The following is a 56,853-nucleotide window of genomic DNA, read 5'->3' as shown; positions in this document are numbered from 1 at the left end:
GGCCGCGCCATGGAGCGGCGGACCAGTCCCGCAGATAGAACTGCGTGAGCTCCTTGAACGCCATGACGAAGCCGAAGCCGATCGGCACCAGATGGACGAGGAGTTCCAGCAGGACGGCGGGAAGCAGCAGCAGATAAGGGAGCCCGATGCGGCGGATGCGCCCGGGGCGGCGCTGCTTGCGCGGCGCCTCCCCGGGCGTGTCCTGATGCACCGTCGGGCTCCCCTTGTCGGGGTTCACGATGGTGGTCATGGACGCATCACTCACTGACTGGCCATCTGCTGCTCAGCCTTGGTGAGCTCGGCCTTGACGTCCGCTGTGGTGATCGCCGCGCCGCCCGCGGCCTTGGCGAAGAGCGACTTGACCGCGGTGCCGACGGACGTCTCGAACTGCGACTCGTCGGGTACCTGCGGCAGAGCGGCCGCACTGGTGGCGAGCGTCTCCCTCAGCACCTTGAGCTCGGGCCGGTCGAACGCCGGGGCGTCCTGGGCCGCCTTCACCGGCGGGACCGAACCGTACGCCTCGCAGAGGATCTTCTGCTCCTCGTCGCTCGTCATGAACTTCACGAAGTCCGTGGCGCCGTCGAGGTTCTTGCTGTTCTTGAAGATGCCGATGTTGATACCGGCGACCATCGAGTTGAGCTGCTCACCCTCGCCCGGCGCGCCGGACTGGACCGGCACCGGGGCGACACCCCACTCGGAGTCCTTCATGCCCTGGGACTTGAACGTGGTGGCCGCGGCCTGCCACAGCACCATGGCGGTCTTGCCCTTGGAGAAGTCGCTGAGCGACTGGTTCTGCGCGTACTCCGCGTTGCCGGGCGCGATGATCTTGTCCTTGGCCATCAGGTCGACGTACTGCTTGACCGCCGCCACGACCCCGTCATCGGTGAAGGTCGGCTTGCCCGAGGAGTCGAAGAAGTCCGCACCGTGCTGCTTGGCCAGGGCGAACACCTGGTGGATGTTGTTGGAGAGGTTCGACCCCTCGGCCCCGATCCCCCACTTGCCGTCCTTCGAGATCTTCTTGCCCGCCTCGGAGACCTCGGCCCAGGTGGCCGGCGGCTTCTCGATGCCGGCCTCCTCGAACATCGCCTTGTTGTAATAGAGGGCGTAGGCCATCGAGTAGAGCGGAAGCGCGGCCGGGTCCTTGTCCTCGGCCCCCGTCGAACCGAGCGCCGATTCCACGAAGCGGTCACGCCCGCCGACCTTCTCGAAGTTCTTGTCGTCCCAGGGCAGCAGGGCGCCGGTCGCCTGGAGCGAGGACGACCAGGTGTTGCCGATGTTCAGGACGTCGGGGCCCTGACCCGACGTCGTGGCCGTGAGGATGCGGGTGAGCAGGTCCGACCAGGGGACCACCTCCAGCTTGACCTTGATGCCGGTCTGCTTCTCGAACTTCTTCAGCTCGGGAGTGAGGATCTTCTTGTCGGCTTCGAGGTTGGGGCCCTGGTTGGAGGCCCAGTAGGTGAGCGTCTTGGGTGAACCGGCCCCGCCGCCCGCGGACTCGCCGCCGCCACATGCGGTCGCGGCAGCGAGCAGAGATACGACGGCCACACTGCTGGCGGCCATTCGGATTCTTCGCATGCTCCAGGTGTCCCTTCCTGAGGAGCTCCATGCCGGAAATGCCGAGCCCACGGCCAGACCCCCGGCACGTGGACCATGCGCCCCCCATGGCTTAATTTATGATGTGAGTTAAGCCTCAGGGAAAGGTCGCGTCAAGAGTCTGCGTCGGGGTAGCGTTCCTGAGAAGCGAGTGGTGGAGGAGCCCAGATGGCCCAGCGGACCAGACGTACGGTGCGCGACCTGCGCAGGGACAGCCGAGCGGCCGTATTGCAACGGTTGTATTTCGAAGGGTCGATGAGCCGCCAGGAGCTCGGCCCTGCCACCGGCCTCAGCTCGGGCTCCGTCAGCAACGTTGTTGCGGAACTCGTCGCCGAAGGCCTGGTGGAGGAGGCGGGCAGCGTGGAGTCGGACGGCGGACGCCCCCGCACCCTGCTGCGGGTCAATCCGCGCAGCGGCCACCTGATCGGCATCGACGTCGGAGAGACCCGGGTCAGGATCGAGGCCTTCGACTTCACCCTGTCCGAACTCGCCCGCACCGAACGCCCCTTGGCGGAGAACCTCTACGAGGTCGGCGTGATCGTGGAGCACATCCGCAGCGGCATCGAGGAGGTGCTGGCCGAGACCGGGCTCCCCGCGGACGGCCTCCTCGGTGTGGGGATCGGCGTCCCGGGCGTGGTGGAACGGGATCCGGCGAGGGGCTCGGTCGTGCACGGCCAGACCATCGGCTGGGACGCGGTCCCCCTGGAGGCGCTGCTGCGCGAGTCCGGCGGACTCCCGGACTCCGTGCCGTACTTCATCGACAACGGCGCCAAGACGCTCGGCCAGGCCGAGATGTGGTTCGGGGCCGGCCGCGGCGCGCGCAGCGCCGTGGCGATCCTGTTCGGCTCCGGTGTCGGCGCGTGCCTCTTCGCCGAAGGCGCCCCGCAGGGCCAGGCCCTCGAATGGGGCCATCTGACCGTGCACGTGGGCGGACGGCGCTGCCGCTGCGGTTCACCGGGGTGCCTGGAGGCGTACGCCGGGGCGGAGGCGGTCCTCCAGCGCTGGCAGGAGGCCGGGGGGACCCCTCCCGAAGGCGTCGACGAGGAGACCCGCCTGACCGCTCTCCTCACCGCCGCGGCTCCGCAGGACGGCAGCGAGCCCGACCCGGCGGCCCGCACGGTGATCAGGGAGACCGCCGAGTATCTGGGCGCCGGGCTGGCCGGCCTCATCAATCTCCTCCAGCCGGAGCGCATCCTCGTCGGAGGCTGGGCCGGGCTCCAGTTCGGGGCCGGCTTCCTGGAGGAGGTGCGGGCCCACGCGGTGGCCTACTCACTGACGCACCCGGCCGCGAAGGTCACCATGGACCTGGGCAAGCTGGGCCCCGACGCGGTCACCGTGGGCGCCGCGACCCTTCCCCTCGCCGACTTCCTGGGCCGCGGCGGACGCGGCACCACACCGGTGCAGGAGGCCACTCCCCCGGCCTGGCGCGCGGCCCTCGAGGACCGCGTACTGAACTGAGGCCGCCCCAGGAGAACTTCCCCGGTGCGGCTCACCGCCCCGGGGAGCCGGGTCCGGCCGGCGTCGGCGGACGCCGGCCGGGCGTCCCCGGGTTCAGCGGCCGACCGCGTATCCCTGCATCCCGCGCGGATTGGCGGCGGCGGACAGGACGCCGGTCTCCGGATCCCTGGCGACGGCGCACATCCGGCCCTCGGACCACGGGTCGCCGACCGTGACGTCGTGGCCGCGCCGGCGCAGTTCCGCGACGACCTCCTGGTCGATGCCCTCCTCGACGGTGACGCTGCCTGGGCGCATCCCGCGCGGGAAGAAGGAGCTGGGAAAGCTGTCGTTATGCCAGTTCGGGGCGTCGATGGCGCCCTGGAGGTCCAGGCCGCCACGGACCCGGCCGCGCAGCGCCACGGCGAGGAAGAAGTGCAGCTGCCACTGGTCCTGCTGGTCACCGCCTGGCGTGCCGAAAGCCATGACGGGAACTCCGTCGCGCAGGGCCAGGGACGGGGTGAGCGTGGTGCGCGGACGGCGGCCCGGGGTCAGTGTGTTGGGCAGGCCCTCGTCGAGCCAGGCCATCTGCAGCCGGGTGCCGAGCGGGAAACCGAGCTCGGGCACCACGGGGTTGGACTGGAGCCAGCCGCCGCTGGGGGTGGCGGCGACCATGTTGCCCCAGCGGTCGACGATGTCGAGGTGGCAGGTGTCGCCGCGGGTCGCCCCGTCCCTGGCGACCGTCGGCTCCCCCACACGGTCCGCGGTGACTGTCGGCTCGCCCGCGCCCTCCTTCGCGACCGTCGGCTCACCCGCACCGGCCACCGGGATGCTCATGGCGTCGAAGCCGGACTCGCCGGAGGCGACGGCGTGGGCGTGCGCGCCGAGGACCGGGGTGCGGCCGTCGGGGCTGCCGGGGCGGAGCTCCAGGGATGCGGTGTCCTCGATGAGCGCGCGGCGCTCGTCGTTGTACGGCCCGGAGAGCAGCGTGTCGAGCGGTACGCCGGTGGCGTCGCCGTACCAGGCCTCGCGGTCGGCCATGGCCAGCTTGCAGCCCTCGACGAGCAGATGGACGTAGTCGGCGGAGCCGTAGGCGGGGAGCTCGGGCGGCAGGAGGGCGAGCTGCTGGAGGAAGGCGGGGCCCTGGCTCCAGCCGGCCGCCTTGGCCAGCGTCCAGCCGTTCCACTCGTAGGTGGCGGGCGCTTCGTACGTCGCGGACCAGCCCGCCAGGTCGGCCGCCGCGAGGGTGCCGGTGTGTCGGGTCCCGCTGGTGTCCATGGTGGGTACGGCGGCCTGGCGCACCAGCGCCTCGGCTATGAACCCCGTACGCCAGACGGCGCGGGCTGCGTCGATCTGCGCGGCGCGGTCCTCGCCGCCCGCCTCCTCGGCCTCGGATATCAGGCGGCGCCAGGTGGCGGCGAGGGCGGGGTTGCGGAACAGCTTGCCGGGCTCGGGCGCCTTTCCGCCGGGCAGGTAGAGCTCGGCGGATGCAGGCCACTCGGTCTCGAAGAGCTCGCGGACGGTCTCCACGGTCTGGCCGACACGCTCGACGGGGGCGTGGCCGTCATCGGCGTACCCGATCGCGTAGCGCAGGACCTCGGAGAGGGTCTTCGTCCCGTGGTCGCGCAGCAGAAGCATCCAGGCGTCGAAGGCGCCGGGCACGGCGGCGGCGAGCGGCCCGGTGCCGGGGACCAGGTCGAGGCCGAGTGAGCGGTAGTGCGCGGCGGAGGCGCCGGCGGGGGCCGGGCCCTGTCCGCACAGCACCCGCACCTCGCCGTCCTTGGGCGCGAGGATCATCGGGACCTCGCCGGCCGGGCCGTTGAGGTGGGGCTCGACGACATGCAGGACGAATCCGGCGGCGACGGCCGCGTCGTAGGCGTTACCGCCGTCCTCCAGGACGGCCATCGCGGACTGCGAGGCGAGCCAGTGGGTGGAGGACACCATGCCGAAGGTGCCCTGGAGGGTGGGGCGGGTGGTGAACATACAGGTCTGACCTCGCTGTTTACGCGTGCCGGACCATCGAATCCGTACTCAGGATCCGGCCTGGGGAGAATCTGGGGAGTTCGGACCGAACTCTCCTCGGCGCGGCTCCCCCAGCAGACTATCGATCGCCCTGCGTCCCTTCTTCCCCGCCTCCGGCATGAAGTGCGCGTAGTGATCGAGCGTGATGGTCGGCGATGAATGGCCCAACCACTTGGCGAGTGTGACGACAGACTCTCCTGCCTCCAGCACGAGGGATGCGTACGTGTGCCTCAGCACATGGAACCCGTCCTTCGGCGCCGCTTGCCACTGCCAAGGTTTCGCCCCCTTGACACGCGTAGGGATAACACCTGCCCTGGCCAAGGCAGGCTTCCAGATCTCGGTGTTCCACGTGTTGGCGGCGATCGCGTTCCCGTACTTCGTTGTCAGTACGAGGCCGAACTTCTATCGCTCCCTGTCCGATTCAGGACCGCCCCAGGGAAGCTCGACCGTGTCGCCGGGGTACGCCCTGGCATGCTTCACCAGCTCGTCGGCCACGGAAGGCGGCATGTCCGCAACACGGGTTTTCCCACCCTTTGGAAGGGCAAAGTATTTCCGGCCATTGAGTATCTGCACCTGCCGTCGGATGTGGAGGACTCCTCGCGTGTGATCGATGTCCTCCATGCTCAGGCCGAAGACTTCGCCCTGACGCAGACCACACCCAAGCCCAAGAATTACCGCTATGAGCTCGTAACACGATCATGATCGGGCCTTCTTGAGTCGTCACCAGCAGATGAGGCTGCAGGCGAGGGATACGAAGGCGTCGTGGAGTTCAGTCCGGCGTTCCCAGCGGACTGCGAGGCGTTTGAAGTGGTGGAGCAGGGCGAAGGCCTGCTCCACGACGTAGCGGAGCTTGCCGATGCCCTTGATGTTGGGTGATCCCTTGCGGGAGATGACCGGCAGGATCCGCCGGTGACGGAGCTCGTCGCGGTGTGCGTTGGAGTCGTAGCCCTTGTCGCCGAGCAGGGCGTCGGGCCGGCGGCGGGGGCGGCCTGGACGGCCCGAGACGGGAGGGATCCCGTCGACCAGCGCGAGAGTCTGGGTGACGTCGTTGACGTTGGCCGCGGTCGTGATGACCTTGAGCGGGACGCCGCGTCCGTCGCAGATCAGGTGGTGCTTGCTGCCCGTCTTCCGCCGGTCGACCGGCGACGGACTGGTGTCGGCGCCCCCTTTTTCGCGCGGACGTGGGAACCATCCACACACGCCCGCGACCAGTCGAGCTCGCCGGCCGCGTTCAGTTCGGCGAGCAGGACCCGGTGCAGCCGGTCGAAGACTCCTGCCTTCTGCCATCGGTCCAGACGCCGCCAGCATGTCTGTCCCGAGCCGAACCCCAGCTCCAGCGGCAGCAGTTGCCAGGCTATGTCGTTGTAGAGGACGAACAGGATGCCCTGGAGGCAGAGCCGGTCCCACACCGGCCGCGGCCCCGACGACCGATCCGGCCACGGCGGCAGCAACGGCTCGATCAGAGCCCACAACTCATCGTCCACGATCCACGGTCGAGTACCCACACCCTCACGAACGGCCGAATCGTCACACCAGTAACGCCCCACCAGCCAACATCAACAAGATCGTGTTACGAGCTCTATACGGTGGGGCCCTGACCCCGAATCCTGAACACGGGTTATGCGGCTGGGGCCAGCGTAGTTGGTGTGAGGTGGAGGGCGTTCTCGAAGGCGATCGGTGATCGTTGTCCGAGGCGGGAGTGTCGGCGTCGGGTGTTGTAGCGGTGGCGCCATCGGAAGGCGTCGAAGCGGGCCTCACGCTCGTCTGGCCAGCTCTTTCGTCCTTGCAGGGTCTCGCGTTTGAAGGTCGCGTTGAAGGACTCGGCAAGTGCGTTGTCCGCGCTGGACCCGACCGCGCTCATGCTTCGTCGACCCCTGCTGCTCTGCAGGCTTCGGCCAATGCCCTGCTCGTGTACTGACCGGATTCAAACGGTCGTTGCAACACCAGCTTGTTGATACAACTGTAGCTGCTCGTTGAACGCTTCGGCGGGTGTCTTCCAACCGAGCGTCTTGCGGGGTCTGTTGTTGAGAGTGTGAGCGACGGCCTCGACTTCCTCGGCGGACCATCTCGAGAGATCGGTGCCTTCGGGAAGTACTGGCGCAAGAGCCCGTTGGGCGCAGCATGCCGGTGTTGCGCCGCCGCACCGCACTTTCCTCGTTCGTCGTGTGGCTCAAAGAGATCAGCGTCGTCCCGGAATACCCCTAAGTTCGAGATCTCCGGCACTGTCCACTGCTGGTGGCCAGCCACGAGCAAGGATCTGACATTGGAATCGACGCAGCCCCAACATCCCCGGCAGAGCCTTGGCATCATGGTCGGTCTCTTCTGGATCCAGAGCGGAGGGACGTACCTCGGCACGCCCCCGGTCCCTCCAGCGCCCGGCGTGCTTCTTTCGGCGACAGGGCCGCTGGTCGTCGGGCCCGACCCGCAGGAAACGCTCTGGTCCGACGTGAGGGACCTGCGGGTGACCGAAGCACCAGCTCGGTCGACCGCAGCCCGATGGGCCGCCCGCGCGGCGAGCGTTGCCGCGGCAGCCCTGAACGCCTGGACCCCACCTGGGCCCGTCGAGATGACCGTAGTGATGACCGCCGGCGGCCATGAAACCACGACGCCGGTCTTCTCGGGTGCCTCCAGCGCCTACACCGAGCGCGAGGTCGACCTCTCCCACGGGCTGCTCGCACGCTTCGTCCGAGGCGAGTCCTCACCCGCCGTCATGTCCGACTGGTGGAACGCAGAACAGCAGCCCGACGGAGCACTGCCGTCGCGACACCGCGAGGCTCTTCTCGAGAGCTGGCTGCACATGGGATGAGCACACCGCCTCGCGCCGGAGTGCGGCAGCCGCTGCCGCGCCGTTCCGCCGGCGCTTTCCCACCTCCCTCACGAACGAGAGGAACTACTCCACCGTGGGCATAAGCGCCCCGGACAAAGCCCCTGCCCAGCGCCCCGTACTGGTCTTCGACGGCGACTGCGGCTTCTGCCAGGCCGCCATCCAGCAAATATCATTTGTCTCGCGTACGGCCGCTTGCTCGGACGTCTCCCCTGCCTCGATCTCGCCCGCAGGAAACTGCCAGGACAGCTGGCCCTCGGAAATCCTGCGCCGGACCATCAGGACGCTCCCCTCGTGGACCACGATCGCAGCGGAGATGCCAGGCTGTTCCGCTGCCGTCTGCTCAGTCATGTGTCTACCCGGAAGACACCCAACCGCATTTACATACTGCGGACAGAGCTGTCCATGGCAGGATCGGCAATATGATCAACCTCGAATATGGGGGAAGTTCCGCAGCGCGCAACTCGTCGACCTCGCCACCGGTTCACTCCGCTCGAGCGCGCAGCACACGACGCCTTGTCGTCGTCGAGGCCGGCCGTGAACGGTTCACCTCCGCTCGAGCGGAGAGCACCCGTGGGCTGCTTCCCAGACCCGTTGCTGCTAACGGTTCACCTCCGCTCGAGCGGAGGTGAACCGTTAGCAGGAGATGAGGGAGCCGTCGGGGTCGCGGCGCGCACTGGCGTCGTCGTGACGTCACAGGTGGCCCTTCGTCAGCGAACCTGCCATCGGGGCGACAACCGTAGGCCTTTCGCACTTCGGGCACTCCACGCGGGGCAGCTTCACAGTGCCCAGTGTGGCCGTACCGGGAGCGTTGCGTACGCCCGTCCCAGTTTCTTGCGGGCAGAGCAACCAATTCGATGCGGCCTGTGATCACTTCTTGAGAGAGTGGCCACCTCACGCCAGGACCTGCACGCGGAGGAGCAACGTGATCATCCTCGACACGAACATACTTAAGGGCACCTCGCTCCGCGGGCCGGAAGCCGAGCTACTCCGTGCGATCCGCAGCAGCAGAGCCGAGCAGATCGGTGCCCCCTGGATCGTCTTGGAAGAGCTGGCCGCCCAAGAGGCGCTGCGCTACGAGAAGAAGTACGAGGCGGCAAGGGACGCCACGGAGGCGCTGAACAAGGCCACCCCTTGGGCAGACGTCACCGCTCCGAAGGGAGCCGAGGCTGAAGACGTCCGCGAGCATTGGCGCAGGAGATACAACCAGATCGTTGACACCCTGCCGACAAGTCCGTCCGCCTACCAAACGGCGCTCTTCCGCGAGGCGAATTGCCTCGCCCCGTGCAGGAGGTTGAGCAGCGACGACAAGACCGGGGCCCGGGACGCGGCGATCTGGCTGACCGCTGTGGCATACGCCCGCGAGCACGAAGCCGAAACCGTCTACTTCGTAAGCGCGGACTCCGACTTCGGCGACGGTTCGTCCCTCCAGGAACCCATGAGTCAGGACATAGCGGGGCTCGGAGATAGGTTCGTCTCCCTCTCGTCACTCGGGGACGTGCTGACCAAGTTCGCCACGGAATCGGAGGTCGACGAAGAAGAGCTGGCCGACCTCCTCAAAGATCCCTCGAAGCGCCGCTTCGTCAGCAACGCCATCCGGCGGATGCATCACTTCTCCGGCGCCGTCATCCTCGGGCCGCAACAGCTGGAAGAAGTCGGGTGCTGGCGATGGAACCGCCCGATGGATATCGGGTTCAGCTCTGTGTCCGACGTACGCGCCTACACGATTGCCGGACACCGGTGGTACACGGCAACAGTTCGCTGGCTCGTCTCCGGCCTCACCACCGAGGCCAGAGGCCGCGATGACGCGTACTGGGTCAACTGCTCAGTGCAGACTCGGGTACTGCTGAGCCCCGCCAGCAAGGGCCTGACCGTCCTTAGGTCCGAGCGACCACTCCCTATCACAGTCGAGGACATTCCCGACGTTCCAGCGCCCGCCCCCGACGATCCTCTGTCGGTGCAGGAATCGATGGAAATGCTGCTCCAACGCCGAGGGGCCGAGCTGGGCTCCACTCGGGACCTATTGGAACGCGTTCAGCGAGAGGTCCAACGCCTCGGAGGCACACACCCAGCAGGTGAACCCACCTACCCGCGACCAGACGACCGTCACCTCTCTGTAGGCGGGCGATGGCGGGCCATGACAGACGCACTGACTAGCCGGGAAGAGGATGAACTCTCCGAGGACGAGTAGCGCCAAAGGGCGGTACCTCCCCAGTGGCCGCCGCTCTCTCGCGCGGTGGCGACGAACTTCGCAATCGTCAGCGAATAGCGATCGTAAGCACCCGCAGGTTGGCCTCGACGGCGCCGTGGTATTCGGCCACGCAGGTCGACGGCCGCGTCACCTCTGAGACTGAATCAGCAGCTTCCGGCCTTCGTGTCGGTGCCGCAGCGATACCTTGGAAGCCTCCTGGCGACGCGCGGAATGAAGTAGGGGGCACCGTGGCGAACTTGCTTGGCCTTCTGGGCGCAGCTCTGTGCACGGCCCTGGCCGCTGCGGCAGCGGTAGGCCTACTCATCCGTAGACGCCACAAGGCCCGGCAGCGCCAGCAGCCCCAGGCCCAGGCCCAGGCCCAGCAGCCTCAGCTTGTACGCGCAGAACTCGACACCCTTGAGGATGTGTCCCCTCCGCCGCTCTACAGCCACGAGGAACGGGAAAACTTCGAGGACTCGGAGACGCTGGCGGAGGCCGTGGAGCCGCTCAGCCACGAGGAACGGGTGACCTGGTACGAGGAACAGGAAGGCTTGGCGCCGGGGGCACGACTCGGGGACCCGTGGGAAGGGGCCCCGGAGTCGTGGCGATACGGGGCAAGTGAACCCTTCCAGAGCTCGGAAGTGATGACCTGGGAGTACGAGGAACAGGAGGCCTTGGGGCCGCGTGTAGGGCCCCTGGAGCCGTGGGAAGGGGCCCCGGAGTCGTACCGCTACGAGGAACGGGGAGCCTTCGAGGACTCGGAACGGGAGACCTTGGAGGACGCTGACTGGGGGGTCCTGGAGCCGCCGGCCCAGGCCGAGGAACGGTCCCGAGCCCACGAGCACCTGGCAGGCTTCGACGTCGAGGCGCTTCTAGGCGAGGCCACGAAGCGCCTGTTGCAGGACGCCCGACGACAGCGACTTTCCGAGAACACGTACGACGCTACGGCACTGCTGGCAGGGATGATCGAGCGCCAACAACAGGCCAACCAGCCGCATCTCCCCTCCGCCTTTGAGCACAATCCGACCAGGACCGAGCTCTTGAAGGCCATCGCGCATGGGCCGCTCAGCTACAACGATGCGTCGGCTGCCGCTCCCGGCTCAGCGCAGTCCCTCGACCACGCTCTGGCAATGCTGTTCATCCGGCTTGGGCCTCCACCCACGCCGTCTGAGACCGACAATGCGCCCGCCTCCAACGGCGACGGAGGGGCACGGCAGTGACCACAGACGACAATCCCTCACCGACCGTCGGCGCCGTTGACCCGGTGGTGTCCGCTGGCCTTCAGATCGCCGCCATGTGGGGGTCTGCCCTGGGTGGGGCGGACACGCTCGACATTGCGTTGAAGGCGCTGGAGCCGCAGCTCCGGCGCGAGCACAAGGAACGCATGGTGCGGCTGGAAATGCAGCGCGCAGAGGCCGAACGCGCCTCTGCGGAGAGGGGCGAGCAGCGTGCACATCAACGGCACATTGCCGGTCTGGCGGTCGGCGCCGTCATCGCCGTCGCAATGCTCGGTGCGGGGGTCTACGTGGCACCGGACGCCTGGTGGCTAGCTACGCTCCTGTGCGGGCCGAGCTTGCTGGCCCTGGCCAAGGTCTTCGTCCTCCGGCGTAGTGACGCTGGAGACATGAATGCCGTTACCCGGGGCGCGCGCACGTCGACTGACGCCGCCGCGCAGTCGCCCGGATCACCGCCAGCTCCCTGACGTCATCACGTTCCGTACAGGGTGGGTTACGGGGAGACTCGATCACTTCGAGATCCGCCGCTCGTACAGGCCGGCCGACGATGCGCCGTTCGTGGGCCGCGGGGCGTTCAGGAGCGGTGCGTGGACGATCGCACCCTGGTTGGCCTCTGGTATCAGCCCGTAGACGAGGACGCACGAGGCGTCGATCCGTCCCGGGCTGTCGGAGTCGGTCGGCTGCCACGTCGCCCACTCGTTCTCCAGGTCCGTCATCATGCCGCGCAGCCGCACCCGGTCCTCGACCATCTGCTGCGCGATCGGCTCCGCCCTGAGCAGTTTGCCCTGCTTGGCGTGGACGGGATCGATCAGCGGCATCAGCTTCTTGACGGGGATCTTTCCCTCGTCCTGCAAGGCCTTCCACGCCGTGCTGATCACGAGCGTGCACATGTCCCGGCCGAAGTTCCACTCCACGTAGATCACCGCGGCGTTCGTGTCGTGCGCGAGCGTGCAGGCCCGCCGTGACCACTCGGCCGACGACATGGCGGCCGAGACGTCGTGGGTGATCCAGACCCGGTTGTCGTCGCCGAGGAAGCCGCCGACGATGCCCGCGACGTCGCGCCCGCCACCGGACGGGTCAATGGAGATCGCGATCTTCTGCGGCTCGACGTTCGTGACGCCGTCCCGGATGGCCCGGAGCAGATCACGCGTCACCAACGCACCCTCGGCGGGCTGAGGACCGCCCTGAGACAAGGCGTGCCAGTCCCGTACCGATGATGTGGCCTTGACGTCCGCCCACCACCGCAACAGCTTCTTGCGGTTCCTCGTGGGGATCTTCGGGGTGGGGCAGTGGGTCGCCCGGGGCCCGGCCGAGCGGGTCTGTCCCGAACTTCGCGTCGGCGATGGCATGGGCTTGATCCGCTTTGACAGACATTCGAGATCTGGGGTTCAGCCCCGGGAGGATGTCCATCATGGAGAGCATGGGGAAGAAGAAGCCTCGCCGCCCTCGTCGTTCGTTCACGCCGGAATTCAAGGCCGAGATCGTCGGTCTGTGCCGACGAGGTGACCGCTCGGTCGGGCAGGTCGCCAGAGACTTCGAACTGGCGGTGCGGGACTGGGTGAAGCAGGCCGAGGTCGACGGGGGCGAGCGCAACGGGCCGAGCAGCAGCGAGCGCGAGGAACTGGCCGCGTTGCTGCGGGAGAACCACCGGCTGCGTGAGGATGTCGACGTCCTCAAGCGGGCGAAGGAGACCCGGTGACGGTGCACCCGTTCATCGAGGCGGAGAAGCGCGCAGATCACAGCGTCAAACGGGCGTGTGAGCTGCTGAAGGTCTCCCGGACCGCCTTCTATGCCCGTCGCGCCGGTCTGCCCGGTCCTCGTGCAGTGCGGGATGACGAGCTGACCGAGCAGATCACCCAGGTCCATGCGAAATCACGCGGAACCTACGGTGCCCCGCGCGTGCATGCCGTGCTCAAGCGCGAGGGCGCCGGGTGCGGCTGCAGGGCCGGCACCGCAGACGACGGCATGCGACCACGGTCGCCGATCCCAGGGCTGCCTTCCGTCCGAACCTCATCGACCGGGGCTTCCAGCCCGACCGCACCGGGCTCTATGCCCGCTGGTGGTGACATCACGTATGTCCCGACCGAGGGGGGCTGGCTCTATCTGGCCACGGTCATCGACATCGCCTCCCGGCGTGTGGTCGGCTGGGCAACCGCCGATCACCTGCGGACCGAGCTGGTTGCCGAGGCGCTGACAGCCGCCTGCCGGCAGCGTCGCCCCACCCATCCCGTGATCTTCCATTCGGATCGCGGCTGTCAACTTGGACTCAACCGGTCGTCGCAACACCAGCCAGCAATTCGCCGCCCTGGCAGTTGAGTTCGGCTTTCGGTCGGCCGCACCGGTCAGTGCTGGGACAACGCGCTCGCAGAGTCGTTCTTCTCGACCATCAAACGCGAACTGCTCGGCACCTCCGCCTGGCCCAGCCGGGCTGCCGCCCGCACCGCGATCTTTGATTTCATCGAAGGCTGGTACAACTTGCACCGACTGCACAGCAGCCTCGGCTACCTCAGCCCCGCCGAGTACGAGACCGCACTCGCATCCTGACCGCCACACCCATGGTGTCCGTCAAAGCGGAGCAAGCTCAGCCCCTATCCCCCGGAGGCCCCCTCCGGGGGAGAATTTGGGGAGTATCGATGGCTCTGGGGAGCGCGTGGGGAGGATCGGCTGCATAACTCAGCACGATGCTGAAACACGCTGAAAGACACATCCATCCAGGTCAGGGACCCCAAGACACACAACGCCGCAGGTCAGCGCCATGACCCGGAAAACTTCCATGCCGAAGGTGCCCTGGAGGGTCGGTCGGGTCGTGAACATCGAACGTCACCTTGCTCTTCGTACGTGCCGGGCGGACCGATCACGGCTCACGACCGGCCGGGAATGAATCCGGGAAGTCCGCCCTGCATGATCGTTCACCTGGTCGTCGAGCAGGCTATCGATCACGTGTCACCACGGCGACCCCCTTCCGGCTTCGGGTGTGCTCGTCAGCCGGCGCCCAGGATCCGGTCGAGTACCACCGCGATCCCCTCCTCGTCATGACCGGGCGCCACCTCGTCGGCCATCGCCCTGAGCTCGGGGTGTGCATTGCCCATGGCCACCGCGTGCCCGGCCCAGGCCAGCATCGAGGCGTCGTTCGGCATGTCGCCGAAGGCGATGGTGTCCGCACCGGACAGCCCGAGCAGTCCGGCGGCGTGGACGAGCCCGGTCGCCTTCGACAGCCCGAGCGGCAGCATCTCGATCTCGCCCGGCCCGGCCTTCGTGGTGGTCACCAGGTGCCCGACGAGCCGCGACGCGACCTCGTGCAGTCGGTCCTCGTCGAGTTCGGGGTGCTGGAGGTAGAACTTGCGCACCGGCGTCGCCCACAGGCGCTCGGCGTCGGCGGGGACGACCGGAAGTCCGTCGAGCGGGTCGGGGCGGTAGCCGGGGCCCGCCAGGACGGCACCGTCCAGGCCTGCCTGGTCGGCGGCCAGCGACAGGGGGCCGGTCACGGCCTCGATGACGGCCAGTGCCTGCCGGGCCAGGTCCCGGTCCAGGTCGTACGAGGTGAGCTCGCGGTGCGCGTCGGCGTCGTACACCTGGCCGCCCTGACCGCAGACGGCGAGACCGGTGTAGCCGAGACCGGCGAGCACCGGTCTGGTCCACGCGACCGAGCGGCCGGTGACGACGATGTGCCGGCAGCCGCGCACCGCTGCCGCCGCCAGCGCGGCGCGGGTGCGGGGACCCACCGTGCCGTCGGAACGCAGCAGGGTGCCGTCCAGGTCGGTGGCGACGAGGGCGTACGGCGGCGGCGGTGGAGGGCCGGTCCGGGAGCGGTCCTCCGTACGGTCACTCAAGCGGTCACTCACGCGGTCCTCCGTGCGGTCACTCAACGCGGTCCTCCGTGCGGTCACTCATGCGGTCCCTCATCGGTGGTAGAGCTCGCTGAGTGTGCCGATGCCGGGCTGCTCGCCCAGCAGATCTGGATCGTTCAGCGTGGCCATCGGGGTCTCCCAGGCCTCGCGGGCCGGTGAACGCTCCGGTGCCACCGGGGTGATGGGATCCCAGCCAGCGTCCTCGGTGCGCAGACCGAGCCGGGCCGCGACGGTGCCCACCGCGTGCAGGGCGGCCAGCGGCGCCAGGGTCAGCTTGGACGGGCTGGCGACGACGGCCCGGCCGCCGAGCAGCTCGATCCCGAACTCGTGGGCCACCGTTCCGCTGCTCGGCAGCAACCCGGACTTGGTGGCCGGATAGCCCGAGACCGCGTCGACGCGGGCCAGCATCGCCGGGTCGACGACCCGGCCGAGGGTCAGCAGCACCCTGCGGGCCCACCAGCCGGCGAGCTGGCCGGGGTCGCGGCCGCCGCTGTCGAACGACTGGAAGTCGGAGACCAGCCAGGTGGCCCGCCCGTCGTCGCCGGCCCGGCTGGCGAGGAACAGCCCGTGCTCCTCGCGTTCCGGGAAGAGCACGCTGACCGCGGGCAGGCGCCCGCGCAGCACCAGCATGAACGCCGTGCGCAGCTGGACCGCGGCGGGCAGCCCGGAACGGGCCAGCAGCCCTGGTGTGCCCGCGCCCGCCGCGAGGACGGCGGTCCTGGCCCGGACGATCGCCGTGCCGCCGTCCGGCTCGGTGATCCGGGCGCTGATGCCGTCGCCCGACGCCTCGATGCGCTCGACGGCACCCGGCCGTGCCTCGATCCCCGCCGAGCCGGCCTGCGCCCCCAGTCCGCGCAGGATGTCACCGACGTTGTACGTGGGTTCGGCGCTGCCGAAGCAGGCGACGGGTGCCCCGGTCAGCCACCCGGGGGTGGTCCGCGGGCACACCGCCAGGCCCGAGTCCCGCCAGTAGCGTTCGGCCCGGCGCACCGCCGCAGGGTCGCAGAAGGCGATGGTGGAGCCGGCCGTCACCGGCGGGATCCGCGCGAGCAGCCCGTGCCAGTGCTCGCGCGCGCTGCCCAGCAGGGCGGGCAGACGCGGTTCGTCGGGGCCGTACGCGTAGCCCTGGTGCAGATAGCCGTGCGACTGCCCGGACTGGCCTGCGCCGACCCGCGACGGCTCGACGAGCACCACGTGAACGCCGCGACGGGCCAGGGCCAGGGCGGTCAGCAGCCCGGCCATGCCCGCCCCGGCCACGATCACGTCACCGTCGCGCATCGATCGCTTCCCCGCGGTGCGGGCAGGTCGCCCGCGGCCGGTTCGACCGTGGCGACAAGGCCGGAGACCGGCGACATGCGCACCAGCCAGCGCTCGCCCGACACGGTCTCCAGGAGTACCGCCTCCTCGTCGTGGCGGGTAGCCGAGCGCAGCGGTCCAAGACCGGCGAGCAACAGCCGGTCCTGGCTGTTGGATGCCTTGGCCATCAGGTCACCGGTGAGCAGACTGACACGGATCTCGGTCACGAGGCCGACGACGACCTCCACCCCGTCAACGGGCATCGCCTGACGCTCCCATCACGGCCAGCGCGGCCAGCGTCGCCGAATCCCGCACCGCACCCGCGGCCACCAGCTCCCGAAGCCGCGACCAGGAGAACCGGCGGACCGTCAGACCGGCCTCGAAGAGATCCAGGTCGGGCTCACCGACGTCGGAGACATCGGCCACGAAGGCATGGCACGACGACGTCGCGAAGCCGCTGCTCTCGGCGAACGTGGTCAGATGCCGCAGGCCGGTCAGTCCGAGACCGGTCTCCTCACGCACCTCGCGCCGGGCCGCCTCCTCGGGCGACTCGTCCGCGGCCAGGCCGCCCTGGGGAAACTCCAGGCTCCGCGCACCGCCCATCGTCGGGCGGTCCAGCTCGACCAGGACGTACCGGCCGTCGTCCTGGCGTGGGGCGACCAGCACCGAGTCGGGCCGGCAGACCATGAAGTAGGGATGCCGCGTACCGCTCGCCGTCTCGTACTGCCGGTGCTCGACCGTGAACCACGGATTCCGGTGTGCCGTACTGCTGCTGATCTGGCGCATGGCGGCCGGGCTCACCGCAGCGGGGCCAGGTAGGTCGGCGCGAGCGGGTTCTCGCCCCGGCACAGCCGGTCGTACTCGCCGGTCAGCGTGGCGGCGGTCTCCGCTCCGCCGGTGTCCTCGGCGGCGTGGCCGTCCACGGTGTGCACCGTACGCAGCCCCAGCAGCGTCCCGGCCAGCACCACCTGCGCGCCGTACAGCTCGTCCCGCAGGACAGGCCGCTCCTCGACCTGGTGGCCGAGCCCACGGGCGAGGTCGAGCACGATCCGCTTGGTGATCGAGTCGAGGACCCCGGAGTCCACCGACGGTGTGATCACCCGCCGGTCGCGTACCAGCAGGATCGCGGCGCCGTCGGCCTCGGCCACATGGCCGCGGTCGTTGAGGAAGAAGACGTGCTCCACCCCGTGCTCGACGCGCTCGCGCTCGAAGACTCGGAAGTCGAGGTAGGACCCGCCCGACTTGGCCTGGGCCCCGATCGGCCCGCCGAAGCGCCGGTGGCCGCTCACGATCGCCCGGACGGCCGGCGGCGTGCTCGGCCGGAAGGGAAAGCCGCCGATGTACATGGCGCCCTCGCTGTCCGGCGCCAGCGTGGAACGCCCGCGCTTGGCGTAGAAGGCCGGGCGCAGATAGATGTCCGAGCCGCCCAGCTGGGCGGCGACCTCGGTGAGCGCGGCGACGACCTCCGCCCTGGGCGGCGCCGGGATGTCGGCGATCCGGGCGGAGTGGTAGAGCCGGTCGAGATGCGCGTCGCAGGCCAGCACCTCGTGCCGCTGCCCGTCGGCGTTCCAGAACGCCGTGATGCCCTCGAACACATTGGCGCCGCGCAGCGCCAGTTCGTCCCAGACGTGGACCCGCGCGTCCTCCCAGGGAACACACGCCCCGTTGAACCACATCACACGATCAGACATCGCCCCTTCTTTCTGGATCAGTTCTCGCTCGGCCAGGTCACCGGCCGCACCGCGCCCGGATCCGGACGCACCCCAACTCAGTTCTCGCCGCCGATGGTTGTCTGCGCGTCGCGCAACACCCTTGCGTTCCCGGATCGTCGCAACCGGCCGGCGAGCGCGACGAGGCTCGTCGGACGGCGCAGGTCCGTGACCGCGATGCCCTCGAACCCGCTGTCCAGCAGCAGGGACAGCACACGGGGGGCGAGATGGAGACGGCCTCCGACCGTCAGATAGGTGCCGGCCATCGTCGGACCGGCGAGGTCGTTGGCCTCGGCGACCGCGTCCCTGAGTGCCTGTTCGGCCGCTCCCCGGGGCGCCAGCATCGGCCGGTCCACGCCCGAGCCGGCGACCGTGCCGCCGTCCGGCCGGCGGATCACGAAGTGGTGCGGACTCAGGACGGCGTTCCTGCCGTTGTCCGTCGACAACAGGAAGTCGCGAAGCTCCCACGGCTCAAGATCCGTGCTGACACGGGCGGTGAGCCGGTCATGTTCCTCCCGGACGTCGGCGTGGTGGACCGAGGGGTGCTCCTGGAGTCGGGCGGTGAGGAAATCCAGATCCACCCAGACACCGTCGACGCGGGCCCAGCGTGCCTCCGGCCGCCAGGGATCGCTTGCCAGCGACTCGGCCCCGGGGAAGGTGAGATCGCCCGACGCCGAGGCATGGACCAGGATCGCCTCGATCAGCTTGACGAGCCCCGCGCTGTCCCGGGCTCCCACGACGGACGCGTCGATGCGCGAGTGGATGTGCAGCCGTCCCTCTTCGGCGTAGGCGCTGATGTACAGGTTGCAGACGTCCGCGAAGCCGTTGGTCCGCTCGATGGACACCCGCGAGTCCGCCAGCATCGTACGAGGATCACTACCCGGTTCGGCCGCCTCCCACTCGATCCCGTCGAGCGTGCAGCTGATCGCCTCTGGACCGGGCAGGAAGCCGCCCCGCTCGGCCTCGATGCGTCCCGCGCTCTCGTGGAACTCCAGCACGTCGAAACCCATGTGCCGGCCCGCGATAAGCACCGCCTTCCGCAGGCGGCGCAGCACTTCGGAGAACGACGGCTGCCCCGCCAGATCGACGATCAGCGGCATGTCCCTGAAGACCGCGGCGACCATCTCACGGGTGGCGGGGAACTCCCGGTACGACCAGGTCAGGCTCAGCCCCAGCCGCTCCCTGCCGAACTGGACCGCCAGCGCGGTGTACACCGCCGCGGTGAAGATCGACGCCGGTGTGGCGGCGAGCTTTCGCTGCAGGACGGCGAGCGCCAGGCCCCCGGCGGGCGATTCGAGGTCGGCGCGCACCACATCGGCTCCTGGCCTGCCCCGGCTCACCGGCAGAACGGTCACCGGGAAGTCCCCCAGCGCCCTGGTCCAGTACCCCAGGGCGGTTTCGACCCGGCGTCGGCCGCCCTCTTGCTCGTGGAGGGCCCGGTCGATGGGCTGGGGCACCGTCGCACTCAGACGGGCCTCCCGCCCCTGCGCCCGTGCGGCCAGCAGTTCGGTGAGATCGGAGACGACGATCCAGGCTCCCGTGCCGTCGACCGCGATGTGCGCGATGGAGAAGATCAGGTCTCCCCGCGACGTACGGCCGAACCTGACGGGGGGCCCGGACGCGACGTCGAAGGGTGCCTCGGCGAAGAGGTGACGGGAGGCCTCGCCCTCGACACGGGGCAGCGCCGCGACGACGTTCTCGTGCACGCTCTGGCGTGGCCGCCCGTCGGCGTCGGCGTCGAACGTGGTGCGCAGCGCCTCGTGCCGGAGCAGCAGGGTGCTGACCACCTCGCTCACCGCGTCGTCGGGCAGTCCGTCCGGCACGGTGACGACCCAGGAGAGGTTCGGCAGTGATCCATGGCCGCCGGATCGGTAGGACAGCCATTCCAGTTGGGAGAGCCCCGACTGCAAAGGGCCGGTGCGTTGCAGTCCTCCCGAAACCCTCACCGGTTCCTCCGCGGGGTCCAGCCGGTTGGCGCGCATTGGGCAGCTACCTCCTTGTGTGCCACGGGGTGAAGCGTGAGGTCAGACGAAGTACCGGGCCTGCAGGCGGAACAACTCGGCGTACAGGCCGTCAGCCTGACTGAGCGTGTCGTGGGTGCCGACCTCGACGACCCGGCCGCCGTCAAGGACCACGATGAGGTCGGCGGCCCTGGCGGTCGTGAATCGATGCGTGACGAGGACGCTCACACCGCCTTCGAGACGGCTCAGTTCCGCGTACTGCTGGAACAGCCATTCCTCGGCCCGTGCGTCGAGACTGGCCGACGGCTCGTCCAGGATCCGCAGCAGCGGCGCCTGCCGCATCGCCGCCCTGGCGTTGGCGATCGTCTGCCACTGGCCGCCCGACAGTTCCTTGCCGTCCCACGACTTCCGTCCCAGCCGCGTCTGAAGCCCCTCGGGCAGAGAGGCGAGGAGTTTGTCGCCGCCGGCCGTCCGCAGCGCCTCGATGATCCGCTCCGGGTCGTCGCGATGTTCGAGCCTGCCCAGCCCGATGGTGTCCTTCAGGGACATCTCGATGTGCACCGGGTCCTGGAAGGCCGCCGTGATCCGGTCGCGCCAGTCCTCCGGTGCGAACGTCGCGAGATCGGTGCCGTCCACCAGGATGCGTCCCGCGCTCGGCCGGTAGAGGCCACTGAGCATCTTGACGAACGTCGACTTCCCCGCGCCGTTCTCGCCGACCAGGGCCACCACGGCGCCGGCCGGGAGTTCGAGGTCGATGTCGTTCAGTGAGGGCTCGTCGCGGTTCCAGTAACGGAAGCTGAGGCCCTCCACCTTGATGCCGCGCTCCAGTCCGACCGGCGCCTTCACCGGTGTGGCCGGCACCACGGCCGCCCGCTCCACGTCGCTGTCCTCCACCACGCCGAGGAACGCCCGGGTCGCGCGGAGCGACTCCAGGGACCAGAAGGTCAGGTTCAACAGGCTCTGCACCTGCCCGGTGATCTGGCTGCTGACCGCGACGGCTGCGACGACGAGGCCCAGTGAGGCGTCACCCGACAGACCGCCCCGCACCATCAGGACGACGGCCGCCGCGTACGCCAGCACGAAGAACAGCCACGCCAGCGCCACCGGTACCCGGGCCCTTCCGTCGGTCCTGGCGATGTCCCGGCCTCCGGCGTCCCACTCCTCGTGGTGCCTGCGCCGCAGCTCACCCTCCAGTCCGAACAGCCGGGTCTCACGTCCGGGTCCCGCCGTGGTGGCGAGCGTGAACAGATGACCGGCGAGACGGGTCCTGGGCGTGGCACGCTGCACTGCCTGGCCACGCTTCTTGTCCGCCGCCTGGGTGGCCAGCACCGCGGGGACGGCGAAGAGCGGCAGTACGGCGAGTACGGGAACGACCGAGGCCATCAGGACCGCCGAGACGACCAGCGCCAGCGCGGCCCCGAGCAGCCACATGATCCTGTCGAAGCCCGGCCCGATCTCGCCCCGCGCACCGCGGACCACCGCCGCCTTGTCGGAGCGGTCAGCACGCTCGTGGACCTCCAGCGTCGGCGTCGTACCGACCACGTCGACGAACTGCCGCTCGACCTCGTTCTGGATCTCCTCCTGGAGACGAAGACGGGTGAAGTACCCGGCGATGAAGGTGCCCTGAGTGAGCATCACGAAGACCGCGACACAGAGCGCGAGGGTCGCCACACCGCCGGTGGAGTGCTTGCTCGCCACCTCGCTGAACAGTCCGAGGAGCACCGCGAGGCCGATCCCGGTGGCCTGTTCGAGGATGGCCACCGCCACCACGAGCAGGGACCGGAGCCGGTCGATGCGGGGTCCGGTCGTGAGAACGAAACGCAGGGCGCTGATCAAGACGGTTCCTCCTCGAAACGCTTGGCCTGAAGGCGGAACAGCTCGGCGTACCGGCCGTCGGCGGCGATCAGATCCTCGTGGGTGCCGTCCTCGATGATCCGGCCCTGGTCGAGCACGACCACCCGCTCCGCCTTGCGCACCGTCGCGAAGCGATGCGAGATGGCGATGGTGGTGGCGCCCGCGGTGAGCTCGTGGAAGGTGTCGTAGAGCTGGGCCTCGGCGCGGGCGTCGAGGCTTGCGGCCGGCTCGTCCATGATCAGCAGCCGTGCGCCGTGCCGCAGGCCGAACAGGGCCCGGGCGATGGCGATGCGCTGCCACTCCCCGCCGGACGCGTCGACCCCGCCGGTGTAGCCGCTGGACATCACCGTGTTCCAGCCGTTCGGAAGCCCCTCGATGAACTTCAGCAGCCCGGCCTGGCGCGCCACGGCGCGCAGGCCGTCCTCGTCGTCCGCGTGGGCCAGCGAACCGAAGGCGATGTTGTCCCGCACCGTCAGCTCGTAGCGCCCGAAGTCCTGGAACACGGCGACCACTTGACGCTGCCAGCTGCGGCGTTCGGCGTCCTGCACCGTGGTGCCGCCGACGCGCACGGAACCGCCGCTCGGAGCGTCCAGGCCGGCGATGAGCCGGGCCAGCGTCGTCTTCCCGGCCCCGTTGAGACCGACGACGGCGAGCGACTGCCCCGCGGGGATGTCGAGGTCGATGCCGTGCAGCACCTCCTGGGCCGCACCGCCGTAGCGGAAGCGCAGATCCTCGCAGGAGAGGGTCGCGACCGGCTCGGGCCAGGGGTCCCTGTCCGGTCCGGCAGCGGACGGCGTCACGGCCGGAAAGGTGAACGCCTCGGCGGCCGCCTTCGAGCCGAAGCCGATGCGCAGGTCGTCCTCGTCCGCGCGGAGCACCTGGAGGAGGGCCCGGACGGCGAGACCGCCGAGCGCCAGATCACCGACCGTCGATCCGCCGGTCGCCGCCCGGTGTCCCAGGTAGTAGAAGACCGAGGCGACCGTGAGACCGGTGACCACGACCACCACGACGACGAACAGGCGGTGCTCACGCCGCCGTTGCCACACCTCCAGCATGTTCACGCGCCACTCCGCCTGGTAGGCGTCGCGGAAGAACGCCGCGAGGCCGAAGAGGCGCACCTCACGGGCCGCGCCCGGAGTGGTCGGCACATCCCGCAGGTAGGACGTGCGGCGGAGCTTCGTCGTCTGGCTCACGGACTCGATGACGGCGGTCCTGTAGTTCCTGACGAGCCGGAAGTGGATCACGACGAAGATGGCGAAGACGATGAGGCCCAGCCCCCAGGTGACCCCGCTGAGCAGAGCCGCGGAGCCGATGCCGGTCACCCACATCGAGGCCTTGGTGGAGGCACCGAAGACGGCTTCCCCGGGCGGCATGTCGATGGTCCCGTCACCCCGGGCACGCCCGAGCCTGCGGAGGTAGTCCGGATCCTCCAGGTGGCCGATGGTCGCCGGCCCTGAAGCGGCCGTCATCACGCGCTCGCTGAGCCGTCCGGTGACCCGGCGGCCGAGTGCCCGGCCCAGCGCCGTACGGGCGGACTCGGCGAGGTGGGTGAGGAAGAACAGCACGACGACGAGGGCGACCCAGCGGTAGCACTCCTGCGCCGCGGGGGTGTCAAGACCCTTGCCGATCGCCGGGGTGAGCCCGTCCACCAGCTCACCGATCCCGATCGTGATGCCGACCGGGGCCGCGCCTGCGATGACGGCCAGTAACGCGGTGGAGGTGCTCCAGCCGGGTGCCACGGAGAAGGAGTATCCGACCAGGCTCGGCATCACCCCCCGCGTCGCCGGGGGCGGCAGCAGGCTCGTATCCGCGCTCACGCCTGCTCCCCCTCGTCGAGGTTACGGGCGATCGTGCCCCGGCCCTGGGCGCTTGGCATCTTTCCTCCTGGTCGACTGCGGGTACTTCGTTCATGCCGCTCCCGGGGGACCCCGGCACCGGACTCGGTCCGGCACGGCGAAGGGTGCCCGCATGGTGCGCAGGGTGTCCGCGTCGCCGCAACGCGATTCGCCGGCTAACCGGCCGGAACGGATGTCCCATGTCCCCCCGGCCGGGGGGTTGTTGTCGCGTACTCCTCGCGGAGCCTGCGTTTGAGTACCTTGCCGGTGACACCGACCGGGACCGACTTCACGTCCGCCGCGCGGACATCGGCCAGCGGCGGTCTGCCCAGACCGCCGAGGACCTCGTTGACCCGGGACAGCATTCCGTCGGTGCCGTGGCCGTCCCGGAGCTGGACCAGGGCGATGGCGGAGACCTCGCCCGCCTCTTCGGCCGCCACCACCACGCAGTCGTCGATCTCCGGCAGCCGGTCCAGCAGGATCTCCTCGGTGAGGACCGAATAGACCGTCCCGCCGGCGGTGGGAATGGCGTCGACCACCCGGTCGACATGGTGGTAGCGGTCCGCTGCGTCACGGAAGACCAGGTCACCGGAGAGCCAGTAGCCGTTCAGCAGGCTGCGGTAGGTCTTGTCCGAGTCGTTCCAGTAACCCGGCGTCACGGTCGGGCCCTTCACCCCGAGCAGACCGACCTCGCCCGCCTCGGCCGGCGTACCGTCCGGCCGCAGGACGGCGACGTCGGCGTACGGCTGGGGAACTCCGAGACAGCGGTGCGGCGTCACGACCCCGGAGATCGTGATCATGCCCAGCACACCGCCCCAGCCGAGCTCCGATGAGCCGAAGCCGTCCACGTACATCGATCCTGGCACCGGTTCACCTCCTGCCCAGTGCCGGCCCCGCTCGACCAGCCGGGCGACATGCGCGTGGTGGGAGGCGTCCGCGAGGCTCACCCAGCGCTCGACCAGGTCGAGACCGGCCGCGTCGGACTCGCGCAGTGCCAGCTCGGCGAGGGTCACCGCGAAGCCGACCACGATGGTCGCGCCGTAGCGGCCCGCCGCGGTGGCCACGGCCCGGCCACTGCGATCGGACATGAGCGCCAGGGGAACCCCGGAGAGCATCGCGAGCAGGGCGTAGCCGATCGCCGACCCGTGCGACTGGGGCAGGGCGGAGAGGATCAGCGACTCCGGGTGGTCCCTGAACCGGGTCAGATGCGCACGGATGCCCACCATCATCTGCGCATGGGCCCAGATGACCGCCTTCGGTGTGCCGGTGGTGCCCGAGGTGTGGCAGATCAGGACGGGATCGCCCGGCGCGTGCGGGAAGGGCGGCGGCACCGGCAGATCGCCTGGCGGCACGGTGTCACCGGTCGACGCCACCCAGAATCGGTCGTCCTCCGGCCGCAGGACACCTGCGATCCGCGCCGATCTGACCTCGTCCGTCTGAAGTCCGACGGGCGCGGTCTGGCGGAGGTAGGCCAGAACTCCCGCGGGGTCCATCTCACCGTTGATCAGTACGGCGATGGCGCCCAGCCGGCTGAGTGCCAGGTAGTGGACGAGGTCGTCGGCACCGTCCTGGAAGTAGATCCCGACCCGGTCCAGGGGGCCCACACCGCGCCCCGCGTACCAGGCGCTCCACGCGCCGACGAGGTCCGCAAGCTCCACCAGGCTCAGCTGGTCACGCGGAATCCCATGGGCGTCGCGGACGGGCAGTTCGGCATGGAGATACGGAGCGTGTATGTCCGGGCTGACCCGCAACGCGACGTCGAGAGCGTTGCCTCCTCCCACGGTCGGGTCGGCGGCGATGGCGTGGCGTACGCCGGTCGGGACGAAGGTGGCCCCCACGGTGATGTCCTCCTGTCTGTCATCGGGCATACATGTCATCGGGCACACGTGTCATCGGGCAGCAGCTCTAGAAGTTGGTAGTCGACACCGGGAGCGAGGTCCCGGGAGGTACGCAGGACCGAGATCCGGTAGCCCGCGTCGGCGGCCAGCCGGCGCAGCGAGTCGTGGTCACCGAGATCGCTGAAGCCGAGCAGCAGCCGGCCGGTGGCGGTCAGCCTGGCGCGCGCTCCGGAGAGATAGCGCCCGTGTGCCCGGTAGCCGGGGTCGAAGACGGCCCGCCGCAGTTGGGCGCGCCGTTCGTCGCGGACCGGCCGCGCGCCTGGGCCGTCCTCGGCGCCCGGGTCGATGAAAGGGGAGTTCCAGAAGATCAGGTCGAACCGTTCCTCGGGCCCGAGGCCGTCGAACATGTCACCGCGGTGCAGCTCGATCCGGTCCAGGAGCCCGTGCCGGGCGGCGTTGAGCGCGGTGTTCCGCACGGCCGCCTCGCTGATGTCGGTGGCGGTGACGCTCCGGCAGCCCCTGGCGCCCGCCGTCACCGCGGTCACACCCGCCCCGCAGCCCACTTCGAGGAACGAGCCACCGACCGGAAAGGGGATCGACTCGGTGAAGAACCCGGTCGAAACGCAGTACGTCGGAGCGAAGACTCCCGGCAGAAGATCCCACTCCCGGTCGTGCAGCCGGAAGGTGACCGGTCCGGTGACTCCGTCGGCGGTGCTGTTCACCAGCCATGAACCCCGCACCACCGCGCCCTTCGACGGTCCGGACCCGCCCGCGGCCGTCACCGTGCCTCCCCGTCCGCCGGCCCGGGAGCCGATCGCACCAGGTCGGCACGGGCGAAGGCCTTCTCGGGGTCGGGACTGAGCTCGACCGTGAGGCCGAGGACCCACTGGGCGCTCTCATCTGCCAGGAGCAGGCGGGACAGCTCCAGGACCTCCGCGCGGGCGTCACCGGTCACGGCCACGCAGCTCACCGGGCCGGTCAGCCGGTAGTCGCGGGCGATGTGCCCGAGGACGGCGGTCGGCAGCACCTGGTAGAAGAGGATCGGACTCACCCGGCCCTGGTTCACCTGGGCCACGGACAACTCCAGACTGGTGGTGTCGAAACTCCGCGAGCCGAGGACGATTCCGGTCCGGTCGCCGACACCTTCGAGCAGGTGTCCGGACCGCGGGGGGCCGACACATTCGCGTACGGCGGCGTACACCAGGGGCGCGAAGTCCGACGCGAAGAATCCGGCCAGCGGCGGCACCTGCGGCCCCGCGTGGACCCGCACGCCGGCGACGACCTCGAAGGCCGGGGGCGCCGTCATGCCCGTGCCATCAGGATCGCGGAGTTCACGCCACCCACGGAGGAGTTGAGGCTCAGCGCATACGGCACATCGGCCTCCTGAGGCACGCTCACATGCCGGAGCGGGTTACGCGTGTCCGGCCGGCGCAGCGCCGCGGTCGGCGGCAGCACCGAGGAGCGCATCGCCAGCAGGGTGATGACCGCCTCCAGAGCGCCGCCGGCTTCCAGCGCGTGGCCCGTCGTGCTCTTCGTGCCGCTGACGAACACCTCCTTCGTGTACGGGCCGAGCGCGGTGTGCAGCCCGGCGGCCTCGGTCGTGTCGTTGAGCGCGGTGCCGGTGCCATGGGCGTTGACATAGGTGAGCTCGTCGGGGCCGATACCGGCGCGGTGAAGTGCCTGGGTGACCGCGGCGGCGACCCCGCTCCCCTCCGGGTGGGGCTGCGCCACATGGAAGGCGTCGTCGGTCATGGCCCAGCCGGCCAGCCGGGCCAGCGGAACGGCGCCGCGCGCACGAAGGCTCTCCGCGGACTCCAGCAGCAGCATCGCTCCGCCGTCGCCGAGCACCACGCCCTGGCGGTCCTGGTCGAACGGGCGCAACTGCCCGTCGGCGGCCAGCGCCTGTGCGGCGTCGAAGAGGCTGAACGCCTGCCGGTCCACCACGAACGCTCCCCCCACGAGCGCCGCCGAGCTGACACCTGTCCTGATCATCTGCGCTCCGTGGATGATCGCGTTCGCCGCGGCACAGCAGGCGTTGACGAACGTACGCCTCGGGCGCCCGAGACCGAGCTCGTCGGCCACCCGTTCGGTGAGCTCGGCGGGCGACTCCGGCTCGACGGAGGGCGCTCGCAGTTTGGTCGCCAGGACGACAGGCAGGGCCGCCGTGGCCGGCCGGCCTGCCATCTCGATCGCCTGTCTCGCGCAGGCGACCGCCACATCGGCGGTCCCCGGGGCCGGCCCGGTACCGGTCCCCTGGTAGGTGGCTGCCCGGCCGGTGCGGCAGTGGGAGACGTCGAAGCGGGTGACCGGGCGGAACGCCGGCGTACCGGAGAAGACACCGTCGTTCAGTGCCTCCGGCCCGAAGCCGAACGCACTGAACACGCCGAAACCGCTGACGTAGACCTCCGCGGTCATGGGTGCCCCGCTCCCAGGCTGCGGTTGACGAGGGCCTGCAGGGCGCTCATGGAGTCGATGCCCGCGGTCTCGCCGCTGATCCTGACCACGATTCCGTGCCGCTCCTCCAGCAGGTGCTGGATCCAGATCGCGGTGTAGGAGTCGAGGACGAGCAGGGTGTCGTCCTCGGCCGGGTCCGGCAGTTCGACGCCCTCACACTCGGCCAGGATGTCGCGGATCTCTGCCCTGCTGATTCCCTTCGCCGGGGGCTGCTGTTCTCTGCTGGTGGACTGCGGGGAGGAGCTGCGCTCGGTCACGGACAACCTTTCCTGTCGGTGTCTCGGGAAGCTTTTCCTGCAGGTAGTAGCGCTTGGGAGCCTTCAGCGGGCTCAGCCGCTCCCGGCTCCAGGCCGCGAGCGCACGGTCCGTGAGCCCGTTGCGGGCGGCCACGTGAGCCTCGATCACGTTCTTGAACGTCACGACGGCGTAGGCCACGTCCGGGTGCTGCTGGAGCACCTGCTCGATCTCCATCAGATCGACCTTCATGCCGCCGATCGCGATCACGGAATCCGCGCGGCCCAGGATGCTGACCGCCCCGCTTGCCTCCTCGACCGCCGCGCGGTCGAAGGTCCGCAGCCAGCCGTCGGCGAACCGGTCCACGCCGTCCTCGACGAGGTAGGGCGTCTCGTCGAGCCGGACGTACAACTCACCGTCCGTCACCCGTACGGTGATGCCGGGAGCGGGCCGGCCGACGGACGGCGCGGGCAGCCGGCCGGCGAGGTCCCCCGTGATCACGCCGACCTCGGTCATCCCGTACACCTGGCCCAGCCGGCACCCGGTGGCCAGCCGGAACCGCTCGGCCACGGCCGGTCCCGTCGGCATCCCCGCGCTGGTGGCGAGGCGCAGCCGGGGCAGCGGGGGGAGTTCCCCCGTGCTCCCGAGCAGGTCGAAGTGTGTCGTCACCCCGAAGATCGCCGTGGGCTCCAGCGCCACCGCCGCCCGGGCGATCGCGCGACCGTGCTGAGCGGAGGGGAGAAGGACCGGCAGACCCACCGCGAGCCCGTACAGGATCCCGCCGATCAGGCCCCAGGTGTGGACCGGCGAGCACAGCAGGAGAAGGCGGTCCTCCCTGCCCGGCATGTCGTCCATGGCGGCGTACCGGTCGATCTCCTCGTCCAGCGAAGCCGCCGACCGTCCCACCACCTTGGACTGCCCGGTCGATCCGGAGGTGAACTGTACGAGGCACACCTTCTTGGGGAGGGGGACCGCGCCGCTCAGTGGTTCGACCACCAGCTGGGACCGGCCGGTGAAGTGGGTCGTCCCGGCCGAGGCGCGCACCTGGAAGGCCGGTGGGCACAGCCGTCTCAGCCTGCCGGTCTCGGCCTCGGTCAGCCGGTGGTCCAGGAGCATCGCGCCTGCGTCCAGCCGCCAGATCGCCAGGACCAGCGCGAACAGGCCGGCGCCCGGCAGGAGTTGCACGGCGACGCAGTCGCCCGCCCGGACGCCGGACGCCACGAGCAGGTCGAGGCATCTGTCGACCTCCTGGTGCAGTGCCCGCCGGTCGAAGGCCTCCGTCTCGTCGACCCACACCTCTTCGCCCGAGCTCGTCCCGCACAAGCGGTCGCTCAGCTGCCGTGCGGTGGTCATGATGTCCGGCCTCCTTTCCCGTCCGTCGCCCGCCCACGTTCATAGGTCATCGAAGAGTCACCCCGTCCCTGGGCCTCGCGGCCACCGGCCGTTCGAGTGCGGTCCTGACGAGGTCCGCCACGGCTCGGCGGTCGACCTTGCCGTTGGTGTTGCTCGGGAGCCGGCCGACGGTGAGCACCCGCCTGGGGACCATGTAGCCCGGCAGGCTGCGGACGAGTTGGGCCCGCAGCTCGGCCGGGTCGCTGTCCGGGGCGAGGCAGACGGCGTACAGCCCCAGCGCGCCGGCGCTCTCGTGGACGGCCACGACGACGGCGTCGGTGACACCGCTGAGGGACCGTGTCACCGCCTCGACCTCGCCGAGCTCCACCCGGTAGCCGTTGATCTTCACCTGCTGGTCGGCGCGTCCGAGGAAGTGCAGGGTGCCGTCGGACGGGGTCACCCGGTCCCCGGTGCGGTACCAGCGGTCCCCCGGGACCGCCGGGTCGCTCACCTCGGCGGGTGCGGGGTGGAACCGGCCGGTGTTCGCCTCGGGGTCCAGATACCCGTCGAAGCGCTGCGGCCCGCGGACACACAGCTCACCCTCCGCGGCCGGGTGCCCCGCCGCGTCGAGCACCGCGTACTCAAGACCCGGGTAGGGCAGACCGATCGGCAGGACGCCGGTGGGCGCGTCCGGCCAGTCGCCCGGATCCGCAGGCAAGGCGAAGTCGCTGCAGCTGATGGTGAGTTCGGTGGGCCCGTAGAGATTGGTCAGGGTGCTCCCCGGAGCGGCTTCCTTCCAGGCCCTGGCCTGCTGCCAGGTCAGTGGCTCACCGCAGAACAGACTGTGCCGCAGGGACGGCATGCTGCCGGGCAGCAGCCTTCCGCCGGCCTGTGCCCTGCTGATCGCCGAGGGCACCGAGAACCAGTGGGTGAGAGCGTTGTCGGCGATGAACCGGACCGGCCTCAACAGGTCGTTCCGGCTGGGCACGACCAGGGTGGCGCCCGCGGACCACACCGCGAAGAGGTCGAACACGGACAGGTCGAAGGTCAGGTCGAAGCACTGTGAGCACCGGGCGCCTGGCGCCAGACCGTATCGGCCCCGGACCGTCTCCAGATACGCGCAGACGTTGCTCTGCCGGATCGGGACCCCCTTGGGCGTGCCCGTGGAGCCCGAGGTGAACAGCAGGTAGGCCTCTGCCTCGGGTGCGTCGGCCAGGGGCGGCAGCTGGACCGTCGGCTCTTGCCGGTCCTGCTCCGGGTCCACGGCCAGCAGCCGGATCCCGTCGCCCCGTGGCGGAGCCAGTCGCGGGTCGGCCAGCACCAGGTCCGTTCCGGAGGCCCGCAGCATGTGGAGCGTCCGCGCCTCGGGGAAAGCCGGGTTGAGCGGGACGACGGAGCTGCCCAGGCGCTGCACGGCGAGATAGCCGGCGTAGGCGAGCACGCTCCGCTCGGCCAGCAGACCGATCCGCGGGGGGACGGCCGGCGACTCCTTGCGGATACGCGCCGCGAGGGACTCGGCCATCTCCGCGAGCCGCCGGTAGCTGAAGCACACGCCGTCGATCTCGACAGCTGTCCGTGATCCGTACCGGGCGACCGAGGCGTCGAACCAGTCGTGGAGCATCATGGCGTCTCCCGGGGCGAGAGGGTGAGGGCGAGGAACGCCTCGGGCTCAGCCATCGCTCGTCGCCTTCGCCGTGTCGCGTTCCGGGAACCGCACGCCCAGCAGGGAGAGCAGGGGCGTGGCCTTGACGGCCGTCTCCTCGAATTCGGCGACCGGGTCGGACATGGCCACGATCGCGCCGCCGACCCCGTAACTGACGCGACCTGGCTGGGCCACGAGCGTGCGGATGGCGATGCTGAGGTCGACGCTTCCGGACAGTGAGAAGTACCCGATGGCACCCGAGTAGATTCCGCGGGGCCCGTCCTCCAGCCGGTCGATGATCTCCATGGTGCGCAGCTTCGGCGCTCCGGTCATCGAGCCGCCGGGAAAGGCCGCACGGACGCAGTCGACCGCGCTGCGATCGGGGCGCAGCCGTGCGGACACACTGCTGGTCAGCTGATGGACGGTCGCATAGGTCTCCACGGCGAACAGCTCGGGGACGGCCACGGAACCGGTCGTCGCGGCCTGGGCCAGGTCGTTGCGCAGGAGATCGACGATCATGAGGTTCTCGGCCCGGTCCTTCTCGCAGAGGGCCAGGTCCCGCCGGAGCTCCTGGTCCTCGTCGGCCGAACGGCCGCGGGGGCGGGTGCCCTTGATGGGCCGGGCCTCCACACGCCGCTCGCCGTCGACGCGCAGGAAGCGCTCGGGAGAGGTGCTGAGGACCGACAGGTCGCCCAGGCGCAGCAGTGCCGCGAACGGAGCCGGATTGTCCCGGCGCAGCACGGTGTAGGCGGACCACACGTCCAGCGTGCACTCCACGTCGAGCATGTTGGTCAGACAGATCTCGTAGCTCTCGCCGGTGGCGATGGCGTGCTGGCAGGACTCGATGAGTTCCAGGTAGGTGCCGCGGTCGTGGCGCAGCGACACGGGCGCCGTGGCCCGCGCCGGCTCCGCCGTCGCGGAGCGAGGAGCGCCGGCCAGGGCCTCGATACGGGCGCGGGTGGCCGTGAGCCAGCTCCGCGCCGGCGCTTCGTCCTCCAGGTACAGGGCGAGCAGATAGGTCGTCGATGTGCTGTGGTCGAAGACCACGCACCGGTCCGCGAACAGCAACGACGCGTCCGGGTGCTCCGAGCGGTGGCGCGGTCGGCCGCCGCACTGGGCCTTGAGCCCGTAGCCCAGATAGCCGACCCAGCCGCACCTGAAGTCGAAGGGCAGCTCCAGGCCGCCGATGACCTCACAGGTGCGCAGACGGTCGTCCAGCCAGTCCAGGAGGGGCCGGACCTCGCGGTGGGTGCGCCCTTCCGAGCGCACGGTGACCGTGCCGTCGGTGACATCGGCCGTGACCACCTCCGAGAGGGGGCCGTCGGCTGCTCCCATCACGGAGAAGCGGCCCAGCCGCGGATCGGGGCGGCTGCTGTCCAGCCAGAACGCGTAGGAGTGGTCTCGGAAGAGCGCCTCGTAGACCTGCTCCGCTTCGCAGGTGGTGGGGAACTCCTGGACCGAAAGCCGGTACTTCACCCGGCTCCTGCTGTCCGTGCTGCCCGGGGATGTCGGCCGCGGGCGCCGCGGGCGGGCGCTCCTGCCGTGTCGCAGGTTCCATTCCCCGCTCAGCTCGCCGAAGTTGGACAGGAGGCGGTGCCCGTGCTCCGTCGCGATGGACTCGGGGTGGAACTGCACCCCCCACTGGGGGCGTCTGCGGTGCCGCAGCGCCATCAGTATCCCGTCGGGCGTCCGGGCGAGCGCCTCCAGTTCGTCCGAGAGACGGTCGACCGCCCACGAGTGGTAGCGCACGACCTCCTGCGGCGAGGGGATGCCGGCGAACAGCCCCGTGCCGTCGTGGAGCACGGGGGACGTGCGGCCGTGCCGGGGCTCCGGGGCGAGCGCGATCGACCCGCCGGCGAGCGTCGCGATGCCCTGGTGTCCCAGACAGACGCCGAGCAGCGGGATACGGCCCGTCGAGATGACGTCGCGGCAGACGCCGAAGTCGGCGGGAACACCCGGTGTTCCCGGCCCCGGGGAGATGACGACGTTGTCGAACCCGTCGAGGTGCTCCGTACGCCAGCCGGGCTCGTCGTTACGGATGACCGTGGGCTCGGAGCCGTTGATCTCCCCGAGGTAGTGGGCCAGGTTGTAGGAGAAGGAGTCGTAGTTGTCGATGAGCAGAGTTCTCACACACGCCCCCTCGAACGATTCCCTGCCATGTCCAGGACGACGGCGGTGTGCTTGAGGTCCTGCTCCTGTGCCGGGGTGTCCAGGATGAAGGTCCTGTACCCGAGTGCGACGTAGCGTCCGATCTCCTGCCCGACCGTGGCGTAGTCGCCGACGAAGTACGGGCAGAACGTCCTGTAGTGCTTGAAGGGCCCCATCCAGTAGGTCCCGTGCCGTTCGGTCGCCCGCGAGAGCTGCTCGTGCCATCGCGAATCGGAGCGTGCCATGGCGAGCCGGTGGCTGATCCGTCCGGCGCGGTCCTCCGGGAAACGCGCGAGGGCCGCCTTCCACGCCTCGGCCGACGTGGGGCGGGTGATCACTCCGAACCGCAGGCCCTGGGTGACCGCGGGGTCCGCGGGTGCCTGCTTCTCCGGTCGCTCCGGGTAGACGATGCCGGTCGCCGAGAGGGCACGGGCCGCGGCCATCCCGGCCGGGGACGATCCTGACACCAGGAACCGGGACACCAGGTCGGGTGAGGGCACGGTCTCCAGGCGCAGTCCGGCGACGGAGTAGTAGGTGCCTTCGAAGGTCACGGGTTCCGGGGAGGTCAGCAGCTGTTTCATGATCGACGCGTACTCGACGGCGCGGTCGTAGCGCGCGTCGTGGGGCAGGGCAGCGCCCATCGCCTCCAGGTCTCCCGTGAACCCGCCGGCGACGATGTTCAGATGAACCCGGCGCCGGTACAGATGGGCGAGACCCGCGACCAGCTTCGCCGCGGTGAACGGATGCATGTACGCCGCCTGGACGGCGACCAGCGGGGCCAGCCGTGCGGTCGCCTGGATGATGTTCTGCGCGACCAGCCAGGGGTCGACCGACCTGTTGTCGGTGTAGACGAGAACCCCTTCGTACCCGGCGCGGTCGCTCCAGCGCGCCACGTCGCGTACCCGCTCCAGATAGTCCTGGCCGTGCTCCCGCACGGAGGGCGGGCAGGTCCCGAAGACGGTGATGTCGCTTCCGGGCTCGCTCATGACTCCGCCCCCTCCGGCCTGGCCGGTCGCCCGCTCACGGCGTCGCCGGCCGGCTGTCGGCGGCGGGTGAGCAGGGACACCCGGGCGGAACGTCCGGCGTCCTCGACGAGGTCGATCCAGTCCTCGGCGACACGGAAGACGGCCGAGTCGATGACCTGGGTGGCCGGGACCTCGGAGGGTGCCAGCACCCCCCACCGCTCAAGGCTGATGATCATGTAGGGGTCGAAGGCGGTCCAGACTCCGTCGAGCCTGATCTCGGGCCAGAAGTGGTGCAGTGAGTAGGGGCTGGAGAGCAGCAGCCCGAAGCTGCGCCGGGCCTCCCATCCGTCCTCGGCCGCGCGCCGGACCAGGTAGCGGCCGGCCAGCTCGCAGTTGGCGAGCGAGGTCGCCTCCATGAACCCGAGGTCGCCGTACAGGGCCGGCGGCAGGATGTGGAACCGGAATCGGGACACCTCGGCGAAGAGCCGCCGCAGTTCCTCAGGGACCTCGCCGGTGCGCCCGGTGGCTCCGACCTCGCGGCTCAGCGTGAACTGTCTTGCTCCGGAGGCCTGTTCGACCCCGAGGGCGAGCACCTCCGCGGGCAGTCGGAAGTCGCACCGGTGGCCGGGCTCCGCCGCATCGCATTCCGCCGCGACCTCGACCTCGTAGCGGACCGGGCTTTCGACGGCCGCCGCCCGGAAGACCGCGGGCCACCGCCGCATGGCGAGATAGCGGGGCGAGGGCAGGCGCAGGGCGAGCGAGGCGTTGGCCAGGTCCAGGTCGTCGAAGTACCGCTCGCCACCCGATGAACGGCTGGGGAACCCGAGATCGAGCAGATCGGACAGGACCGGGGTGCCGATCCTGAAGATTCTCATGGCGGCCGATGTGTCCTGGTCGAACACCCGGTGCCGGTCGGGAACCAGCCGCACCCTCTCCACGATGCCGTGGAGCGTCTCAGTGGTCATCCGGTTCCTCCATGAGGCCCACGACGACGTTCCAGAGGGTGCCGGGTGTGGAGAAGATCTCGAAGGTGATCACCTCGTCGGGGATCGTCACCCCGAAGGCGTCCTCGATCGTCACCAGGAGCCGGACGACGGTGAGCGAGTCGATGCCCAGCACCGCGAGGTCGCTGTCCTCCTGGAGCGGCGCCTCCGGACTGATCAGGCCGTCCAGGCACTCCCGTAGGACGGTTTCGAACGCGGGATCCAGCGCGGTGGCCGCAGGCTGCTCAGACACCGGCCCCCTCCTTGTTGCCGGCCATGGCGACGTCATGGCCACCGCCGTCCGAGACGGCGCCCCCGTGCGGCACGTGAATCTCCCTTGGAAGTGCGGAAGGCTGTCTGTGTGCGGTGACGGAGCGGGGGCCGCGGCCCCCGATGCCCCGTCAGTCCACTGCGGCGAAGCGGTCCGGGCTGATTTCGGCGAGGTATCTGTGCACGGACCGCGCCGAGTTCAACGTCCGCATGACGTCGCTTTCCGGCAGCTCCAGATCGAAACCGAAACGCTCTTCGAGCAGATGCTGGAGCCAGACGAAACTGAAGGAGTCGATGACTATTTTCGTGTCGTAATCGATGGTGCCATCGATCACTTGAAGGGCCATGCACTCGGCGATGATCGCGGTCATTTCGTCGCCCGTTATCATTACGTCTCCAGCCCCCGTCTTCGTATGAAACCGCCAGCGGACAACGGCATTCCTCCATGCGTCAACCTGCGTCGGCGGATTTCATTCCGGTGAACAACATGCTCGGACGGCGAAGTTCGAGCGCCGCCACGAAACCGCCGAGGTCAAACATCAGATCGACCGATGCGCACATGAGCCGCTCGGAGGCGGTGCCGGCAGATCTGTCGCCGCCTCGCAGCCGACGGGCCCGCACCCCGAGGAGAAGTCCGAGACTCACGGGCGCCGCGAGCAGGCTTCGGCCCCCGGTACGCGGCGCCAGCGCCACACCGACCGCGGCTGCGGCCGTCGCGGCGGTGAAGGCGTTCAGCACGGGCCGGCGGTGGTGGGGGTGGATGCTGCACACCCACTGTTCGGAGCGGCCGTAGCTGTAGAGCCTGCGGCCTGCCGTGGCGAAGGAGGCTGTGATGGCGTGGTCATGGACGACGACCGTCCCGGGGTCGCACACGATGCGGTATCCGGCATCGGACATCTTGATCCCGAGGTCGCAGTCCTCACCGCCCACGACGTCGAGGCTCTCGGAGGGGAAGCCACCGACCTCTTCGAACACCGCCCGGCGCACCGCGAGGTTCGTGGCTGTCGCCCAGGTCACGGCCGCGCATCGCCGAGGGCGTTCCATGTCGTCGTTGATCAGTCCGGACCAGCGCATGACGCGGTTCGCCCGGGTGTCGCCGGCCTCGACGAAGGTCGGACCCGATACGCCCCCGACCGAGGGATCCGCGCTTCGCAGGGTCTTGACGTGGCGTTCGAGGATGTCGGGTGACACCCGGCAGTCGGAGTCGGTGAACAGGATCAGGTCGTAGGCCGCGCGTTCGACGCCCAGGTTGCGCTTGGCACCGACGTGCGCAGGGCCGGTCACGTAACGGGCGCCGAACTCACGGCAGTTGGCCTCATGGGCGGCGGCGTCAGCAGGGTCCGAGTCGTCGACGACGATGACCTCGGCGGGCTCGGGGCCGTGGTCCATCGCCGCCCGGAGCGAGGCCAGTTGCGCACGTAGCAGCGATACGCGGCCCTTGACCGGAACGACGACGGACATCCCGGGTCGCGGTACTTGCGTGGACACACACCCTCCAAGGTCCCTGAGATGCGGGCGGTCGTCGGCATGGGTGCCCGAGGCCCGGCCACCGTCGTCGGACACGGCCCGGATCAGGCAACGAACGTGTGGTATTTCCGGCCCAGCGGCACTTCGCCGAAAATATCGATGGGTATTGCGGCGGTTATTACGCCACTTATTCGGTCGGCGGATCACCGTCGAGAGTCATATGTGCGACCCGACAAAGCCCAGCCCAAAGCATCACTCATCATGGGACCCCCGTCCTCCCCGCGAAGAACCGGTGCGAAACTCGCACAACGGTTCTTCAGACTTGATCAAGCGGCTGTCGGAGATATTACCCGGGCAGGGGAATGCCGTAAACCCTGGAACAGGAATCCGCGACGGTCGCTTATCGCATGGAACTGACCAGCGGTGTTACCTCATAGAGCGTTTCCACCGGTTCGGAACAGGTCTCCGGCGGGTGTGCAACTGCGTCAAATCCGCGGTTGCACAGCGTCCGGCCGCTCCTTCGCCACGTGGTCGAGCGCGTCCTCCAGATCCCGCCACTCCTGGGCATGGGCCCGGACGACATCCAGGATGACCGGGACACAGTGAGCGGGGATCGCGTCGAGCACGTCACGCCTCAGCATGTGCGCGGGCCTCTGGTGCAGGAGCCGCAGGAGACCACGTCCGTTCGCCTGGTAGCGCAGCGAGGGGTCCTGCCGCAGATTCGCGAGCGCCGTCTCCACGTCCACGGCGGCAGAGGCCGACGGCGCCTCCTCCGCCGACGGAGCATCCCCCACCGACGGCGCCGGCAGCACCCGCGCGCCGTACACACGTGTCAGGGCCTCCGCTGCGGGAGTTCCGGACGACGCCTTCTCCATGTCGCCCCGAACCCTTCGCACCGTCCCGGGCGAGACGCCTGCCTGCCTTGCGATCTCCCGGAGGGACGCCTCGGGCTTCGCCGCGATGAGTTCCCGGGCAGCGCTGCGCCGTGCCGCGCCGTCCAACGGTCTGGCGCGCCCGTCGAGTCCGATCCGCATCTGCGAACCCGGCGCGCCCGGCGCCGGCTTGTCGCGCAGGAGGCTCACCGTCCTGCCCGACAGACCCGACGCCCTACCCACAGCACGGTCCGACCACGCCGGGTAGAGCGCCATGACCTGCCGGGCCGCGAATCTCCGGTCCGAAAGCGTGAGCGGGAGTCCGTGGGCGATGTTGGCTCCCACGCCGTACAGAAATGCCTCTGCGTCGGTCATGTCGACCAGCCGGACTTCGATTTCGGTCCGCCCGCAGGAAAGGGCGGCCGCCAGTCTGTGCATACCGTCGACGACTCGCATGGTCTTGCTCTGGACCACGATGGGCGGCAGTTCCTCATCGCATTCGATGAGAACTCTGACATGGTCCTGATCGATTCCACCGGCCCGCACATGTCCCCCTGGGCGAATCGCCACGACGGGCACCACTGTGACCGGCGCCGCAGTCATGAGCGTCAAGATCTGGCCGCCCTCACTTGCCAAGACTCCACCTTCCCCGCGAGCCGTTCCGAGTTCCGGGAAAACGCTCCGGGTATTGGTTCTCACCGCCACTGAGGGAGCGCTCCCATGGCCAAACAGCGTGTCGGATGCTAGCCCCTCACCCGCCCCATGAGAAGAGAAGGGACACGACTGGAGCAGTTGGCCGAAATGGCCCGGGACTTGACATCGGGGCGCGGTACTCCTGCGTGCCACGGGGTGAACTCGACCAGGCACTTCACCACCGGTCGCCCCGGTCGCAGCCGCATGGAGGCCCGACAGGAAGCACCGGGGGTGGGTCCTGAATTCGACGGCACCAAGGGCGAGTTCACGCCAGGTAGACCCCATATTTTCGGCCACAGAACGGGTCGGCTCCCGGATCGCCCCTCTCGCGGCGGGCGGCTACGGCACAGCCGGGGACGGTGCGAACAGGCCACCCGGACAACCCTTGACCGTTGATCGGTGACGAGTTGACTACGTGACCACTTGTTCGCCCCATTTATGATTCTCGGTCATCCGGGATTCCCCTGACTCCTTCTCGTCCACCCATGGAACATGGGCTCCGATTGCCAGCCACCGAGGCGCTGCCGAAGGAGTTGATGCCTCGCCGAAAAGCCCGCCGCCCAGTACGTTCTGGAAGAGGAATCCGCCGGAACGCATCAGGAACTTAGCGCTTCTGATCACTTCGACCGGTCGTTCGAGTTGGAACAGCATCTTGTGCGCTCGGGCAACGCCTCGCCTTCGGCCGCCTGTTCATCACCCATGACCTCGCCGCCGTCGAGTTCCTCGCCGACCGCATCGCGGTGAGGTCGGCCAGGAGGTTGAGGACGGAGGCCTGGACCGAGACATCGAGCGCCGATGTGGGTTCGTCGGCGACGACCAGATCGGGGTCGCAGGACAACGCCCGGGCGATCGAGATGCGCTGGCGCTGCCCGCCGGACAGCTCGTGGGGGTGCCGGTCGGCGTGCTCGGGGCGCAGCCCGACCTGCCCGAGCGGCTGCTCGACCCGCTCGCGGTCGACTTGCCGCTGCCCGGGGCGCTGGGCGGCCGCGCCTTCCTCCCGGGGCGCGGGGACGGCCTGCGCGGTGGTCATTTTCCGGCCTCCTGGGCTTCGGTGCTGTTTGCCGCCCGGCCCGGACGAAAGGCTCTACCGTCGAGCGCATGATCGTATGGCTCAACGGAACCCATGGCGCGGGCAAGACGACGACCGGGCCACTCGTGCAGGCACTTCTGCCGGACTCACGGGTGTTCGATGCCGAGAAGGTCGGCGAGACGCTCATGGACATCACGCCCGGGCTGCCCTGGACGGGCAACTTCCAGCACTGGCCGCCATGGCGGCCACTGGTCGTCGAGACCGCCCGCCATGTACTCGACTACACCGGCGGCACCCTGGTGATGCCCATGACCGTCCTGGTAGAGGAGTACTGGCGGGAGATCAGCGCGGGATTCGCCCAACACGGCATCCCGGTACGGCACTTCGTCCTCCACGCCGACCAGGAGACGCTCCGGAGCCGCATCGAGGGCGACACCGTTCTCGGCCCCTCCCCCTTCCGCGTCCAATACCTGGAGCCCTACGCCGAGGCGGCCCGCACCTGGCTGCACGGTGAGGCGGAGGTCGTCGACACCACCCGCCTCACTCCGGACCTGGCCGCCCGCCGGATCGCCGAGTCCGTCCTGGGCTGATACTGGAGTATGTGCGTGTCCATCCGGATATCGGGGCAACCGGCCCAGGGCCTAGGACGCGCGCCCTCGCACGAGAAGGGAACGAAGCCGTGCATGGCGAGTACAAGGTGCCCGGCGGCAAGCTTGTCGTCACAGATCTGGACGTCGAGGGAGGCGTGCTGCGCGATGTGCGCGTCGCCGGGGACTTCTTCCTGGAGCCCGACGAGGCGATCCTCTCGATCAACGGCGCCCTGGAGGGCGCCCCCGCCTCGACGGACACGGCGGGCCTGGCTGCCAGGATCACGGCGGCGCTGCCGGAGTCGACGGTCATGCTCGGGCTGACCGCGGAGGGCGTCGCCGTCGCGGTGCGGCGGGCCCTTGGCCGTGCGACCGAGTGGAGCGACTACGACTGGCAGCTGGTGCACACGGGACCGCAGGCCCCGGCCCTGCACATGGCACTGGACGAGGTCCTCACCGCCGAGGTGGCCGCCGGCCGGCGTGCCCCCACCCTGCGGGTCTGGGAGTGGGCATCGCCCGCTGTCGTCATCGGCAGCTTCCAGTCCCTGCGCAACGAGGTGGACCCACAGGGGGCGGCGAAGCACGGGATGACGGTGGTACGCCGTATCTCCGGCGGCGGGGCGATGTTCGTGGAGCCGACGAGCACCATCACCTACTCCCTGTCCGTCCCGGACTCCCTGGTGTCGGGCCTCTCCTTCGCCGACAGCTACGCCTACCTCGACGACTGGGTCCTGGGCGCACTCGGCGACATGGGCATCAAGGCCTGGTACCAGCCCCTCAACGACATCGCCACCGACGCCGGCAAGATCGCGGGCGCGGCGCAGAAGCGGATGGTCGGCCCCGACGGCGGACCTGGAGCCGTCCTGCACCACGTGACCATGTCGTACGACATCGACGCCGACAAGATGCTGGAAGTGCTGCGCATCGGCAAGGAGAAGATGTCCGACAAGGGCACCAGGAGCGCCAAGAAGCGCGTCGACCCGCTGCGCCGGCAGACCGGCCTCGCCCGGGAGCAGGTGATCGAGAACATGATCGCCTCCTTCCGCGCCCGCCATGGGCTGACCACGGGTGAGGTGACGGCGCAGGAGCTGGCCCGGGCGGAGGAGCTGGTGCAGACGAAGTTCGCCACCGAGGAGTGGACCGCGCGGGTGCCGTAGGCGAGTTCCGCGGCCCCTCGCGCACGAGCGCCCCGGCGGGCGGGATGCCTGCCGGGGCGCTCGTGCGTACGGTGCGCGCCGGGTGCGGTGCGCGTGCGGGATCAGCCGAGGGTCGCGATGGCCTTGTTGAAGGTGGCCGACGGACGCATGACGGCCTCCGCCTTCGCGGCGTCGGGCAGGTAGTAGCCACCGATGTCGGCCGGCTTGCCCTGGACGGCTGCCAGCTCGCCGATGATGGTCTGCTCCTGTTCGGCCAGCGTCCTGGCGAGCGGTCCGAACGCCTCGGCGAGCGCGGCGTCGTCGCTCTGCTGCGCCAGCTCCTGGGCCCAGTAGAGCGCCAGGTAGAAGTGGCTGCCGCGGTTGTCGATGCCGCCGACCTTGCGGCTCGGGGACTTGTCCTCGTTGAGGAAGGTGCCCGTGGCCCGGTCCAGGGTGTCGGCGAGCACCTTGGCGCGCGCGTTGTCCGTGGTGGTGGCCAGGTGCTCGAAGCTGACGGCGAGGGCGAGGAACTCACCCAGGCTGTCCCAGCGCAGGTAGTCCTCCTTGACCAGCTGCTGGACGTGCTTGGGCGCCGAGCCGCCGGCGCCCGTCTCGAACAGTCCGCCGCCGTTCATGAGCGGGACGACGGAGAGCATCTTCGCGCTGGTGCCCAGCTCAAGGATGGGGAACAGGTCGGTGAGGTAGTCACGCAGCACGTTGCCGGTGACCGAGATGGTGTCCTCGCCGCGGCGGATGCGCTCCAGGGAGAAGGCCGTGGCCTCCTCCGGCGTGCGGATGGAGATGTCCAGGCCGTCGGTGTCGTGCTCGGCCAGGTAGGTGTTGACCTTGGCGATGAGGTTGGCGTCGTGCGCGCGGCCCTCGTCCAGCCAGAACACGGCCGGGTTGCCGGTCGCGCGGGCGCGGGTGACGGCGAGCTTGACCCAGTCCTGGATCGGCAGGTCCTTGGTCTGGCACATCCGGAAGATGTCACCGGCGCCGACGGCCTGCTCCAGGACGACGTCGCCCTTGGTGTCGACGACCCGCACCGTGCCGGTGGCGGGGATCTCGAAGGTCTTGTCGTGGCTGCCGTACTCCTCGGCCTTCTGCGCCATCAGACCGACGTTGAGTACGGAGCCCATGGTCGACGGGTCGAAGGCGCCGTTGGCGCGGCAGTCGTCGAGGACGACCTGGTAGACACCGGCGTAGCTGCTGTCGGGCAGAACCGCGATGGTGTCGGCCTCGCCGCCGTCCGGGCCCCACATGTGGCCCGACGTACGGATCATGGCGGGCATGGACGCGTCGACGATGACGTCGCTCGGCACGTGCAGGTTGGTGATGCCCTTGTCGGAGTCGACCATCGCCAGGGCGGGGCCGTCGGCGAGCTCGGCCTCGAAGGACGCCTTGATCTCGGCGCCCGTCTCCGGCAGCGAGTCGAGGCCCTTGAGGATGCCGCCGAGGCCGTCGTTCGGGGTCAGGCCCGCCGCCGCGAGCGCGTCGCCGTACTTGGCGAAGGTGTTCGGGAAGAAGGCGCGGACCGCGTGGCCGAAGATGATCGGGTCGGAGACCTTCATCATCGTGGCCTTCAGGTGCACGGAGAACAGGACGTCCTCGGCCTTGGCGCGCGCGACCTGGGCGGTGAAGAACTCACGCAGCGCGGCGACGCGCATGACGGCCGCGTCCACGACCTCGCCCGCGAGGACCGGCACGGACTCGCGGAGCACGGTGGTGCTGCCGTCGTCGCCCGCGAGCTCGATGCGCAGCGAGCCGGCCTCTTCGAGGACGACGGACTTCTCCGTCGCGCGGAAGTCGTCGACGCCCATGGTGGCGACGTTCGTCTTCGAGTCCGCGCTCCAGGCACCCATGCGGTGCGGGTGCGCCTTGGCGTAGTTCTTGACCGACGCGGGGGCGCGGCGGTCGGAGTTGCCCTCACGCAGGACGGGGTTGACCGCACTGCCCTTGACCTTGTCGTACCGCGCGCGGACGTCCTTGTCCTCGTCGGTCCGCGGATCGTCCGGGTAGTCCGGAAGCGCGTAACCGTGCTCCTGGAGCTCTGCGATCGCGGCCTTCAGCTGCGGGATCGAGGCCGAGATGTTCGGCAGCTTGATGATGTTCGCGCCGGGAGTCGTGGCCAGCTCGCCGAGCTCGGCGAGCGCGTCATCGATACGCTGATCGGCCTTGAGACGCTCCGGGAAGCCGGCGATGATCCGCCCCGCCAGGGAGATGTCGCGGCGCTCCACCGTGACACCCGCGGTCGAGGCGTACGCCTCGATGACGGGCAGGAACGAGTACGTCGCCAGGGCAGGGGCCTCGTCGGTGTGCGTATAGATGATGGTCGAGTCAGTCACCGGGTGCTCCGCTCCACGTCTGCAACATTGCTTGACATCAAGATATCTCGTGACCGGGCCCCTCTCCACAGTGGCCCGCGCCCATTCCGCCGCAACCGGTCACTCATGTCCGGCGGGGCCCGGAGTGCCGGGGGCCGGCGGCCGGTGTTCGTACCAGCGGCGGTCGGCCTCCAGCTGTGCGGCGAGCGCGATGAGGCGGGCCTCACTGCGGGAGGGGCCGAGCAGCTGGGCGCCCAGTGGCAGGCCCTCGGGGGTGAAGCCGGCCGGGACGTTGATGCCGGGCCAGCCCAGGACGTTCCAGGGCCAGGCGTAGGGGCAGGCCGAGGTCATCGCGAGCTCGGTGCGCCACGCGCTGAGCTCGTCGAAGGCCCCGACCCGTGGCGGCGGGGCGGCCGTGGTCGGGGTGAGCAGCACGTCGTATCCGCCGCGTGCCGTGTCGAAGAAGGCGCCGATCCTGGCGTGCTGGCGCACCTCACGCAGTCGGGCCGCCCGCACGATCCGGCCGCCGAGGCGGGTCCCGGTGCGCAGGGCGCTGCGGGTGCGCGGGTCCAGGAGCCAGGGTTCGGGGTGCAGCGCGGCGAGCTCGGCGATGCCGGCGGTGGCCCGGGGGACGAAGGAGAGGCCGATCAGCCCGTAGCGGGGGCGGGCCTCCTCGACGTGGTGGCCGAGCCGGGCGAGGGCTTCGGCGAGCGCGGTGACGGCGCGCCGGACCTCCGGGTGGGGCGCGTTGCGGGTGAGGGTGGCCGGGGGCCGCAGGGCGAGGCCGATACGCAGCCTGCCCGGGTCGCGGCGGGCCGCCCCGGACGCGTCGACGGTGGGCGGGCGGTGCGGGTCACCGGGGTGCGCTCCCGCCGCGGCGTCCAGGAGGAGGGCGGCGTCGGCGACCGTACGGGCCAGGGGGCCGTTGACCGTGAGGCCCTGGAAGGCGTCGCTGTGCGGGTGGACGGAGATCCGCCCGCGCTGCGGCTTGATGCCGACAAGATGGGTCCAGGCGGCCGGGATACGGACGGAGCCCGCACCGTCGGAGCCCAGTGCCGCGGGGACGAGCCCTGCCGCGACCGCCGCGGCGGAGCCCCCGGAGGAACCGCCGGGGGTGTGCGCGGTGTTCCAGGGGTTGCGGGTGGCGCCGAAGGCGTTCCCTTCCGTGAAGGCCCACTGTCCCAGCTCGCAGGAGTTGGTCTTGCCGACGACGACGGCCCCGGCGGCCCTGAGCCTGCGGACGGCCTCGCTGTCGGCGGTGGCGGGCGGCAGCGCGCCGTCGCAGCCGAAGTAGGTGGGCAGGCCGACCACGTCGGTGTCGTCCTTGACCGCCACCGGCACCCCGAGCAGCGGGAGACGCTCCCCCGCCGCGAGCCGCCGGTCGGCGTCGGCGGCCTCGGCGAGCGCGGCCTCGTGACGTAGCTGACGGAAGGCATTGAGGCTGTGACGGCTCGCCTCGATGCGCGCGAACGCCCCGGCGACCAGCGCGACTGAGGTCGTCCGGCCCTCGGCGAGTTCCGTGACGCAGTCCGCGAGCCCTGGCTGTGCGGGCGGCTCCACCGGCCTGACCGGCCCGGTCCGCTCCGTGGGGTCTGCTGAGGACATCACCACCGCCTCCTCGCGTCCGCCGGGACACCGGCCCCGGGGCGCCCCGGATCCGCCCGCGCGGGTCTACTGGAGAGTAACGAGGCGCGGGGGCGCGCTCAAGCACGCCGCACGGGGACCGGGGCACCACCGCGGGGTGCGGCTACGGCCGCACCTGGATCTCACCGATGCCCGTACCGAGCCCGGCACAGTGGGCGGTCGACTGCCCGGACTCGCCGGGCCGCAGCGTGACGTGCTCACCGTCCACGTCGGGGGACCAGCCGCAGACGAGGTGGACCCAGAAGGTCTGCGTGGCTGAGCCGTTGTTCGCGCACAGGGCGTATCCGGTGTAGTCGTCGATCGCATGCTTGCCGGTGTCGCACGAAAGTCCCGGCGGAATGGCGGCGGCGGGTGCGGCGGCCATGGCGGCGGTGGCCGGCACGGCGAGTGCGACGGTCAGACCGGTGACGGCAGCGCCCCGCGCCAGCGTGCGGACGGCGTTCCCCTTGAACAGCTTGTTCATTTCTCCCCTTGAATCCGGTGATCCCGGTGATACCGGTGGTCTCGGTGATCCCGGTGAAACCGGCCGAGTTCCGGTGATCCCCGGGCACCCCTCCCCCACGTTCCGTAGCCGAAAACAGCGCCGAACCTCACCCTCCGTACACCCCGTCCACCGCGCAGGCAACCGCCGGCGGGCGTACGCTCGCCGGGAGGGTGAAACCCGCTCGAGAAGGCCCTGCGCAGGGCCGTTTCCGAGGAGGCGCCGTGGCAGGACAGCGCATCGCCGCACGTGCTGCCGCCTGCGCGGCAGTAGCCGTGCTCGCCGTGACCGGCGGTACGGCGGCCCAGGCGGACGACGACATCGAATCGCTCCCCGCCGAACAGATCGCCGACCGCTCCCGGGACGCCCTGCTGGACGTCCGGTCGCTGCACCTGCGGGCGCAGGGCGACCTCGGGAAGAAGCGTCCGCCCATGACGGTCGGCCTCAGCCTGGACCGGAACGGCAACTGCGCCGGTGACGTGGACCTGGGCAGGAGCAAGGGCAAGGCGGAGATCATCAAACGGGGCGACTCGGTCTGGCTGAAACCGGACGCGGACTTCTGGGAGAACCAGGTCCCGGTCGGCGGATCCGCCTTCGAGGCGATCCTGGCCGGGCGGTACATGAAGGGCTCCGCCTCGGACTCCCGGCTGCGTCCGATCGTGAAGGCGTGCGATCTGGACACCTTCCGCGACCTGGTCTCCGACAACGCCGACACATCCGCCGGGACGTTCACCAAGGGGACGGTGACGAGGGTCGACGGCGCCCGCACCGTCCCGGTCACCCGGACCCTGCACGGGCAGGAGCTGACGGCGTACGTGGACACCGAAGGCGCGCACCACCCGGTGCGGATCACCGTGCGAGGCGACGGGGCGGACGCGGCCGTGGACTTCTCCCGCTTCGACGAGCCGGTGCCCACGGCCACGCCACCCGCGGACGAGACCGTGGACATCAGCGCGGTCCTCGGCAGGGCCCCGGCGCAGTCCTGACGCGCCCGGCCCCGCCGGTCACCCGACCGTCCCCTTGCGCAGCAGTTCCTCCAGGACCTGCTGGGCCCGGTGTCCGTCGTCGAAGCCGGCCAGGGCCTCCACGCCCCCGGTGCCGGCGACGGCCGCCGTCCAGTTGTGGAGCTGGGCCACGAAGGAGTCGGCCCAGCCGGGGATCTCACCGGGCGGGTCGGCGAGGCCGAAGGTGTCGAGGACCTTCACGGCCTCCCACTCCACCCCCGTGCGGACATTGAGGACCGGGCCGTCCTGCGAGTGGTACAGGAGTTCACCCCTGGTGCCGGTGACGGCGACGCGGAAGCCGATGTCCTCGGGCGTGGCGGACTTCGACGCGGTGAGGGTGAAGTGCGGGCCACCGGTCAGCCGTCCGCTCACGAAGGCGTGGTCGTCCACGCGCACCGCGCGCCCTTCCTTCGCGGCCACCTTGGTCCGCAGCCCTGCCTGGCAGAACCCGGTGTCGACCGCACTGTCGAAGAGATGGTGCAGCAGGTCGATGAGATGCACGCCCAGGTCCCCGAGCGCACCGCTGGTGAACCGTTCCGCCGCGTCGTCCCGCCAGGTGAAGGTCTTACGGGTCAGAGCGCTGCCACGCCTGAACGCCAGGTCGACGTGGAGCACACGGCCCAGCACTCCCTCGTCGATCTGTCGGCGGATCTCCCGAACCACCCCGAGACAGCGGTAGTTGAAGCCCACGCAGCAGACCACGGGTTCGCCGGCCGCGCGGTCCCGCATGGCGCGGGTCTCGTCGACGGAGACGGCCATCGGCTTCTCGCACAGCACGTGGCGTCCACGGTCGACGGCCTCGCGGACGTAGGAGGCGTGCGTGCGGTTGGGTGAGGCGACGACGACCGCGTCGACGGCCTCGTAGAACGCGTCGACGGACGTGAAGGCGGGTACGCCAAGACCGTCGGCCATCAGGGCCGCCCTGGACGCGTCCACGTCGTAGAGACCGGCCAGCCCGGCGCAGTCACCGGCTGCCAGGACCGCCTGTGCGTGCGTACGGCCGATCCCCCCGGCCCCGATGATTCCCACCCGCATCGGCACCCGTACTCCTTCGGTCGCTGTGGCAGTTCTCGTCACCGTCCGGCTCGCAGTCCTGTGCGCAACGTGGACAGGACTGCGTCCGCGTAACTCCGGTCGGACACGCGTGGATGGCGCCCCCGGGCCTCTTCCGTGCAGTTGCCGACCAGGACCCCGTGACCCACTGCGGCCAGCATCTCCAGGTCGTTGCCGCTGTCACCGAAGGCGAACGCGTCCGCCGGGTCGATGGCGTACGTCCGGCAGACGTGGTGGACGATCTGGCTCTTGCCGCACATGAGCGGCAGGAGGTCGACGTCGTAACTGTCCGCCGGGTCGCCGGCCGAGGGGTTGCAGCGACTCACTCCGGCCCCCAGCGCGGCGCGCGCCGCCGCCCTTCTGACGGCGGCCAGATTCCGCGCGTCCGTCCCGGGGTCACGGGAGCGGTAGTAGTAGCTCTTCACCAGGCTGTCCGGGGCGCGGCCCGGCTGCGGCGCCAGGTCGACCCCGGCCTCCGACAGTTCCCGTACGACGTTCTCGGCGTTCCGGCCGAGGCTCTCGGCGTCCGGCAGCAGTCGCAGCCAGCCGGGATCGGGTCGCAGCTCTCCCCCGTCCGAGATCAGCAGCTCGGTGCCCAGCGAGCAGGCGACGAAGTGCGGCAGCGTACGCAGTCCGTGGGCGGCGGCCTTGCTCAGCACGGAGGCCAGTGAACTGCCCGTCACCCAGCCGAACAGCAGCCCGTGCCGTTCGCCGGCCTCCGGGAGATAGTCCTCCAGGGCCTCCCGGTGCAGCCTCTCCCGCCCGGTCGGGGCATGCGCCAGATAGGTCTCGTCGAAGTCGCAGAAGGCCACGACCCGCACCGGACGGGGCAGCGGCAGGACATCCATCTCAACGTGTGGTGGCATGGACAGCCGCATGCAGTGCCTCGATCACTCTGTCCTGTTCGGTTACGGACAGTCCGTTGTGGAGCGGAAGGTGGAACACGGTCGCGTTCAGCTTCTCCGTGCGGGGCAGGACGACATCTCCGAAGAGCTTCTCGTGCAGCGGGGTCCGGTGCTGGTGGGTGAGCACCGGGTAGTAGACGTCCGTCTCGATCCCGCTCTCCCGCAGGCGGACGCGGAGCGAGTCGCGGTCCGCCTCTCCCCCGGGCACCCGCACCGGGAAGAGATGCCAGGCGTGGTCATCGGTGAAGGCGGGCAGGTGCAACTGTCCGGCCGTGCCGAGTTCCGCAAGGGCCTCGATGTAGCGGTGGGCGAGGAACGCCCGGCGGTAGTTGTTCAGGGTGAGCCCCGGCAGCAGCCCCGTCGCCACGGTCGCGGTCGAGTTGTCGATCTTGGCGTTGAGGCCCCAGAGACCGGCCTTGACGTTCTTCTCGCCCGGGGCGAACCCGTGGTAGGCGAGCCCCTCCATGCGTGCGTGGAGGGCGCTGTCGCCTGTGAGGACGGCGCCCGCCTTTCCGGTCAGTCCGAAGTTCTTGTACGGGTTGAAGCTCAGGACGGTCGCGTCCGCGTACCGGCCGACGCCCGCGACCCCGATCGCCTGGCAGGCGTCCTCCACCACGGGCAGCCCGTGCTCCCGGGCGACTCGGTACACACCGGCGGCATCGGCGAGCCTGCCGTACAGGTGCACGGGCAGGACAGCCCGGGTCCTGGGGGTGACGGCGGCCTCGATCAGCGTGGGATCCAGGGTGTGGCGTTCGGGGTCCACATCGACGAGGACCGGGAGGGCTCCACAGGCGAACACGGCGTTCTCGGTAGCCGCGAAACTGTTGGCAGGCATGATCACCTCGTCGCCCCGTCCCACCCCGACCGCCAGCAGGGCGATGACGAGGGCGTCGGTCCCGCTGCTCGTGGCCACGGCGTGGGGCAGCCCGAGAAACTCGCCGAGGCCGTGCTCGAACCGGGCCACGGCGGGCCCGCTCGTCAGCTCACCCGAGGCCAGGGCCCGGGCGAAGCAGGCGACGGCGGTCCGCTGCTCGTCCGGCGTGAGCAGACGCTCCCGGGGAAGGAACGGCACCGCCGGCCGGCCCGGTCCTGCGGGCGGTGCCTCCGGTGCGAAGACGGAGTCGGACGTGGAGGGGAGCAGCCGCGGACTCCGTACGTCGAGGAGCCCGGCCAGGGTGCGGTTGGCGAGGGCCTGGGTCGAGACATGGGCCGGGATCTCGCCCCTGCGCAGGTCCAGCACCAGGCGGTGGATGCCGGCGCTGTCCCCGGTGAACCGCTGCGCCGTGGGGCTCGGGGGACTCGCGGGGCTCGCAGGACTCGCAGGACTCGCAGGACCAGCGGTCATGATGGTCACACCTCTCCCGCGAGACGGGCGAGCTCGGGGCATCCGAAGGTCTTCGCCGCTCGCTTCAGCACGCCTTCGCCCGGCCTCTTGAAGTACAGCAGTTCCCGCCCGGTGCTCAGCGTCTGCACGGTGAGCGGCAGATCCCTGTCATCCGTCAGGTCGACCACGATCAGATCGGTCCTGGCACCGGCCTCGGCGATCCGCTGCCCGGCTCCGGGAAGGCCGCCGTCGTCGACCACCAGCACCTCGTACGGCTCCCCGAGGGGCAGCCGCCCGGCTCGTGCCCGGCAGGCGAACTCGAAGCGGAGGTAGGCCTCGAACCAACTCGGGCCGTCCTCGCGCGCGGGATCGAAGTAGGCGTCGAGGATCCACTGGAGCCGGACGTCGAGCTCGGGGTGGATCGCCGTGAAGTAGGCGAAGTTCTCCCGCCAGTCGGAGTAGCGCTCACGCGGGGACTCCGGGTGGTACTGATGGTGGACGCGGGCGAACGGTGTGTGGACGAAGGTGAGGCCGCGCCGGTGGAGGCGGTAACCCAGCTCGACGTCCTCGAAGCTCCACTTCTTGATGTTCACGTCGAACGCGCCGACGGCCAGCAGGTCTTCCTTGCGTACCGAGACGTTGCAGCCGTAGAGGAAGTGCCAGGCGGTCGCCAGATTGCCCAGATTCTCCGAGAGCAGGTCGGTCACCTCCGCCCGCTCGTCGGGCGCGGCGAAGTCCGGGAGGGCCTCCGGGTCGAAGGAGGACCGCAGCCGTTCGAGGTCCACCGCGCCGGGTGCGAGGTAGTCGCGGAACCCGATGGCCACGATGCCCGGGCGGTCGCGGTGGCACCTGATGTGCTCCTGAAGGAAGAGCGGGTCGATGATCTGGTCGCCGTCCGCGAAGACGATGAGCTCCCCGTCCGCCGCCTGGATTCCGGCGTTACGGGCCGCCGAGCGGCAGGATTCCTCGGTGCGCGGAAGATGGAGCCTGCGCACCGGGTAGGTGAGGGGGAGCTTGTCGACCATGTCCCCCGTGCCGTCGGTGGACCCGTCGTCGACCAGCACCACCTCGAATGTGTCGGAGGGGCCGAGACGCTGGTGGTTCAGCGAGATCAGACAGGGGGCGAGGAGTTCCTTGGAGTTGTAGGTCGGAACGACCAGGCTTGCTTTCACACTGAGCTCCCGAGAATTCGATGTTCGGCCCCGATCGCGGCGTGACGCCACGTCAGGACCCGGACACAGAAAGCTTTTCCGGCTGTTCGAGGATGCGGTGGGACCGCTCCGGTGCGGACAGATAGCGCCAGCGGACGCTGAGCAGCAGAGCACGGAGGTTCTCGTCCACGGCCATGGCGATCATCACGCCGAGAATCGCCAGCCCCAGCGGCAGGGACAGCACGTAGGCCAGGGGGACGAAGACACCCCACAGGACGAGGATGCCGACGACGGCCGGATAGGTGACATGCCCCACGGCGCGCAGCGTGCTCGCCGTGGTCATGATCAGAGCGGAGCCGGGCAGATAGAGCACACCGCACCACAGCAGCAGCTTCCCGGTGTCGGCCACCTGCGGATCACTGGTGAACATACCCATGATCCAGCCGCTGCAGAGCGCGGTGACCAGTGCCAGGGCGAGAGCGATCGCGCAGCCTGCCAGCCGGGCTCCCCTGGCACGTCGTCGGATCGCGTCGAGATCGCCCGCGCCGGCGAGATACCCGAGGGAGATCTGCAGCCCCTGGGAGAGCGCGGACGGGAACATCCCGATCATGTTGGTGATGCTCAGGGTGTAGGTCCTTGCGACGAGTTCGTCGGTCCCCACGACCGCGATGATCCTGGTGGTGGCGATCTGCGCCGCCTGCCAGAAGGCCGGCTCCAGCATGGTGGGCAGCGTGAAGGTAGCCAGCAGCACGCAGTGCGCGCGCAGGACCCGCGTATCGGCGGGCCGCCGGAATCTGATTCCTATCCGGAAGAACACCAGCCGGACGCTGTAGAGGAGGCCGGCCGCGGTGGCGAGCACGGTGGAGAGTGCCACGCCCTTGACGCCCAGACGTGGCCCGGAGTGCGAGAGCACCAGGATGTAGATCAGCACGATGTTGACGATGTTGGCGAGGGCGCTGGCGAACATGGCCTGGAGCGTGAACCCGTTCGCCGCCATGACCCCGCCGAACATCGCCATGACCGAATGCAGGAGGGCGCCCGCGGCGACGACTTCGAGGAAGACCGTCCCGTACGAGAGCAGTGGCCCGTCGAGCCCCATCAGACGGGCGGCGTCCCCGGCGAAGACGTAGAGCACGAGTCCGACGACGGCGCCCAGGACGATGTGCAGCAGCAGGGCGACGAAGTAGTACTCCTGGACCTTCGTCCCCCCGCCCTGACCGAGCGAGCGGGCGTACACGAGGCAGCCGCCCTGCCCCATGAAGGAGAACATCATCAGGACGAACGTCACCAATGTGCTGACGGAACCCACCGCACCCGCGGCGTCGTCGGAGATACGGCCCAAGGCCCATACGTCGACGATCCCCATGAAATACGTGCAGGTCAGCTGAAGGAAGATCGGCCAGCTGAGGGAGAACACCCCCATGCCACCCTTCTGCGGCGCGACCATGTCTCCCCCGTCCCCTTGAGACCTGCTGAGGGCACGACAACCGAAGAGACGCCGATCCCCCGCTCGAGCAGCGTGATGCTAACCGCAACAACGGTCCCCGGATACGGAACGACTTGCTCCGGAGACCGGATCGAGCCACGCCGGAATCGAACGGCACATCCGGCGCCGACGTGAGGAACGACAACAGTACGTGAGGAACGGCAACGGTACGTGAGGCCCGACGAGTACGACTGACAAGTATTGGACGGATTCAACTGATCGTCGCATCACCTGCATGGCGGCTCGACCGCCTCTTCACGACCCCGAACACGGCCGTGTCCCGCTACGACCTGCTCGACGCGCACGGCCTCTCCGATCACAGCGTCCAGAGCATCACTCTCTGGCCCAGCTGAGAGGGGTCACCCGGTCCTCGCTCCACGGGACGGGAGGCTGAGGAGGGTGTGAACGACGAGCGAGGAGACCAGGCCGACGGCCCAGCCGTAGTCGGCCAGCGGTTGGAGCACCGGGATCAGACCGTCTGCGGGGAAGGGGCCCTTGCCCGGGGCCGAGTGGGAGCCGCCCACCGCGAGGACTCCGCCGATCACGAAGGCGACGACGGCACGCCAGTTCCAGCCGCGCGTGTACCAGTAGCGGCCTCCGGGCCGGTAGAGGTCCGGCAGTTCGAGCACCGTGCGGTTGATGATCCAGTAGTCGGCGATGAGGATGCCGGCCACCGTGCCGAGCAGGCCGCCCACCAGGCCGAGCCAGGTGAAGATGTACAGCTCGGGCGTCTCGGTGAGCTTCCACGGCATGATCAGGACGCCGACGACCCCGGTGACCAGCGCGCCCGTACGGAAGTTGATGAGCTTGGGGGCGAGGTTGGCCAGGTCGTACGCGGGTGAGACGACGTTCGCCGCGATGTTCACGGAGACGGTCGCGATCAGCACGGTGATCAGTCCGAAGAGGAGCCCGAAGACGTTGTCCGTCTTCGCCACGAGCTCCACCGGATCCCAGATCGCCTCCCCGTACACGGCCTGGGAACCGGACGTGACGAAGACGGAGAGCAGGGCGAAGAACGTCATCGTGGTCGGAAGTCCGAGCGACTGCCCCCAGATCTGGGCGCGTTGGCCGGCGCCGAAGCGGGTGAAGTCGGGGATGTTCAGGGAGAGCGTGGACCAGAAGGCGATCATGCCCATCAGCGACGGGAAGAAGACCGGCCAGAAGTCCGCGCCCCAGCCCAGCGCGGACGGCTGGTCGAGGAGCGGGCCGAACCCGCCCGCCTTGACCGCGACCCACACCAGCAGGACCACCGCACCGACGATGACGAAGGGCGCCGCCCAGTTCTCGAAGCGGCGCAGGGTGTCCATACCCCGGTAGATGATGGCGAGTTCGAGCGCCCAGAAGAGGACGAAACAGAGCCAGAGCGTCCAGGGCTGCCCGCCGATCTCGGCGGCGCGCGCCCAGCCGCCGAAGATCTTGCCGAGCAGGGTGAAGATCCCGACGCCACCGATCCAGGTCTGGATGCCGAACCACGCGCAGGCGACCGCCGCCCTGATCAGCGCCGGCAGGTTGGCGCCGCGCAGCCCGAAGGAGGCACGGGCCAGGACCGGGAAGGGGATGCCGTACTTGGGTCCCGCGTGCCCGGTGAGCAGCATCGGGGCCAGCACGATCAGGTTGGCCAGCGCGATCGTGAAGACGGCCTGCTTCCAGTCCATGCCGAGCGCGACGAGGCCTGAGGCCAGCAGCCAGGACGGGATGTTGTGGGCCATCCCGATCCACAGGGCGGCGAAGTTGTACGTCGTCCACCGGCGCCGCTCCAGGGGCACGGGCAGCAGGTCGTCGTTGACGAAGCGGGGGTCGTCGGGGACGGCGCCCGGAGCGAGTTCGATCCGGGCCGACGGGTCGGTCATCCGCTCGCCGGGCGGGGGTGGTGGGACAGGTGGGACGGTCGCGGTCATGGTGGCGTGACCCTTCGCTCGGGAGGTGTGCCGTGCGGGGCGCGGGTGTGGGTGCGCGGCGTGCGGGTGGGTGGCCCGGAGTCGCCGCGTGCGGGGTCAGGCGGACAGTGCGGGGATGACCGTGGAGCCGTAGGCGTCGATGGTCGCCTCCCGTGCGTCGTGCATGTTGTAGACGGCGAACTGGTCGACGCCCAGGTCACGCAGGGCCTGGAGCTTCTCGATGTGGGCCTCGGCGGGCCCCAGCAGACAGAACCGGTCCACGATCTCGTCGGGGACGAAGGCCGTGTCCGGGTTACCTGTGCGACCGTGATGGCTGTAGTCGTATCCCGAGCGGCCGGCGATGTACGCGGTGAGGGCATCGGGCACCAGGCCTGAGTGTTCCCCGTAGCGGGTGACGAGGTCGGCCACGTGGTTGCCGACCATCCCGCCGAACCAGCGGCACTGCTCGCGCGCGTGGTCCAGGTCCTCGCTCACATAGGCGGGCGCGGCGACGCAGATGGTGACGGAGTCCGGGTCACGGCCGGCCGCTGCGGCAGCGTCGCGTACCGCCTTGACCATCCACTCGGTGAGGTAGGGGTCGGCAAGCTGGAGGATGAAGCCGTCGGCCTTCTCGCCGGCCAGCGCGAGGGCCTTGGGCCCGTACGCGCCCATCCAGACGGGCAGCCTGCCGTCCTTCACCCACGGGAGCTGCACCGGCTGTCCGTCGACGGTGGCCTCGCGGCCCTCGGCGAGGTCCCGGATCACCTCGATGGCCTCACCGAGCCGGGCCAGCGTGTTCGGCCTGCGGCCCGCCACGCGCATCGCCGAGTCGCCGCGGCCGATGCCGCAGACGGTGCGGTTGCCGTACATGTCGTTGAGCGTGGCGAACGTGGAGGCGGTGACCTCCCAGGTGCGGGTCCCCGGGTTCGTCACCATCGGCCCGACGATCAGCCGCTCGGTGTGCTCCAGGATCCGGCTGTAGATGACGAAGGGCTCCTGCCAGAGCACCGCCGAGTCGAAGGTCCAGCCGTAGCGGAAGCCGTTGCGTTCCGCGCGGCGCATGAGTCCGACGACGGCCGATGCGGGCGGGTCGGTCTGGAGGACGAGTCCAAAATCCATGACAGATGCTCCTGTTCGAAGTACTGACACATGGCGCGCGCGGGAGGGGGACAATCCTGGACCTCTTCCCCGGCTTTGGGAAGGGGCAGTCTACGCGCGAAGCGTCCCCGTGCACGGAGCGTGGACGGCGGGTCATCCGGCAGCCCGGCGGCGGTCAGTCCCCGTCCGCCGTCCGGGGGACGCCCGTCCGGCCGAGCGCGGCGGCGGACTCCCTTCGGCGCCGCTGTTGGGCCACGTCGGCGACAGGGGCGGACAGCATGAGAGCGCGGGTGTAGGGGTGTTGGGGATCGGTGGTGACGGCGTCGGCGTCACCGGTCTCCACCAGGGCCCCGCCCCGGATCACCGCCACCCGGTGGCTCATGAAGCGCACGACCGAGAGGTCGTGGGTGACGAAGAGGTAGGCGAGGCCCGTCTCCTCCTGGATCTCCAGCAGCAGTTCGAGCACCGTCCGCTGGGTGGTCAGGTCGAGCGCGGACACCGGTTCGTCGCAGATCACGAGCCGCGGGCGCAGGGCGAGCGCGCGGGCGATGGCGACCCGTTGGCGCTGGCCGCCGGAGAACTCCCGGGGCAGGCGGCCCGCCGCGTCCGAGGGGAGGTGGACCCGGGCGAGGAGGTCACCCACCCGGCCGCGTGCCTCACGGGCACTCACCCCGTGTCCCAGGAGGGGCTCTCCGAGGGTGTCCCCGACGGTGCGTGAGGGGTTCAGCGAGGTGTACGGGTCCTGGAAGACGACCTGGAGGTCGCGGCTCAGCGCCCGGCGGCGTGCGGCCCCCGCCGTGTCGATGCGTTCGCCGTCGAAGGTGATGCTGCCGGAGCGGGCCGGGACGAGCCCGAGTACCGCTCGCCCGATGGTCGTCTTGCCCGAGCCGGACTCGCCGACCAGGCCCAGGGTCTCCCCGGGCCTGATGTCGAGGGAAACTCCCTTGAGGATCTCGGTGCGCGGGGCGCGCCGGCCCTTGCCGGGGTAGGAGACCCGCAGGTCCCTGATCCGGAGCAGGGCGTCGGCGTACTCGGATTCGGTGGTGCCGGTGC

50 protein-coding genes and 5 pseudogenes (2 of these 55 only partly in view) are annotated in these 56,853 nt (G+C 69.8%); 12 read left to right on the top strand and 43 right to left on the bottom strand.

Annotated elements, in window-relative coordinates; all coding sequences use genetic code 11:
* Window positions 1–250 carry the 5' portion of a sugar ABC transporter permease gene (locus AB0C75_RS29265; protein ID WP_362894739.1) on the bottom strand. It extends 749 nt beyond the left edge of the window, so the window shows 250 of its 999 coding nt (coding positions 1–250); it begins with the start codon at window positions 248–250; the stop codon falls past the left edge of the window.
* Window positions 251–261: 11 nt separating this feature from the next.
* Window positions 262–1,575 carry a sugar ABC transporter substrate-binding protein gene (locus tag AB0C75_RS29260; protein ID WP_362894738.1) on the bottom strand — a complete coding sequence of 438 codons (1,314 nt, stop codon included), beginning with the start codon at window positions 1,573–1,575 and terminating at the stop codon, window positions 262–264.
* Between the two features lie 186 nt (window positions 1,576–1,761).
* Between AB0C75_RS29260 and AB0C75_RS29255 the strand changes: the two genes are divergently transcribed.
* Window positions 1,762–3,051 carry an ROK family transcriptional regulator gene (locus AB0C75_RS29255; RefSeq protein ID WP_362894737.1) on the top strand — a complete coding sequence of 430 codons (1,290 nt, stop codon included), beginning with the start codon at window positions 1,762–1,764 and terminating at the stop codon, window positions 3,049–3,051.
* A gap of 93 nt (window positions 3,052–3,144) precedes the next feature.
* Here the strand turns inward: AB0C75_RS29255 and AB0C75_RS29250 are convergent, their stop codons facing one another.
* Together AB0C75_RS29250 and AB0C75_RS29245 are read right to left on the bottom strand one after the other, a co-directional pair.
* On the bottom strand, window positions 3,145–5,010 hold the full coding sequence (locus tag AB0C75_RS29250) for a gamma-glutamyltransferase (RefSeq protein ID WP_362894736.1): 1,866 nt from the start codon (window positions 5,008–5,010) through the stop codon (window positions 3,145–3,147).
* Between the two features lie 48 nt (window positions 5,011–5,058).
* Window positions 5,059–5,286, bottom strand: coding sequence for an integrase (locus AB0C75_RS29245; protein WP_362894735.1), 228 nt, complete (start codon window positions 5,284–5,286; stop codon window positions 5,059–5,061).
* 234 nt (window positions 5,287–5,520) lie between these two features.
* Between AB0C75_RS29245 and AB0C75_RS29240 the strand changes: the two genes are divergently transcribed.
* Entirely contained in the window at window positions 5,521–5,751 is a 231-nt protein-coding gene (locus AB0C75_RS29240) for a hypothetical protein (protein WP_362894734.1), read from the top strand.
* Window positions 5,752–5,769: 18 nt separating this feature from the next.
* On the opposite strand, the gene AB0C75_RS29235 is transcribed toward AB0C75_RS29240, so the two are convergent.
* The 3 genes and pseudogenes from AB0C75_RS29235 to AB0C75_RS29225 form a co-directional block, all read right to left on the bottom strand.
* A protein-coding gene (locus AB0C75_RS29235) for an IS5 family transposase (protein WP_362894733.1) occupies window positions 5,770–6,554 on the bottom strand; the annotation gives its coding sequence in 2 pieces (ribosomal slippage) (window positions 5,770–6,234 and window positions 6,237–6,554; 783 coding nt in all).
* A 113-nt stretch (window positions 6,555–6,667) separates the two neighbouring features.
* Window positions 6,668–6,945, bottom strand: a pseudogene (locus AB0C75_RS29230) (integrase core domain-containing protein); the annotation flags it as partial.
* A gap of 28 nt (window positions 6,946–6,973) precedes the next feature.
* Window positions 6,974–7,161, bottom strand: a pseudogene (locus AB0C75_RS29225) (IS30 family transposase); the annotation flags it as partial.
* A gap of 196 nt (window positions 7,162–7,357) precedes the next feature.
* On the opposite strand from AB0C75_RS29225, the gene AB0C75_RS29220 reads away from it, so the two are divergent.
* Window positions 7,358–7,855 (top strand): hypothetical protein, encoded by a 498-nt coding sequence (locus AB0C75_RS29220; protein ID WP_362894732.1) that lies wholly within the window; start codon window positions 7,358–7,360, stop codon window positions 7,853–7,855.
* Window positions 7,856–8,050: 195 nt separating this feature from the next.
* Here AB0C75_RS29220 and AB0C75_RS29215 read toward each other — a convergent pair.
* Window positions 8,051–8,224: pseudogene (locus tag AB0C75_RS29215) on the bottom strand (NUDIX domain-containing protein); the annotation flags it as partial.
* Window positions 8,225–8,798: 574 nt separating this feature from the next.
* Between AB0C75_RS29215 and AB0C75_RS29210 the strand changes: the two are divergent.
* The 3 genes from AB0C75_RS29210 (at window position 8,799) to AB0C75_RS29200 (ending at window position 11,766) form a co-directional block, all read left to right on the top strand.
* Complete coding sequence (locus AB0C75_RS29210) at window positions 8,799–10,064, top strand: PIN domain-containing protein (RefSeq protein WP_362894731.1); 1,266 nt, start codon at window positions 8,799–8,801, stop codon at window positions 10,062–10,064.
* A 248-nt stretch (window positions 10,065–10,312) separates the two neighbouring features.
* Complete coding sequence (locus tag AB0C75_RS29205; RefSeq protein WP_362894730.1) at window positions 10,313–11,284, top strand: hypothetical protein; 972 nt, start codon at window positions 10,313–10,315, stop codon at window positions 11,282–11,284.
* Window positions 11,281–11,766, top strand: coding sequence for a hypothetical protein (locus AB0C75_RS29200; RefSeq protein WP_362894729.1), 486 nt, complete (start codon window positions 11,281–11,283; stop codon window positions 11,764–11,766). Before AB0C75_RS29205 ends, AB0C75_RS29200 begins: the two co-directional genes overlap by 4 nt.
* Window positions 11,767–11,808: 42 nt before the next feature.
* On the opposite strand, the gene AB0C75_RS29195 is transcribed toward AB0C75_RS29200, so the two are convergent.
* A complete protein-coding gene (locus AB0C75_RS29195) occupies window positions 11,809–12,648 on the bottom strand; it encodes a hypothetical protein (RefSeq protein WP_362894728.1) in 840 nt (279 codons plus the stop codon).
* A 62-nt stretch (window positions 12,649–12,710) separates the two neighbouring features.
* Between AB0C75_RS29195 and AB0C75_RS29190 the strand changes: the two genes are divergently transcribed.
* From AB0C75_RS29190 to AB0C75_RS29180, 3 genes and pseudogenes are all read left to right on the top strand, one after another.
* Window positions 12,711–12,998: a transposase gene (locus AB0C75_RS29190; protein WP_362894727.1), complete on the top strand. Its 288-nt coding sequence runs from the start codon at window positions 12,711–12,713 to the stop codon at window positions 12,996–12,998.
* Window positions 12,995–13,615: a DDE-type integrase/transposase/recombinase gene (locus tag AB0C75_RS29185; RefSeq protein WP_362894726.1), complete on the top strand. Its 621-nt coding sequence runs from the start codon at window positions 12,995–12,997 to the stop codon at window positions 13,613–13,615. The genes AB0C75_RS29190 and AB0C75_RS29185 overlap by 4 nt, the downstream gene beginning before the upstream one ends.
* Window positions 13,616–13,675: 60 nt before the next feature.
* Window positions 13,676–13,843 (top strand): annotated as a pseudogene (locus AB0C75_RS29180) (IS3 family transposase); the annotation flags it as partial.
* 437 nt (window positions 13,844–14,280) lie between these two features.
* Here the strand turns inward: AB0C75_RS29180 and AB0C75_RS29175 are convergent.
* From AB0C75_RS29175 to AB0C75_RS29065, 23 genes and pseudogenes are all read right to left on the bottom strand, one after another.
* The gene (locus AB0C75_RS29175) at window positions 14,281–15,129 is read right to left on the bottom strand and encodes an HAD family hydrolase (RefSeq protein ID WP_362894744.1); all 849 of its coding nucleotides are present in this window, start codon (window positions 15,127–15,129) and stop codon (window positions 14,281–14,283) included.
* 69 nt (window positions 15,130–15,198) lie between these two features.
* Window positions 15,199–16,425: an FAD-dependent oxidoreductase gene (locus AB0C75_RS29170; protein WP_362894725.1), complete on the bottom strand. Its 1,227-nt coding sequence runs from the start codon at window positions 16,423–16,425 to the stop codon at window positions 15,199–15,201.
* Window positions 16,407–16,706, bottom strand: a complete 300-nt coding sequence (locus tag AB0C75_RS29165; protein ID WP_362894724.1) for a hypothetical protein — start codon at window positions 16,704–16,706, stop codon at window positions 16,407–16,409. The genes AB0C75_RS29170 and AB0C75_RS29165 overlap by 19 nt, the downstream gene beginning before the upstream one ends.
* A complete protein-coding gene (locus AB0C75_RS29160) occupies window positions 16,696–17,229 on the bottom strand; it encodes an NUDIX hydrolase (protein ID WP_362894723.1) in 534 nt (177 codons plus the stop codon). The genes AB0C75_RS29165 and AB0C75_RS29160 overlap by 11 nt, the downstream gene beginning before the upstream one ends.
* An 11-nt stretch (window positions 17,230–17,240) precedes the next feature.
* Window positions 17,241–18,134, bottom strand: a complete 894-nt coding sequence (locus AB0C75_RS29155) for an aminotransferase class IV (RefSeq protein ID WP_362894722.1) — start codon at window positions 18,132–18,134, stop codon at window positions 17,241–17,243.
* A 77-nt stretch (window positions 18,135–18,211) separates the two neighbouring features.
* On the bottom strand, window positions 18,212–20,134 hold the full coding sequence (locus AB0C75_RS29150; RefSeq protein WP_362894721.1) for a condensation domain-containing protein: 1,923 nt from the start codon (window positions 20,132–20,134) through the stop codon (window positions 18,212–18,214).
* A 42-nt stretch (window positions 20,135–20,176) separates the two neighbouring features.
* The gene (locus AB0C75_RS29145; RefSeq protein ID WP_362894720.1) at window positions 20,177–21,949 is read right to left on the bottom strand and encodes an ABC transporter ATP-binding protein; all 1,773 of its coding nucleotides are present in this window, start codon (window positions 21,947–21,949) and stop codon (window positions 20,177–20,179) included.
* Window positions 21,946–23,784, bottom strand: a complete 1,839-nt coding sequence (locus AB0C75_RS29140) for an ABC transporter ATP-binding protein (RefSeq protein ID WP_362894719.1) — start codon at window positions 23,782–23,784, stop codon at window positions 21,946–21,948. Before AB0C75_RS29140 ends, AB0C75_RS29145 begins: the two co-directional genes overlap by 4 nt.
* Before the next feature lie 194 nt (window positions 23,785–23,978).
* Window positions 23,979–25,670 (bottom strand): class I adenylate-forming enzyme family protein, encoded by a 1,692-nt coding sequence (locus tag AB0C75_RS29135; protein ID WP_362894718.1) that lies wholly within the window; start codon window positions 25,668–25,670, stop codon window positions 23,979–23,981.
* 5 nt (window positions 25,671–25,675) lie between these two features.
* Entirely contained in the window at window positions 25,676–26,422 is a 747-nt protein-coding gene (locus AB0C75_RS29130; protein ID WP_362894717.1) for a methyltransferase, read from the bottom strand.
* Entirely contained in the window at window positions 26,419–26,946 is a 528-nt protein-coding gene (locus AB0C75_RS29125) for a hypothetical protein (RefSeq protein ID WP_362894716.1), read from the bottom strand. Before AB0C75_RS29125 ends, AB0C75_RS29130 begins: the two co-directional genes overlap by 4 nt.
* Window positions 26,943–28,055 carry a beta-ketoacyl synthase N-terminal-like domain-containing protein gene (locus tag AB0C75_RS29120; protein ID WP_362894715.1) on the bottom strand — a complete coding sequence of 371 codons (1,113 nt, stop codon included), beginning with the start codon at window positions 28,053–28,055 and terminating at the stop codon, window positions 26,943–26,945. The genes AB0C75_RS29125 and AB0C75_RS29120 overlap by 4 nt, the downstream gene beginning before the upstream one ends.
* Window positions 28,052–28,351 carry a hypothetical protein gene (locus AB0C75_RS29115; RefSeq protein ID WP_362894714.1) on the bottom strand — a complete coding sequence of 100 codons (300 nt, stop codon included), beginning with the start codon at window positions 28,349–28,351 and terminating at the stop codon, window positions 28,052–28,054. Before AB0C75_RS29115 ends, AB0C75_RS29120 begins: the two co-directional genes overlap by 4 nt.
* On the bottom strand, window positions 28,248–29,681 hold the full coding sequence (locus AB0C75_RS29110) for a fatty acid--CoA ligase family protein (RefSeq protein WP_362894713.1): 1,434 nt from the start codon (window positions 29,679–29,681) through the stop codon (window positions 28,248–28,250). Before AB0C75_RS29110 ends, AB0C75_RS29115 begins: the two co-directional genes overlap by 104 nt.
* A gap of 46 nt (window positions 29,682–29,727) precedes the next feature.
* A complete protein-coding gene (locus AB0C75_RS29105; RefSeq protein WP_362894712.1) occupies window positions 29,728–31,284 on the bottom strand; it encodes an amino acid adenylation domain-containing protein in 1,557 nt (518 codons plus the stop codon).
* 45 nt (window positions 31,285–31,329) lie between these two features.
* The gene (gene pabB, locus AB0C75_RS29100) at window positions 31,330–33,432 is read right to left on the bottom strand and encodes an aminodeoxychorismate synthase component I (protein ID WP_362894711.1); all 2,103 of its coding nucleotides are present in this window, start codon (window positions 33,430–33,432) and stop codon (window positions 31,330–31,332) included.
* Window positions 33,429–34,436, bottom strand: coding sequence for an LLM class flavin-dependent oxidoreductase (locus AB0C75_RS29095; RefSeq protein WP_362894710.1), 1,008 nt, complete (start codon window positions 34,434–34,436; stop codon window positions 33,429–33,431). Before AB0C75_RS29095 ends, pabB begins: the two co-directional genes overlap by 4 nt.
* Window positions 34,433–35,380, bottom strand: a complete 948-nt coding sequence (locus AB0C75_RS29090; protein WP_362894709.1) for a hypothetical protein — start codon at window positions 35,378–35,380, stop codon at window positions 34,433–34,435. Before AB0C75_RS29090 ends, AB0C75_RS29095 begins: the two co-directional genes overlap by 4 nt.
* A complete protein-coding gene (locus AB0C75_RS29085; protein WP_362894708.1) occupies window positions 35,370–35,651 on the bottom strand; it encodes a phosphopantetheine-binding protein in 282 nt (93 codons plus the stop codon). Before AB0C75_RS29085 ends, AB0C75_RS29090 begins: the two co-directional genes overlap by 11 nt.
* Before the next feature lie 148 nt (window positions 35,652–35,799).
* A complete protein-coding gene (locus AB0C75_RS29080) occupies window positions 35,800–36,039 on the bottom strand; it encodes a hypothetical protein (protein WP_362894707.1) in 240 nt (79 codons plus the stop codon).
* 79 nt (window positions 36,040–36,118) lie between these two features.
* Entirely contained in the window at window positions 36,119–37,129 is a 1,011-nt protein-coding gene (locus AB0C75_RS29075) for a glycosyltransferase (RefSeq protein ID WP_362894706.1), read from the bottom strand.
* Window positions 37,130–37,620: 491 nt separating this feature from the next.
* The gene (locus tag AB0C75_RS29070; RefSeq protein WP_362894705.1) at window positions 37,621–38,481 is read right to left on the bottom strand and encodes a hypothetical protein; all 861 of its coding nucleotides are present in this window, start codon (window positions 38,479–38,481) and stop codon (window positions 37,621–37,623) included.
* Window positions 38,482–39,442: 961 nt separating this feature from the next.
* Window positions 39,443–39,670, bottom strand: a pseudogene (locus AB0C75_RS29065) (ABC transporter ATP-binding protein); the annotation flags it as partial.
* A 128-nt stretch (window positions 39,671–39,798) separates the two neighbouring features.
* Here AB0C75_RS29065 and AB0C75_RS29060 point away from each other — a divergent pair.
* Complete coding sequence (locus AB0C75_RS29060; protein WP_362894704.1) at window positions 39,799–40,320, top strand: ATP-binding protein; 522 nt, start codon at window positions 39,799–39,801, stop codon at window positions 40,318–40,320.
* A gap of 89 nt (window positions 40,321–40,409) precedes the next feature.
* A complete protein-coding gene (locus AB0C75_RS29055) occupies window positions 40,410–41,474 on the top strand; it encodes a biotin/lipoate A/B protein ligase family protein (RefSeq protein ID WP_362894703.1) in 1,065 nt (354 codons plus the stop codon).
* Window positions 41,475–41,575: 101 nt separating this feature from the next.
* Here the strand turns inward: AB0C75_RS29055 and AB0C75_RS29050 are convergent, their stop codons facing one another.
* From AB0C75_RS29050 to AB0C75_RS29040, 3 genes are all read right to left on the bottom strand, one after another.
* Window positions 41,576–43,798, bottom strand: coding sequence for an NADP-dependent isocitrate dehydrogenase (locus AB0C75_RS29050; RefSeq protein ID WP_362894702.1), 2,223 nt, complete (start codon window positions 43,796–43,798; stop codon window positions 41,576–41,578).
* Between the two features lie 99 nt (window positions 43,799–43,897).
* Window positions 43,898–45,382 carry an amidase gene (locus tag AB0C75_RS29045; RefSeq protein ID WP_362894701.1) on the bottom strand — a complete coding sequence of 495 codons (1,485 nt, stop codon included), beginning with the start codon at window positions 45,380–45,382 and terminating at the stop codon, window positions 43,898–43,900.
* 142 nt (window positions 45,383–45,524) lie between these two features.
* Entirely contained in the window at window positions 45,525–45,884 is a 360-nt protein-coding gene (locus AB0C75_RS29040) for a hypothetical protein (protein WP_362894700.1), read from the bottom strand.
* A 242-nt stretch (window positions 45,885–46,126) separates the two neighbouring features.
* Here AB0C75_RS29040 and AB0C75_RS29035 point away from each other — a divergent pair, with 242 nt between their 5' ends.
* Window positions 46,127–46,888, top strand: a complete 762-nt coding sequence (locus AB0C75_RS29035; RefSeq protein WP_362894699.1) for a hypothetical protein — start codon at window positions 46,127–46,129, stop codon at window positions 46,886–46,888.
* A gap of 18 nt (window positions 46,889–46,906) precedes the next feature.
* On the opposite strand, the gene AB0C75_RS29030 is transcribed toward AB0C75_RS29035, so the two are convergent.
* From AB0C75_RS29030 to AB0C75_RS28995, 8 genes are all read right to left on the bottom strand, one after another.
* Entirely contained in the window at window positions 46,907–47,941 is a 1,035-nt protein-coding gene (locus AB0C75_RS29030) for a Gfo/Idh/MocA family oxidoreductase (RefSeq protein ID WP_362894698.1), read from the bottom strand.
* A gap of 38 nt (window positions 47,942–47,979) precedes the next feature.
* Window positions 47,980–48,825: an HAD-IIB family hydrolase gene (locus tag AB0C75_RS29025; protein WP_362894697.1), complete on the bottom strand. Its 846-nt coding sequence runs from the start codon at window positions 48,823–48,825 to the stop codon at window positions 47,980–47,982.
* Entirely contained in the window at window positions 48,809–50,209 is a 1,401-nt protein-coding gene (locus AB0C75_RS29020; protein WP_362894696.1) for a DegT/DnrJ/EryC1/StrS family aminotransferase, read from the bottom strand. The genes AB0C75_RS29025 and AB0C75_RS29020 overlap by 17 nt, the downstream gene beginning before the upstream one ends.
* 5 nt (window positions 50,210–50,214) lie before the next feature.
* On the bottom strand, window positions 50,215–51,360 hold the full coding sequence (locus AB0C75_RS29015) for a glycosyltransferase (RefSeq protein ID WP_362894695.1): 1,146 nt from the start codon (window positions 51,358–51,360) through the stop codon (window positions 50,215–50,217).
* Between the two features lie 52 nt (window positions 51,361–51,412).
* A complete protein-coding gene (locus tag AB0C75_RS29010) occupies window positions 51,413–52,786 on the bottom strand; it encodes an MATE family efflux transporter (RefSeq protein ID WP_362894694.1) in 1,374 nt (457 codons plus the stop codon).
* Window positions 52,787–53,184: 398 nt separating this feature from the next.
* On the bottom strand, window positions 53,185–54,723 hold the full coding sequence (locus AB0C75_RS29005) for an NCS1 family nucleobase:cation symporter-1 (RefSeq protein WP_362894693.1): 1,539 nt from the start codon (window positions 54,721–54,723) through the stop codon (window positions 53,185–53,187).
* A gap of 96 nt (window positions 54,724–54,819) precedes the next feature.
* Window positions 54,820–55,821 carry a TIGR03842 family LLM class F420-dependent oxidoreductase gene (locus AB0C75_RS29000; RefSeq protein ID WP_362894692.1) on the bottom strand — a complete coding sequence of 334 codons (1,002 nt, stop codon included), beginning with the start codon at window positions 55,819–55,821 and terminating at the stop codon, window positions 54,820–54,822.
* A gap of 154 nt (window positions 55,822–55,975) precedes the next feature.
* Window positions 55,976–56,853 carry the 3' portion of an ATP-binding cassette domain-containing protein gene (locus AB0C75_RS28995; RefSeq protein ID WP_362894691.1) on the bottom strand. Its footprint extends 7 nt past the window's final position, so the window shows 878 of its 885 coding nt (coding positions 8–885); its start codon lies off the right edge, out of view; it ends in the stop codon at window positions 55,976–55,978.

Origin of the sequence: Streptomyces sp. NPDC048565 (genome assembly GCF_040650935.1) — a bacterium.
Classification (GTDB): Bacteria; Actinomycetota; Actinomycetes; order Streptomycetales; family Streptomycetaceae; genus Streptomyces.
This window is presented reverse-complemented; position numbering and strand designations above follow the sequence as displayed.

Bases quoted from the DNA above. Each gene is read 5' to 3' on its own strand.
- AB0C75_RS29260 (WP_362894738.1), bottom strand. From the start codon at position 1,575: ATGCGAAGAATCCGAATGGCCGCCAGCAGTGTGGCCGTCGTATCTCTG.
- AB0C75_RS29255 (WP_362894737.1), top strand. From the start codon at position 1,762: ATGGCCCAGCGGACCAGACGTACGGTGCGCGACCTGCGCAGGGACAGC.
- AB0C75_RS29250 (WP_362894736.1), bottom strand. From the start codon at position 5,010: ATGTTCACCACCCGCCCCACCCTCCAGGGCACCTTCGGCATGGTGTCC.
- AB0C75_RS29240 (WP_362894734.1), top strand. From the start codon at position 5,521: ATGCTTCACCAGCTCGTCGGCCACGGAAGGCGGCATGTCCGCAACACG.
- AB0C75_RS29220 (WP_362894732.1), top strand. From the start codon at position 7,358: ATGGTCGGTCTCTTCTGGATCCAGAGCGGAGGGACGTACCTCGGCACG.
- AB0C75_RS29195 (WP_362894728.1), bottom strand. From the start codon at position 12,648: ATGCCATCGCCGACGCGAAGTTCGGGACAGACCCGCTCGGCCGGGCCC.
- AB0C75_RS29190 (WP_362894727.1), top strand. From the start codon at position 12,711: ATGGAGAGCATGGGGAAGAAGAAGCCTCGCCGCCCTCGTCGTTCGTTC.
- AB0C75_RS29170 (WP_362894725.1), bottom strand. From the start codon at position 16,425: ATGCGCGACGGTGACGTGATCGTGGCCGGGGCGGGCATGGCCGGGCTG.
- AB0C75_RS29165 (WP_362894724.1), bottom strand. From the start codon at position 16,706: ATGCCCGTTGACGGGGTGGAGGTCGTCGTCGGCCTCGTGACCGAGATC.
- AB0C75_RS29160 (WP_362894723.1), bottom strand. From the start codon at position 17,229: ATGCGCCAGATCAGCAGCAGTACGGCACACCGGAATCCGTGGTTCACG.
- AB0C75_RS29155 (WP_362894722.1), bottom strand. From the start codon at position 18,134: ATGTCTGATCGTGTGATGTGGTTCAACGGGGCGTGTGTTCCCTGGGAG.
- AB0C75_RS29150 (WP_362894721.1), bottom strand. From the start codon at position 20,134: ATGCGCGCCAACCGGCTGGACCCCGCGGAGGAACCGGTGAGGGTTTCG.
- AB0C75_RS29135 (WP_362894718.1), bottom strand. From the start codon at position 25,670: ATGCCCGATGACAGACAGGAGGACATCACCGTGGGGGCCACCTTCGTC.
- AB0C75_RS29125 (WP_362894716.1), bottom strand. From the start codon at position 26,946: ATGACGGCGCCCCCGGCCTTCGAGGTCGTCGCCGGCGTGCGGGTCCAC.
- AB0C75_RS29120 (WP_362894715.1), bottom strand. From the start codon at position 28,055: ATGACCGCGGAGGTCTACGTCAGCGGTTTCGGCGTGTTCAGTGCGTTC.
- AB0C75_RS29110 (WP_362894713.1), bottom strand. From the start codon at position 29,681: ATGACCACCGCACGGCAGCTGAGCGACCGCTTGTGCGGGACGAGCTCG.
- AB0C75_RS29105 (WP_362894712.1), bottom strand. From the start codon at position 31,284: ATGATGCTCCACGACTGGTTCGACGCCTCGGTCGCCCGGTACGGATCA.
- AB0C75_RS29095 (WP_362894710.1), bottom strand. From the start codon at position 34,436: ATGAGCGAGCCCGGAAGCGACATCACCGTCTTCGGGACCTGCCCGCCC.
- AB0C75_RS29090 (WP_362894709.1), bottom strand. From the start codon at position 35,380: ATGACCACTGAGACGCTCCACGGCATCGTGGAGAGGGTGCGGCTGGTT.
- AB0C75_RS29080 (WP_362894707.1), bottom strand. From the start codon at position 36,039: ATGACCGCGATCATCGCCGAGTGCATGGCCCTTCAAGTGATCGATGGC.
- AB0C75_RS29075 (WP_362894706.1), bottom strand. From the start codon at position 37,129: ATGTCCGTCGTCGTTCCGGTCAAGGGCCGCGTATCGCTGCTACGTGCG.
- AB0C75_RS29060 (WP_362894704.1), top strand. From the start codon at position 39,799: ATGATCGTATGGCTCAACGGAACCCATGGCGCGGGCAAGACGACGACC.
- AB0C75_RS29045 (WP_362894701.1), bottom strand. From the start codon at position 45,382: ATGTCCTCAGCAGACCCCACGGAGCGGACCGGGCCGGTCAGGCCGGTG.
- AB0C75_RS29040 (WP_362894700.1), bottom strand. From the start codon at position 45,884: ATGAACAAGCTGTTCAAGGGGAACGCCGTCCGCACGCTGGCGCGGGGC.
- AB0C75_RS29030 (WP_362894698.1), bottom strand. From the start codon at position 47,941: ATGCGGGTGGGAATCATCGGGGCCGGGGGGATCGGCCGTACGCACGCA.
- AB0C75_RS29025 (WP_362894697.1), bottom strand. From the start codon at position 48,825: ATGCCACCACACGTTGAGATGGATGTCCTGCCGCTGCCCCGTCCGGTG.
- AB0C75_RS29020 (WP_362894696.1), bottom strand. From the start codon at position 50,209: ATGACCGCTGGTCCTGCGAGTCCTGCGAGTCCTGCGAGCCCCGCGAGT.
- AB0C75_RS29010 (WP_362894694.1), bottom strand. From the start codon at position 52,786: ATGGTCGCGCCGCAGAAGGGTGGCATGGGGGTGTTCTCCCTCAGCTGG.
- AB0C75_RS29005 (WP_362894693.1), bottom strand. From the start codon at position 54,723: ATGACCGCGACCGTCCCACCTGTCCCACCACCCCCGCCCGGCGAGCGG.
- AB0C75_RS29000 (WP_362894692.1), bottom strand. From the start codon at position 55,821: ATGGATTTTGGACTCGTCCTCCAGACCGACCCGCCCGCATCGGCCGTC.